The sequence below is a fragment of the Xanthomonas sp. NCPPB 3218 genome, from assembly GCF_056725185.1.
In genome coordinates this window covers 1,314,328-1,371,998 of the sequence record NZ_CM161516.1, presented here as the reverse complement: position 1 = coordinate 1,371,998, position 57,671 = coordinate 1,314,328, and the positions used below count along the sequence as shown (strand labels likewise).

43 protein-coding genes (1 of these 43 running past the window's edge) are annotated in these 57,671 nt (G+C 66.5%); 18 read left to right on the top strand and 25 right to left on the bottom strand.

The genetic code is table 11. The features are described from left to right. Positions 1-109 precede the first annotated feature (109 nt). The gene (locus AC1PLS_RS05990; RefSeq protein ID WP_184432921.1) at positions 110-1,702 is read right to left on the bottom strand and encodes an alpha/beta hydrolase family protein; all 1,593 of its coding nucleotides are present in this window, start codon (positions 1,700-1,702) and stop codon (positions 110-112) included. An 82-nt stretch (positions 1,703-1,784) separates the two neighbouring features. On the opposite strand from AC1PLS_RS05990, the gene AC1PLS_RS05985 reads away from it, so the two are divergent. Continuing rightward, complete coding sequence (locus tag AC1PLS_RS05985; protein WP_228912125.1) at positions 1,785-1,988, top strand: hypothetical protein; 204 nt, start codon at positions 1,785-1,787, stop codon at positions 1,986-1,988. 146 nt (positions 1,989-2,134) lie between these two features. Here AC1PLS_RS05985 and AC1PLS_RS05980 read toward each other — a convergent pair whose 3' ends face one another. The 4 genes from AC1PLS_RS05980 to lexA form a co-directional block, all read right to left on the bottom strand. After that, positions 2,135-5,386, bottom strand: coding sequence for an error-prone DNA polymerase (locus AC1PLS_RS05980; protein WP_481104282.1), 3,252 nt, complete (start codon positions 5,384-5,386; stop codon positions 2,135-2,137). Positions 5,387-5,542: 156 nt separating this feature from the next. After that, the gene (locus AC1PLS_RS05975) at positions 5,543-6,961 is read right to left on the bottom strand and encodes a Y-family DNA polymerase (RefSeq protein ID WP_016903823.1); all 1,419 of its coding nucleotides are present in this window, start codon (positions 6,959-6,961) and stop codon (positions 5,543-5,545) included. Between the two features lie 9 nt (positions 6,962-6,970). After that, complete coding sequence (gene imuA / locus AC1PLS_RS05970; protein ID WP_184431850.1) at positions 6,971-7,624, bottom strand: translesion DNA synthesis-associated protein ImuA; 654 nt, start codon at positions 7,622-7,624, stop codon at positions 6,971-6,973. Between the two features lies 1 nt (position 7,625). Beyond that, positions 7,626-8,231: a transcriptional repressor LexA gene (gene lexA, locus AC1PLS_RS05965; protein ID WP_046341994.1), complete on the bottom strand. Its 606-nt coding sequence runs from the start codon at positions 8,229-8,231 to the stop codon at positions 7,626-7,628. A gap of 161 nt (positions 8,232-8,392) precedes the next feature. Between lexA and AC1PLS_RS05960 the strand changes: the two genes are divergently transcribed. Beyond that, a complete protein-coding gene (locus AC1PLS_RS05960) occupies positions 8,393-8,614 on the top strand; it encodes an AbrB/MazE/SpoVT family DNA-binding domain-containing protein (protein WP_016903820.1) in 222 nt (73 codons plus the stop codon). A gap of 9 nt (positions 8,615-8,623) precedes the next feature. Beyond that, positions 8,624-9,049 (top strand): type II toxin-antitoxin system death-on-curing family toxin, encoded by a 426-nt coding sequence (locus AC1PLS_RS05955; protein ID WP_104568814.1) that lies wholly within the window; start codon positions 8,624-8,626, stop codon positions 9,047-9,049. A gap of 86 nt (positions 9,050-9,135) precedes the next feature. On the opposite strand, the gene AC1PLS_RS05950 is transcribed toward AC1PLS_RS05955, so the two are convergent. From AC1PLS_RS05950 to AC1PLS_RS05940, 3 genes are all read right to left on the bottom strand, one after another. Then, positions 9,136-10,440 carry a jacalin-like lectin gene (locus tag AC1PLS_RS05950; RefSeq protein ID WP_184431852.1) on the bottom strand — a complete coding sequence of 435 codons (1,305 nt, stop codon included), beginning with the start codon at positions 10,438-10,440 and terminating at the stop codon, positions 9,136-9,138. 109 nt (positions 10,441-10,549) lie between these two features. Then, on the bottom strand, positions 10,550-11,866 hold the full coding sequence (locus AC1PLS_RS05945) for a histidine-type phosphatase (RefSeq protein WP_184431854.1): 1,317 nt from the start codon (positions 11,864-11,866) through the stop codon (positions 10,550-10,552). A 275-nt stretch (positions 11,867-12,141) separates the two neighbouring features. Then, complete coding sequence (locus tag AC1PLS_RS05940; protein ID WP_481104281.1) at positions 12,142-15,039, bottom strand: TonB-dependent receptor; 2,898 nt, start codon at positions 15,037-15,039, stop codon at positions 12,142-12,144. 26 nt (positions 15,040-15,065) lie between these two features. Here AC1PLS_RS05940 and AC1PLS_RS05935 point away from each other — a divergent pair, with 26 nt between their 5' ends. Continuing rightward, a complete protein-coding gene (locus tag AC1PLS_RS05935; protein ID WP_167708576.1) occupies positions 15,066-15,245 on the top strand; it encodes a hypothetical protein in 180 nt (59 codons plus the stop codon). 166 nt (positions 15,246-15,411) lie between these two features. Here AC1PLS_RS05935 and AC1PLS_RS05930 read toward each other — a convergent pair whose 3' ends face one another. Then, positions 15,412-16,434, bottom strand: coding sequence for a FecR family protein (locus AC1PLS_RS05930; protein ID WP_260300096.1), 1,023 nt, complete (start codon positions 16,432-16,434; stop codon positions 15,412-15,414). Between the two features lie 65 nt (positions 16,435-16,499). After that, positions 16,500-17,024 (bottom strand): RNA polymerase sigma factor, encoded by a 525-nt coding sequence (locus AC1PLS_RS05925; RefSeq protein WP_184431858.1) that lies wholly within the window; start codon positions 17,022-17,024, stop codon positions 16,500-16,502. Positions 17,025-17,272: 248 nt separating this feature from the next. Here AC1PLS_RS05925 and AC1PLS_RS05920 point away from each other — a divergent pair, with 248 nt between their 5' ends. From AC1PLS_RS05920 to AC1PLS_RS05910, 3 genes are read left to right on the top strand one after another with little or no spacing between them, the layout of a single operon-like run. After that, a complete protein-coding gene (locus tag AC1PLS_RS05920; protein WP_481104280.1) occupies positions 17,273-17,848 on the top strand; it encodes a (2Fe-2S)-binding protein in 576 nt (191 codons plus the stop codon). After that, a complete protein-coding gene (locus tag AC1PLS_RS05915; RefSeq protein WP_184431862.1) occupies positions 17,821-18,909 on the top strand; it encodes an FAD binding domain-containing protein in 1,089 nt (362 codons plus the stop codon). Before AC1PLS_RS05920 ends, AC1PLS_RS05915 begins: the two co-directional genes overlap by 28 nt. Then, positions 18,906-21,203, top strand: coding sequence for a xanthine dehydrogenase family protein molybdopterin-binding subunit (locus AC1PLS_RS05910; protein WP_126967031.1), 2,298 nt, complete (start codon positions 18,906-18,908; stop codon positions 21,201-21,203). Before AC1PLS_RS05915 ends, AC1PLS_RS05910 begins: the two co-directional genes overlap by 4 nt. A gap of 257 nt (positions 21,204-21,460) precedes the next feature. On the opposite strand, the gene AC1PLS_RS05905 is transcribed toward AC1PLS_RS05910, so the two are convergent. Together AC1PLS_RS05905 and AC1PLS_RS05900 are read right to left on the bottom strand one after the other, a co-directional pair. Beyond that, positions 21,461-22,204, bottom strand: a complete 744-nt coding sequence (locus AC1PLS_RS05905; protein WP_024938638.1) for a FadR/GntR family transcriptional regulator — start codon at positions 22,202-22,204, stop codon at positions 21,461-21,463. A gap of 61 nt (positions 22,205-22,265) precedes the next feature. After that, complete coding sequence (locus tag AC1PLS_RS05900) at positions 22,266-25,151, bottom strand: TonB-dependent receptor (protein ID WP_184431864.1); 2,886 nt, start codon at positions 25,149-25,151, stop codon at positions 22,266-22,268. Between the two features lie 262 nt (positions 25,152-25,413). On the opposite strand from AC1PLS_RS05900, the gene AC1PLS_RS05895 reads away from it, so the two are divergent. The 5 genes from AC1PLS_RS05895 to AC1PLS_RS05875 are packed head-to-tail and all read left to right on the top strand — an operon-like array spanning position 25,414 to position 33,141. After that, positions 25,414-27,606 carry a polysaccharide lyase 6 family protein gene (locus tag AC1PLS_RS05895; protein WP_260300049.1) on the top strand — a complete coding sequence of 731 codons (2,193 nt, stop codon included), beginning with the start codon at positions 25,414-25,416 and terminating at the stop codon, positions 27,604-27,606. Continuing rightward, positions 27,603-29,846: an oligoalginate lyase gene (locus tag AC1PLS_RS05890; protein ID WP_481104279.1), complete on the top strand. Its 2,244-nt coding sequence runs from the start codon at positions 27,603-27,605 to the stop codon at positions 29,844-29,846. The genes AC1PLS_RS05895 and AC1PLS_RS05890 overlap by 4 nt, the downstream gene beginning before the upstream one ends. Beyond that, positions 29,843-31,138, top strand: a complete 1,296-nt coding sequence (locus AC1PLS_RS05885) for an MFS transporter (protein WP_046341984.1) — start codon at positions 29,843-29,845, stop codon at positions 31,136-31,138. Before AC1PLS_RS05890 ends, AC1PLS_RS05885 begins: the two co-directional genes overlap by 4 nt. A 51-nt stretch (positions 31,139-31,189) precedes the next feature. Next, a complete protein-coding gene (locus AC1PLS_RS05880; RefSeq protein ID WP_024938633.1) occupies positions 31,190-31,942 on the top strand; it encodes an SDR family NAD(P)-dependent oxidoreductase in 753 nt (250 codons plus the stop codon). Positions 31,943-31,977: 35 nt separating this feature from the next. Further along, positions 31,978-33,141: an SGNH/GDSL hydrolase family protein gene (locus AC1PLS_RS05875; RefSeq protein WP_481104480.1), complete on the top strand. Its 1,164-nt coding sequence runs from the start codon at positions 31,978-31,980 to the stop codon at positions 33,139-33,141. A 94-nt stretch (positions 33,142-33,235) separates the two neighbouring features. On the opposite strand, the gene AC1PLS_RS05870 is transcribed toward AC1PLS_RS05875, so the two are convergent. Beyond that, the gene (locus AC1PLS_RS05870; RefSeq protein ID WP_016904665.1) at positions 33,236-33,736 is read right to left on the bottom strand and encodes a DUF421 domain-containing protein; all 501 of its coding nucleotides are present in this window, start codon (positions 33,734-33,736) and stop codon (positions 33,236-33,238) included. 311 nt (positions 33,737-34,047) lie between these two features. Here AC1PLS_RS05870 and AC1PLS_RS05865 point away from each other — a divergent pair, with 311 nt between their 5' ends. After that, positions 34,048-36,192: a glycoside hydrolase family 3 N-terminal domain-containing protein gene (locus AC1PLS_RS05865; protein ID WP_481104479.1), complete on the top strand. Its 2,145-nt coding sequence runs from the start codon at positions 34,048-34,050 to the stop codon at positions 36,190-36,192. Positions 36,193-36,693: 501 nt separating this feature from the next. On the opposite strand, the gene AC1PLS_RS05860 is transcribed toward AC1PLS_RS05865, so the two are convergent. Both AC1PLS_RS05860 and AC1PLS_RS05855 read right to left on the bottom strand, forming a co-directional pair. Then, a complete protein-coding gene (locus AC1PLS_RS05860) occupies positions 36,694-39,240 on the bottom strand; it encodes an excinuclease ABC subunit UvrA (RefSeq protein ID WP_184431874.1) in 2,547 nt (848 codons plus the stop codon). A 439-nt stretch (positions 39,241-39,679) separates the two neighbouring features. Continuing rightward, complete coding sequence (locus AC1PLS_RS05855) at positions 39,680-40,318, bottom strand: HD domain-containing protein (RefSeq protein ID WP_184431876.1); 639 nt, start codon at positions 40,316-40,318, stop codon at positions 39,680-39,682. Positions 40,319-40,466: 148 nt separating this feature from the next. Here AC1PLS_RS05855 and AC1PLS_RS05850 point away from each other — a divergent pair, with 148 nt between their 5' ends. Further along, on the top strand, positions 40,467-41,213 hold the full coding sequence (locus AC1PLS_RS05850) for an EAL domain-containing protein (protein ID WP_024938629.1): 747 nt from the start codon (positions 40,467-40,469) through the stop codon (positions 41,211-41,213). A 175-nt stretch (positions 41,214-41,388) separates the two neighbouring features. On the opposite strand, the gene AC1PLS_RS05845 is transcribed toward AC1PLS_RS05850, so the two are convergent. The 3 genes from AC1PLS_RS05845 to AC1PLS_RS05835 all read right to left on the bottom strand — a co-directional run bounded on the left by AC1PLS_RS05845 (position 41,389) and on the right by AC1PLS_RS05835 (position 44,416). Next, on the bottom strand, positions 41,389-41,694 hold the full coding sequence (locus tag AC1PLS_RS05845) for a UBP-type zinc finger domain-containing protein (RefSeq protein WP_016904212.1): 306 nt from the start codon (positions 41,692-41,694) through the stop codon (positions 41,389-41,391). Beyond that, positions 41,691-43,400 (bottom strand): FAD-dependent oxidoreductase, encoded by a 1,710-nt coding sequence (locus AC1PLS_RS05840; RefSeq protein WP_104624201.1) that lies wholly within the window; start codon positions 43,398-43,400, stop codon positions 41,691-41,693. The genes AC1PLS_RS05845 and AC1PLS_RS05840 overlap by 4 nt, the downstream gene beginning before the upstream one ends. Before the next feature lie 377 nt (positions 43,401-43,777). After that, positions 43,778-44,416: an alpha-ketoglutarate-dependent dioxygenase AlkB family protein gene (locus tag AC1PLS_RS05835; RefSeq protein WP_184431878.1), complete on the bottom strand. Its 639-nt coding sequence runs from the start codon at positions 44,414-44,416 to the stop codon at positions 43,778-43,780. A gap of 310 nt (positions 44,417-44,726) precedes the next feature. On the opposite strand from AC1PLS_RS05835, the gene AC1PLS_RS05830 reads away from it, so the two are divergent. Then, a complete protein-coding gene (locus tag AC1PLS_RS05830) occupies positions 44,727-47,081 on the top strand; it encodes a GH92 family glycosyl hydrolase (protein ID WP_481104278.1) in 2,355 nt (784 codons plus the stop codon). A gap of 1 nt (position 47,082) precedes the next feature. Here AC1PLS_RS05830 and AC1PLS_RS05825 read toward each other — a convergent pair whose 3' ends face one another. After that, positions 47,083-47,790, bottom strand: coding sequence for a DUF429 domain-containing protein (locus AC1PLS_RS05825; protein WP_184431882.1), 708 nt, complete (start codon positions 47,788-47,790; stop codon positions 47,083-47,085). A 183-nt stretch (positions 47,791-47,973) separates the two neighbouring features. Between AC1PLS_RS05825 and AC1PLS_RS05820 the strand changes: the two genes are divergently transcribed. Continuing rightward, positions 47,974-48,876, top strand: a complete 903-nt coding sequence (locus AC1PLS_RS05820; RefSeq protein WP_065031932.1) for an SDR family oxidoreductase — start codon at positions 47,974-47,976, stop codon at positions 48,874-48,876. A 271-nt stretch (positions 48,877-49,147) separates the two neighbouring features. On the opposite strand, the gene AC1PLS_RS05815 is transcribed toward AC1PLS_RS05820, so the two are convergent. The 3 genes from AC1PLS_RS05815 to AC1PLS_RS05805 form a co-directional block, all read right to left on the bottom strand. Next, positions 49,148-50,707 (bottom strand): glycoside hydrolase family 30 protein, encoded by a 1,560-nt coding sequence (locus AC1PLS_RS05815; protein WP_311736847.1) that lies wholly within the window; start codon positions 50,705-50,707, stop codon positions 49,148-49,150. Between the two features lie 323 nt (positions 50,708-51,030). Then, positions 51,031-51,900: an NAD(P)H-hydrate dehydratase gene (locus AC1PLS_RS05810; protein WP_184431884.1), complete on the bottom strand. Its 870-nt coding sequence runs from the start codon at positions 51,898-51,900 to the stop codon at positions 51,031-51,033. Continuing rightward, on the bottom strand, positions 51,900-52,688 hold the full coding sequence (locus tag AC1PLS_RS05805; RefSeq protein WP_026064525.1) for a histidine phosphatase family protein: 789 nt from the start codon (positions 52,686-52,688) through the stop codon (positions 51,900-51,902). Before AC1PLS_RS05805 ends, AC1PLS_RS05810 begins: the two co-directional genes overlap by 1 nt. Positions 52,689-52,861: 173 nt before the next feature. Between AC1PLS_RS05805 and AC1PLS_RS05800 the strand changes: the two genes are divergently transcribed. Continuing rightward, a complete protein-coding gene (locus AC1PLS_RS05800; protein ID WP_005920554.1) occupies positions 52,862-53,491 on the top strand; it encodes a TetR/AcrR family transcriptional regulator in 630 nt (209 codons plus the stop codon). Between the two features lie 99 nt (positions 53,492-53,590). Beyond that, complete coding sequence (locus AC1PLS_RS05795; RefSeq protein WP_184431886.1) at positions 53,591-54,043, top strand: hypothetical protein; 453 nt, start codon at positions 53,591-53,593, stop codon at positions 54,041-54,043. Between the two features lie 285 nt (positions 54,044-54,328). Here the strand turns inward: AC1PLS_RS05795 and AC1PLS_RS05790 are convergent, their stop codons facing one another. The 3 genes from AC1PLS_RS05790 to AC1PLS_RS05780 all read right to left on the bottom strand — a co-directional run. Then, positions 54,329-54,589 carry an XAC0095 family protein gene (locus AC1PLS_RS05790; RefSeq protein ID WP_184431888.1) on the bottom strand — a complete coding sequence of 87 codons (261 nt, stop codon included), beginning with the start codon at positions 54,587-54,589 and terminating at the stop codon, positions 54,329-54,331. Positions 54,590-54,914: 325 nt separating this feature from the next. Further along, positions 54,915-56,522, bottom strand: a complete 1,608-nt coding sequence (locus AC1PLS_RS05785) for a type I restriction-modification system subunit M (RefSeq protein ID WP_184431890.1) — start codon at positions 56,520-56,522, stop codon at positions 54,915-54,917. A gap of 296 nt (positions 56,523-56,818) precedes the next feature. Beyond that, positions 56,819-57,671: the 3' portion of an AAA family ATPase gene (locus tag AC1PLS_RS05780; protein WP_184431892.1), read on the bottom strand. The gene runs 266 nt beyond the window's last position; only the last 853 of its 1,119 coding nucleotides appear in the window; the start codon falls outside the window, past its right edge — the gene reads right to left on this strand; it ends in the stop codon at positions 56,819-56,821.

Here is a 57,671-nt window from a genome sequence, read left to right as displayed (position 1 = left end):
CCGCGCTTTTGCGTCATCGCCTTGCGGCGGGCTGCCCCGCCGGTCGCGTAGCGACGGCCATCATGGATGGCGCGGTCGACAAGATCCCGATATGCGTGCGTCGACGCGGTTAGTTCGCTTTGGCACCTCCCAGGGACTTGGCCAGAAACGCCAGCAACTGCGTATAGAACGCACGCCGATGCGGCTCGGTATAGAACCCGTGGCCTTCGGTGTCGTAGTACAAGGTTTCCACCGGCGTTCCGGCCTGGCGCAATGCCGCCTCCATGCGCTTGCTGTGCTGGATCGGCGCGCGCTCGTCCTCACCACCGGCCGCCAGGAACACCGGAACCTTGATCTGCTTGGCCAGATGGACCGGCGAGCGTGCGGCCAGGGTTGCCGGATCGCCCAGCCATTGCTTCAGATAGTTTTCGCCTGAGCCGCGCTTCTGGATGTCGCCGCTGGTGAACATCATCGGCAGGTCGTAGACGCCGACATAGCCGGCCGCGCAGGCATACAACCCCGGTTCCTTGGCTGCCCCCATCAGGGCTGCATACGCACCATAACTTGCACCAAAGATGCAGATCTTGCGCGCATCTGCATAGCCCTGCGTCACCGCCCAGCGCGTGGCGTCGGTGACGTCATCCTGCATGGTGCCGCCCCACTGGCGCGCACCGGCATGCTGGAAAGCGCGACCGTAATTGCCGGAACCACGGAAATTGATCTGCAGCACCGCATAGCCGGCCTGCGCCAGCAACTGCGCGTCGTCGTCGAACTGCCAGCTGTCGAAGATCTCGAACGGGCCGCCATGCGGCATCACCACCATCGGCAGGTTGTTCGCCGCGCCGGTGCGCGGCAGCGTGAGGTAGCCATGCAACGGCACGCCATCGCGTGCCTGCAGCGCGATGGGCTGCACGGTCGCGGTGCGCTCGGGATCGAACCAGTCGCGTCGGCTGATCACGTGCTGGGCTTTTTTCTCCTGCGTATCGAACACATAGAAATCGCCAGGGTTGCTGCCCGAATCGACCTGCAACATGACGTAGCGGCCATCGCTGGTACTGGAGGTGATACGCACAGCATTACCGGCGAAGGCGGCCTCCAGGCTGTGATACATCCGCGCCTCGGGGCCCTGCTCGTCGAAAAAGCGGCTGCGCGGACGGTCAGCCATGAAAATGGCACCCACCGGGATCGTGGTGCCGTTGCGATAGATGACGTCCAGTGGATCGGCCACTGCGTCACGCAGCACCTGTTCACGGCGATTGGCCCGGATGTCCCAAGCCACGATCGCATCGGGGCCATCGGCAGCCTGCACACGCAGGTAAGCAATGCGCTCGTCCTGCGAAAAGCCCAGTGGGGTTTCGATGCGGCCGCTGGCCTGTTCGTCGTTGAGCAGCGTCCACTCAGTTCCACCGCCAACGCGGTAATACAGCTTGCTGACATTGTCCGAGCCTGCGCCCTGCGCAAAACGCACCTCGCCATGGTGGTCGGTGGTGAAGCTGGCGCGCTGAATCGGGGCACGCGCCAGCGGAAGGCGCCGACCTGTGTTGACGTCGAGCTTTTCTGCGCGCGTGTACGGGTCCTGCCCTGACAACGGCCAGATGCCGACGACCACGTTGCGATCGTCGTCGGGCAAGGTATCGGTGAGGAATGCGGCAACTGCTTCGGTTTTCTTGACCTTGATATTGGTGCCAAGCCCGGTGCCTCGGGCACGATAGCCCACCAGCAACTCGACACCAGTGCCATCGGCATTGATGGCATACAGCTCGCCGGTCGGCAACGGCTTGTCGAGCAGACCGTATTTCTGTGCGATGGAGATCAACACACGCGTCTCGCTGACCCAGGCAAAGTCGCTCACATACGTGTTCTTCTCCAACACGAAAGTTGCGCCCATGCTGTTGTCCGAACGCCGCACGATCGCCAGCGCGGTCTTGTCTTCCATCGGCACGGTAGCGGCGAAAAACGCGCCGCTGGGCGATAGCTTGATACCGGCAAACTTGTCTTTTTTGATATAGGCGCCAACATCCACCTGCGCTGCGGCATTGCCGGCAGCCATCAGCAACCCCAAGGCCGCAATGAAAATCCTTTTCCGCACGTACTGCTCCATGTCGTGTGCAAACTGAGCGCGAAATTTACCAGCAATCGCAGACCAGACAAAGTTTCAATGAAAATCGCGCGAGGGCAGCTGCATTTCGCCGAGCAGGTCGCTGAGGTCGTGCAGATCGCCGGCGATGAGATGCTCCACGCCGTCCACGCGTTCCCAGCGGCCGCGCACGGCCAGCAGGCGCGATTCCAGCAGTGCGCGGCGGCGGCGCAGCGCCAGATGCGACCAGACGATGACGTTGATCATGCCGTGCTCGTCTTCCAGGGTGACGAAGATGGTGCCCTTGGCGGTGGCCGGGCGCTGGCGCTGGGTGACCAGGCCGGCGACATGCACGCCGCTGCCGTGACGGCGGCCCTGCAGGTCGCGCAGGCCGAGGATGCGCCGTTGCTGCATCTGCGGGCGCAGCAGTGCCATCGGATGCTGGCGCAGACTCAGGCCGACCGAGCGATAGTCGGCCAGGATCTCTTCGCCTGCGCGCGGGGCTTCAAACGTCACCGTGCGTTCTTCAGGGCTGCCCGGTAATAACGGCCGACGCGCTTCCACGCCAGCCATCGCCCAACGCGCAGCATTGCGATTGCCCACCATGCCCTGCAAGGCGCCGGCTTCGGCCAATGCCAGGCGCGCCTTTTCGTCGAGTGCGGCGCGCAGGCACAGATCGCCGATATCGGCGAAGGCCCTCTGCGCGCGTGCCGCGGCAATGCGGTTGGCCACCACTTCCGATAATCCAGCGACCTGGCGCATGCCCAGCCGGATCGCCGGTTGTTCGCCGGGGTCTTGGTCGCTGCGCCAGCGCCGGCCACCGACCAGCGTGTTGTCCCAGACGCTGTGCAGCACATCCACCGGCAATACCTCCACGCGCGCACGCTCGGGACTGCCGCGGCGTGCGTCCTGCACGATCTGACTGGCCGAGTAGAAGCCCATCGGCTGCGCGTTGAGCAGCCCGCAGGCGAAGGCCGCCGGCTCATGGCGCTTGAGCCAGCAGCTGGCGTAGACAAGCTTGGCGAACGAGGCGGCGTGGCTTTGCGGGAAACCGTAGGAACCGAAGCCCTTGATCTGCTCGAAGATCTGGTCGATGAAGGTGGAGGCGTAGCCTTTGCCCTGCATGCGCTCGCGCACCCGTGCGCGGTGCTGTTCCATGTCACCGCCGCGCCGCCAGGCGGCCATCGAGCGGCGTAGATTGTCCGCTTCGCTCTCGCTGTAATCGGCAGCGTGCATCAGCAGCTCCATCACCTGTTCCTGGAATAGCGGAACTCCAAGCGTCGGCTTGAGAATGTCCTCCACCTCTGGCGAGGGGTAGTTCACGTCCTCGCGCCCCTGCCGCCGGCGCAGATACGGGTGCACCATGTCGCCCTGGATCGGGCCGGGGCGCACGATCGCCACTTCGATCACCAGGTCGTAGAACACCGCAGGCTTGAGCCGCGGCAACATCGCCATCTGCGCGCGCGACTCGATCTGGAATACGCCGACCGTGTCGGCGCGCTGGATCATCTTGTAGGTCGGCTCGTCATTGCCTGGCAGCGTGGCAATGCTGTAATCGCGCCCGCGGTGGCCGCGTACCAGCTCCAGCGTCTTGCGGATGCAGGTCAGCATGCCCAGCGCCAGGCAATCGACCTTGAGCAGCTTCATGGTTTCCAGATCGTCCTTGTCCCACTGGATGATGGTGCGGTCGGCCATCGCGGCGTTTTCCACCGGCACCAGCAGCGACAGGGGTTGGTCGGAGATGACGAAACCGCCGACATGCTGCGACAGATGGCGTGGGTGATCGCGCAGTTGCTCAGTCACCGCAAGAATCTTGTTGATCAGTGGATTGGCCAGATCGAACCCGGCCTCTTCGATGCGCTGTTCCATCGGCGTTTCGCCATTGCCCCAGCCATAGCAATTGGCCAGCAACGCGATCTGGTCCGGCGGCAGGCCGAACGCCTTGGCCACATCGCGCACGGCGCTCTTGCCGCGATAGCAGATCACCGTCGCCGCCAATGCCGCGCGTTCGCGGCCGTACTTGTTGTAGACGTACTGCAGCACCTCCTCGCGGCGTTCGTGTTCGAAATCGACGTCGATGTCCGGGGGCTCGTCGCGTTTTTCGGACAGGAAGCGTGCCATCAACAGACGCGTTTCATCCGGGTTGACCGCGGTGATGCCCAACGCATAACACACCGCCGAGTTGGCCGATGAGCCACGGCCCTGGCAGAGGATGTGCTGCTCGCGGGCGAAGCGCACCACGTCCTGCACGGTGAGAAAGAAGGCCTCGTAGCTCTTATGCGCGATCAGCGCCAGTTCCTTCTCGATGTCGGCGCGTACCTTTGCCGGCGTTCCATTCGGCCACCGCTCGCGCATCCCCTCTTCGGTGAGCTGTCGCAGATAACTCGCCGGCGTATGCCCTTGCGGCACCAGTTCGCGCGGATAGGTGTATTCAAGCCTGGAGATATCGAAGCTGCAGCGCTGCGCCAGGTCCACCGTGGCCTGCAACAGCGCATCCGGATAGATGTTGCCCAAGGCACGCCGCGTGCGCAGATGGCGCTCGCCGTTGCGGAACAGGTGCGCGCCGCACTCGGCCAACGGCAAGCCGTGGCGGATGGCGGTCAGGGTGTCCTGCACGATGCGCTCGCGCCGCTGCGCCATATGCACATCGCCGCTGGCCAGAGCGGTCATGCCCAGTTGCTGCGCCAGCAGCTGCAGGGCGAGCAACCGCGCCGCATCGTCCTGTTCGCGGTGCAGTTCCACCGCCAGGAATGCACGCTCGCCGAACAGCTGCTGCAGCCAGGCGCCCTGCTCGGCCTGCGGCTGCGCCCCGGGTAACCACAGCGCGAACACGCCCGGTTCCACCGCGCGAAACTGCGCCTCCACCTCGACACGCCCGAGCCGGTACGCACCCTTGCCCGCCGCACGCCGCGCGGTGGTGATCAGCGCGCACAACTGCGGATAGCCATGCGCGTTTTCCACCAGCAGCACGAAGCGGGTGCCATCGACCAGGGTGAATTCGCTGCCGACGATCAGGCGCACGCCGGTGGCGCGCGAGGCTTCCAGGCCGCGCACGATGCCGGCCAGCGAGCACTCGTCGGTGATCGCCAGGGCGCTGTAGCCGCAGTGGTGCGCGCGCATGAACAATTGTTCGGCGCTGGAGGCACCGCGCAGGAACGAAAAATCCGACAGGCAGTGCAGCTCGGCATAGGCAGGCAGCCCATCGGCGACCATGGCATGGGCGATGTCGTCGTTTGCCGCGCGCAACCGCGCGGCGACCGTCCAGGCGCGCGGCATGCGTCCACCGGGCGTATCGCGGTCCACGCCGTCGACGGCGTCATCCCAGCTCATGCGCGCACCTCTTCGACATCGCGCTGCCGTCACACATGCGCTGCAGATCGACGCGCTGCGTTTGCCTCTTCGGTCCCGTGCATCGGACGCGTGCGGCACCGCTGCGATGACCAGCCCCGCAGGCAACGCTCTGATGCTGCAAGGGCACGCAACCGATCATGCGAACCACCCATGCAGCATCCAGCCATCGACACGGCCAGGAGCGGCGAACGCCCAGCCACGCCGGCCGCGTGCGGTTTCCACCACGTAGTAATCGCGGCGCGCTTCGTCGTCGTCCCACCAGCCGCTTTCCAGCCGCTCCGGGCCGGAGATGATGCGCAGCTGCGTTTCGTGCAGGGGCACCGGCTGCGGCAACAGCCAGGTCGGGCGCGGCGGACGCGGCGGCGCCGCAACGTCGCGCACCGCATCACCAATGGCGCGCCGCCAGGCACGTTCCGGGCGCGGGTCGTCGGCCGGCAGCACGCGATACACCGCCTCATCGCCCAGCCGCGCGCGCAGGCGCTCGCGTAGCTGCGGCCACTCCACCGATTGCTGCGCACGTTGATCGAACAGATCGCGCATGGCCGGCACGAACGGTGGCAGCTGCCGCGCCAGCAGGCGCATCGCCACCACCGGGCGTGGGATCTCCACCCGCTCCAGCCGGTTACGCGCAAGCTCGAACAACAGCGTCGGCGCGCGCTCCGGCGTCAGCAAGCCGATCTCGACATCGGTGGCGCCTTCCTCGTGTTCCAGCCGCAGCAGGAACCGTTGCACGCCGCCGTCGCGGATAGACAGGTAGGTGCACAGGTCGCCGATCAGGCGCCGCAGCGGGAACAGCAGCGCCGGATGCATTTCCACCTCGTAGCCGAGCTCCACACGCTGGTCGAAGTGGTCCGGTGGCGCGTAGCACTCCAGGGGGTCGTCGACCTGGCCGTAGAGGCGGTCCAGATGCTCGAGCAGGCCCGCGCCGAACCGCCGGCGCAGCCCATCGCGCGGCAACGCGCGCACCGCCGCCAGCGTACGCACGCCCATGTGTTGAAGGCGCTCGCCGGCATCGCCCGGCAACGCGGCGCGGCGTACCGGTACCTTGTCCAGCGTGGCGTGCAAGGCCGGCAACTGCGTCACCACCATGCCATCGCGCAGACCGGCCAGCACGCGCGCGGCGCGCGGCGTAGGTGCCAGTGCGAGCCGGTGCCGGAAGCCCAAGGCCTGCAGTTCATCGCGCAGGCGGCGTTCGAAACGCGGCCATGGACCGAATAACCGAAAACTGGCACCGGCCTCCAGCACGATGGCACGCGACCATTGCTGGCTCACCAACGAACTGTGCCGGTACGCCCACGCCGCAAGAAACCGCTGCGTACGCGCCTCAGCCTGGGCCTCGTAATCGATGGTGCGTACATGGGACATCAGCGCATGCGCCGCCGACAGCCGCATGCCGGCTTTCAGGCCGGCGGCGGACGCCGCTGCATTGACCGAGTGCAGGCTGCGCAACTGCGCCGGCCCTTCCACCAGCACTAGCGGTGCGTCCGGCTCTTCCAGACGCCGGAGGACGGCGTCCAGCGCCAGCTGCGGCAGCAAGATGCAGGCCCACAACATGCGCGCGCCTCAATGCGCCAGCCGCAACGGCTGCGACGGGACCTGCCCGCCGCGGCACTTGCGTACCTGCCAGGCATCGCGCTCGGGCAGGAATTCCAGCCGTAACGCCGCCGGCGATGCATTGACCGCATGCTTGCGATCACGCAACGCGAACGCGCAGCAGTTGCCGCTGTCGGCGGCGACCTGCAGCCGCCGCAATGCGCGTGCATCGCCGGTCTGCGGCCAGCCCAGCACTGCCGCGCATGCGCCACTGCGCAGGCATTGCTCGAACGCCCACAAGGCGTCGCGCGGCTCGGCCTGCACCACTTCCAGATGTTCCAGCACTACGCCGCCCGCCTGCCAGGCCGGCGCATAGGGAATGAACGGCGGCGCCACCAGCACCACCCGGCTGCTGGCGCCGGTCATGCGCGCCAGCGTGGGCAACAGCAGGGCGATCTCGCCCACGCCGTGCGCGGGCAGCAGCAACTCGGTCAGTGCCCGCCGCGGCCAGCCGCCATCGGGCAGCAGCGCATCCAGCGCCGCATGCCCGGTGGATTCGCCGCCATGGGCGATGGCGGTGCCACGACCCGCGCGCCACACCGTGCGCGCGGCCAGCAGGGCGTCCAGCGGCAGCGCGACTGCCGCGCTGCCGTCCTGCCTGATGCGGGCGGGCTCCTGGCTCATCTCAACCCTGCCGGATCAGACCGCAGTACAGTCCTTCGATCGCGAAGTCGGCATCGGCCGCCACCACGATCGGCGCATGCGCGCGGTTGCGCGGCAACAGGCGGATGCGTTCGGCACCCCGCTCCAGCCGCTTAATGGTGATTTCACCATCCACCCGCGCCACCACGATCTGCCCATCGCGCGCCTCGCTGCTGCGATGCACGCCGACCAGATCACCGTCCAGGATGCCGTCGTCGATCATCGAATCGCCTTGCACCTGCAGCAGATAGTCCGGACGCAAGGAGAACAGCGTGCGGTCCAGCCACAACTGCCGGTCCAGGCCGATATCCGCCCCGATCGGCACACCGGCCGCCACCCGGCCCAGCACCGGCAAGGCCAGCAAGGCATCGCGCGCGGCCCCGCCCGGCATGCGGATGCCACGCTTCTGATTGGGCAACAGCTCGATCAACCCGGCCTCGGCCAGCGCCTGCACGTGCTTTTGCGCGGCATTGCGCGAGGCGAACCCGAACGCCTGCGCAATCTCGGCCAGGCTGGGGGATACCCCTGCACGGGCCTGTTCCTGCAGGAAAGCCAGCACCGCCTGACGCTTGGGGGAGAGAGATTCCATGGGAGTACAACGGCCGGCCGGGACAAGGTGTACATTTGTACACCTGTCGGTCGCAGCAGGCGAGATCGGCCCATGCAGGTTGCTGAGCCGCTTCAGCCAGGACGGGCTTGTGATCGGCTGGAGACGGAGTTATAACTTACGTACTAACGAAGGCGTCGACCATGAAGCTCAAGATCACCTCCATCGGCAATTCCGCTGGCGTCATCCTGCCCAAGGAACTGCTCGCCCGCCTGCGCCTGGGCAAGGGAGACGAACTCTATGCACTGGAAACGCCGGACGGCATCAAGCTGACCGCGTTCGACCCGACCCTGGCCGCGCAGATGGATGTGGCCGAGCAGGTGATGCGCAACCGCCGCGCGTTGCTGCACAAGCTGGCGCAATAAGGCTCGACCATGATCGTCTGGATCGAGCGGCCACTTGTCCTGGCCATCCACGATCGCCAACTGGCCGAACACGGCGGCGGCAGCGGCGTGCGCGACGACGCCCTGCTCGACTCGGCACTTGCCAGGCCAAAGCAACTGCTGTCCTACGGCGAGCCGCCACCGGACCTGGCTGCGCTTGCCGCCAGTCTTGCCTACGGATTGGGCCGCAACCATCCGTTTGTCGACGGCAACAAGCGCACTGCCGCCGTCGCTTGCGAAACCTTCATCGTGCTCAACGGTGCAACCTTGGCCGCCGATGATCTGGAACTCTACGGCTTCTACATCGGCCTGGCCGATGGCTCACTCGATGAAGCGGCCTGCGCCGCGTGGTTGCGCTCACGCCTGCGCTTGCGGCATCCAGATCGCGTGCACGAATCGGCACCGTCATATGGGTGACTGGTAGCCCGGCAAGCCTACAGTGCAGCAGCCATCCATGGCGCGCTTCGCTGCCCTGCCGCTGTCACTGAAAACAGCGTCAGCGCCTAGTCCTTCGCATACACCACCCCCAGCTTGTCGATCTCCTCACCCGCGCGACCGGTGAAACCGGCGATATGCCAGCCGCTGGGAGCGCTCAGCGTGTAGCTCTCGCTGGTCGGGCTGCCCACCTGCACGCTGCGGCCTTTGTTGGTGCGCAGGCTCAGCGAGAACAGGCGGGTGCGGTCGTTGTACTTGCCCACGGTGAAGGTGGCCGAGGACAGCGTTTCGTTGGCACCCAGCGACAGTGTGGTCGCCTGCCCACCGCTGCCGCCATGCGCGAGCAGCTTGCCGCTGTCCAGGATCACGCCGACGCCATCCAGGCGTGCACCGCCGCGCAGGGTCACGCCACTGAGCGGACGCACGCCAGGGTTGTCCGCCAGATCGTTGAACGGAACGCCATGCGGACCACCGAACTGGTCGCTGGTGCGCAATCGGTCGCCCACGGCCCATCCGAATTGCGCATGCAGCGGGTAGTGGTCGGACAGCGGCTTGCCGGCGCTGTCATAGAAGCCGCCGCCATCGAGCTGGTAACGGTTGGCCACCAGGGTCAATTGCGGCGCGTCGCGGTACAGGATCTTGTCGACCACTTCGCAGCTGTTGGTCGGCGGCGTGCCGCACAACAGCGGTGCGGCGCCGGCCGCCGGTGCTGCGCCCTTGATCAGCTCCACCCACGGATCGGTCAAACCGTTGGAGGCGATCAACTCGCGGATGTTGTCGTCGCTGCGGGTGTAGCGCGTATTGGAATCCATCATCACCAGCACCGCATTGCCGGCCGACCAAGTCTGGATGAACTGCGAGAGCTGGCCGATATTGGCGCGACGTGCGGACAGGTCGCCCGCTTCGACCCCGGCATTGGGGTGCGCGTTGTAGACGTCCAGCAACACGCCGTCTGCCAGGCGCACGCGCATGTAACTGAAACCCTTCGGGGTCAGGCAGTCGGTGCCGTTGCACTGGTTCCACTTGACCCGGGTGAAGTCGTTGAAGGGATAGTTGCTGAGCGTGTTGAGCCCGTCGCCGAACGCGGCACCGCCACTGGTGGCAGTACGGTAGGGATGCGCGTCGCCAGCGTAAAGCGTGGCGTGGTAGTTGAAGTCTTCCTGCACGTTGACCAGCCCGTAAGGCGCCAGTTTCGGTGCGAGCAGTGCGGTATTGGTGGCCGGCGTTCCGCTGGACAGGCCTTCGGGCAGGCCGGCGACGTTGTAGGTCAACACGTCGAGTACGCCGACGTCCGTTTGCGCCTGGGCGATGCCTGCGCAGGCAAGACCGAGAGTGATTGCGAGACTGACGAGAGTACGTCGCTGGTGGAGCATAAATCGCCTCTTGCAGTGATGAGAAACAGCGGCTGGCACGGTGGCCAGGGAAACGGCGCCGATGCGCCGATGCAACCACACGCGCCGGCCGCGGCCGGCGCGCGCGGCGTCATTCGCTCAGGTAATGCGGGTCGATCGCGGCGTCGATCAATGTCGCCAAGGTTGATAGCGGGCAGTCGTACTCCGGGGTGGCGCTGCTGCAGCCGGGAATGAACACCGGCGACGACGGCGGCGGCGCCTGCGGTGTCAGCGCGCGGCGTTCGCGCAGTTGCGCCAGCGTCTGCGCGGTGTAGCGCAGGCGGATCACGCGCTGCCCATCGGCACGCCGCCAGCGCTCGAAGACCAAGGCGCCGCCAGGCACGGTCTGGTCGGGTTGGTAACCGGGCAATTGCCAATGCAGATCGAACATGCCCGCCAGCAGGGTCAGCGTGCCGTCGTGACCGGACAGCACCACCAGCCGTGCATCGCCACCGATCGGCGTGGCCTGCGATGGATTGCGATTGCCACTGGCGACACTGCCTTGCTGCAGTGTCGCCAGCAGCCGCGCCGCCAGCGGCGTACTGGCCATGCGCGCCACCGTCGGCGCACGCAGGCGCAGCGCGAACTCGGCCTGATGCGGTGCGAACGCACGCAGCAGACTGGCTTCGTCCACGCCTTGCCATCCCAACGCGGCAAAGTCCTGGCCGTCGGCCCAGCCCATCAACAGGCTTTCGCTGATGCCGGAAGCTGCCGGTGCCGGGCCTTGGACACCGGCGATACCGTCGTGGGCAGCGCCCATGCCTGCGGGCACCGCATCCAGGCGTTGCTTGCCGGTACCGGCCTGGGTCGGGCATGGCCGCTGCGCGCACTGCAGCAACAGTTGCTGCAAGCTGTCGATCGCATCGCGTTGCGCCGCGTTCCAGGCGACCACATCGCCGCCGACGCGGCCGGCGATGGCCGCGCGCATCAACGCCGCCGCAGCGGGTTGTCGCAATGCCGGCGCGCCGTCAAACAGTGGATCGGACGCGTCATCGGCGACGTGGTGCACCGTGTTCGCACACCCCGGGGTGAGCGTGCTTGCCAACGCACGCGCCGAGGCGATGGTGCGCTGGGTGCGATTGGCCCAGTAGTAGACATTGGCGCAGCCATCGCCATCGAACAGACCCAGCGGCGTGTAACGGGCGCGGTAATAGGTGCCGAATAATGCCTCCAGACGCGCACCGTTTGCGGTCAGGTGGCCGGCCGGCACATCGAAGCGTGGCCAGGGACGTGCGGAATAGCGACCCAGTTGCTCCGGGCTGGACATCGCCGCACGCACGCCGTGGCGCTTGAGGATGACGACTTTCTCAAGCGTCTCCGACGTGATGGCGGCAGGCGCTACCGGCGTAGCCAGGCCGGCCACGATCAAGACAAAAAAACCGATACAGCTACGAAGCAGTAATGACATGAGTGGTCTCAACACGTGATGCAGCTGTTGCACACCGCGATACGAGGCGATGTGCGGCTGGCAACAGCGCCATAGCCGAAGCCATGGCCCTTGCAGATGGCGCCTTGCAGCAAGGCGCCCGGTGGCGGCATTGGCTGCCGCCAACAAACTGGATCGGCGATCACGACGGCTGCGCTCGTCGCAAGGCCTCCGTGGCGGCATGTCACCCGCAAGCGCAGCGCCCCCGATGCACACCGCACGTCGCTGGCAACTGCCCGTCAGGTCTCCAGCCCTTGTCAAAAGCGCGCGCGCAACCCCAGCGACCAGGTGCGGCCGTAGTCGGTATAGCCGCCGAACAAGTGATCGCCAACGAACTGGCGCTGCACTTCGCCGGTGAGATTGATCGCGTTGACGAACACCGACAGCGTGTCGTTGACCTTGTAGGCGACATTGGCATCCAGGCTGCCGAACCGGTCGCTGTTGAGCGTGGCCACATTGGCGGTACCCACCGCGTTGAGGATGTCGTCGCTCCAGCTGTAGCTGACGCGCGCCATCAACGGCCCCTTCTCGTAAAACAGCACGGCGTTGTAGGTGTTCCTGGCCACGCCTTCCAGGCTGTCGGTGAAGCTGCCGGTGCCGTCGTGATAGGTCGCCTTGCTGTCGGTCCAGGTGTAGTTGAGCTGCATGCCCAGGCCGTCCAGCGGCGACGGCAGGCCGCTGAAGACCTGCTGATACGCCACTTCCGCGCCTTGCACCATCGCCTTGCTGCCGTTGGTCTTGGACGACAGCAGATAGGTCTGGCCTTGGTAGACCAGGTTGGACATCTGGGTCTGGATGAAGCTGGAGATGTCCTTGTAGAACAGACCGCCGGTCAGTGCCGAGGTGCCGTCGATGTACCACTCGAAAGTCAGGTCGTACTGCCACGCTTCGAAGGGCTGCAGCGCTGGGTTGCCGCCGCTGGCGGTGAGGCGTTCGCCACTGGAATTGAAGGTCAGCTTGGACGACAGATCGGTAAGGTCCGGGCGCGTGATCACCTTGGCCGCGGAAGTCCGCAGCACCATGTCCTCGCGCACATCCCAGGCCGCGTTGAACGAAGGCAGCACATTGGTATAGCTGCGCTCGAAATGCACCGGCTGTGCGCTGCCGTTGACATCGGCATGGCCATCGGTGGCCTGCTCGGTGCGCACCACGCGCGCGCCGACATTACCGCGCAGTTCGCGGCCCGCCAGCTGGGTGGCGAAGTTGCTCATCGCGTACGCCGAGGCAATCTTTTCCTGCACCTCGTAGGAATTCTGCAGGTCGGCACTGTTGGGCGTGTTGCTCAGATCGGCGCTGGTCGGCCAATTGCCCCAGAACGCGGATTCGATCGGCGCCAGCCATTGCCGCGGCAGGTTGCCGTTGGCGTCCGACAGCATGTCGCCCACCGGCAACGCGGTGAAATAGCTGCCCGGGAAACGTACCCCGGCAATGCTGTTGAGCAGCAGGTCGGCGCGATCGTAGGTGCGCGAGCGCTGGCGGTACTTGGCGCCCACCTTGAAGTCGCGAAAGAAGCTGCCGTCGAGTGTGCGCCTGGCATCGAACTGCAGCGCGTCTTCCTTGTCGCGCGCATCGATCTCGCGCCATTCCAGCCGGCGCCCTGCCACGGTGGCCGGGTTGGTCGGATCGAAGCCGTTGGTGAAGCTCCAGTCCGGTACGTTGTCGCCGTCGGCTTGCGGCATGTCCACGCGCATCGCCAGGTTGGTGCCGCTGCGCAGACGGGTGCGCCGGATCGGATCGGAGTCGTAGCTGTGCGCCTGCGAGTGGAACGCCACTGCGCCCAGTGTCCACTGGTCGCCGCTCCAGGTGCTGGACAGGCGTGCACTGCGATTGTCGTCGGTGATGCCGGAGGTCTCGCGCGAGATCTGCACCTGGCCGTTGCGATAATCGAAGCCGGTGATACCGCCGTTTTGCACCCGCAGATTGCTCAGCTTGGCCAGGCTGTCGAAGCCCACGCCCATGCTGTATTCGTCGTAATGCACGGTTTGCCTGGCGTAGAGCAGATCCAGATTGGTCTCCCACGCCGCGCTGGGCTTCCATTGCAGCGAGGCCGCCACGCCGGTGCGCTCGCGCTCCTCCAGCTCCAGTGTCGGGCGCAGGCCGGTGGGAACGTAATTGGCACCGGGCACGCCCGGCACGCCGTTGCGGTAATAGTCCCAGCTCACCTCGTTGACGCGGTCCTGGCGCAAGGTGCGTTGCGCATATGCACCGGAGATCAGCATGCCGAAGGTACCCTCGGCATTGACCCAGTTGAACAGCCCGGAGACGCGCGGATCGTTGGCCTGGGTGCGCTGGGCCTGGCTGGATTCCAGCGATACGTTGGTCAGCGTCTTGCCCAGCTCCAGCGGGCGGAACGTGCGCACGTTGACGATGCCGCCGATGGCGCCTTCGTCCAGGTCGGCGGTGGGGCTCTTGATCACGTCCAGCCCGGAGACCAGTTCGGCCGGCAGCGTGTCGTAGCGGAACTGCCGCCCGGTCTGGCCGGAGGTGCGCACGTTCTCGTTGACCGCCATGGTCTGGCCGTTGAGCGTGGTGACCTGGAAATTCGGGCCCAGGCCGCGCACGCGCACGTACACGCCTTCGCCGCGGTCGCGCACGATCGACACGCCCGGCACGCGCTGTAGCGCCTCGGCCACGTTCTGCGCCGGCAGCTTGCCGATGTCTTCGGCGGCGATCACATCCACCACGCTGTCGGCATAGCGTTTCTGGCGCAACGCGGCGCTGAGGCTGCCGGCGTAACTGCCGAGCACCTGGATGCTGTCCAGTTCCTGCACCGGCGCGTCTGCACGCGGCACCGGTGCCGTGGCGACTGCGGCCGTTGCCGGAGCCGCTGGCGGCAGGCCGGGCGCCGGCTCGGCGGTTTCGATCGTCACCGTGGTCGCATCGAGATAGCGGTAGCGCAGGCCGGTACCGTCGAGCAATTGCTGCAGGGCCTGCTCGGGTGCGACGCCGGCCGCGGTGGCGCGGGTCTGCGGGTTGCCGGCCACGCCGGCGGCATAGACAAACTGCAGCCCAGTCTGGCGCGACAGCGCATTGAGCGCGCGCGCCAGGGGCTGGGCCGGAATCGCCTCGACCGCGACGGTGGCAGCAGCCGTCTGGGCGCCAGCGGTGCCGGCGTGCAGGGCAAGAGCGATCGAAAGAAACAACGTACGGCGCATCGTGAAATCCAGTAGGGGAGGAAGCAATGCGCAACACCACCCGCCACGCGGGAATGCTGCGTTGTACCTGGACTACGAGCATCGACAGCAACGATCGGGCACCGTTTTTTGATGAATTTTCTGTGACATCTGCGCAGGCACCGAACGGTGCGGGCACGACGCACGGCATCTGCATCGCGCTGCGCCTTGCGTGCACGAGGACGTGAGGTCTTGCATGTGCGTGGACGCAGCCGCAGACGGCCATCGGTACGCACGCAGCGCAATGGCATCGGCAACCCCATCCACTGCGCGCAGGATCAATGCATGTGGGCTACGCGCGCGATGCGGCATGCGCACGCGCTGCACGCATTACGGCGTCGTGCAGCGCCGTGGCTATCGCGTCGCCGTTCCCTGCGCAGTCCGGCTGCTCACGCGCAGCATCCCCGGCGCGCTGACCACGCGCAGGTTCGGCTGGCCATCCAGGAAGGCACGCAGCGCGGCGAGATCGTCACCGCGCAGATTGCCGGTGAGTCGCAGCGCACCGGCGGCAGCATCGTCGATCGACAAACGCGTGCGGTTGAGACGATTGAAGTCTTCGGCCACCGTGGCCAGCGGCGCGTCGCGGAACACGATGCGCCGCTGCCGCCAGGCATGCATGACGGCCACCTCTTCGCTGGCCAGTTCGATCTTGCCGGTGGCCGCATTGATCCGTGCGCTCTGCCCTGCCCCCAGGTTGGCAAGCATCGGCTGACCATCGCGCGCGTCGCGCCAGACATGGACACGGCCCTCGGCGACCTCGATGCGTGCCTGGTGTTGATACAGGGCGATATCGAAGGTGGTGCCGATATCCTCGACACGCAGATGGCCTGCATGCACCTGCAACGGGCGCCGATCCGGCGCGACCACGAAGCTGGCCTGGCCACGCAGCAGCTGAAGGTGGCGGCTCCACGGCGTCATGGTGGCACGCAGGCTGCTTTGCCCATTCAAATGCACCACGCTGCGGTCGGCCAACTGCACGCTACGCTGCTCGCCGTGCGCAGTGGCGTAGGTCTGCGTGCGTGGCCAGGCCCAGCCGGTCAGGATCGCCACGCCGCACAGCGCCGCGGCCAGGCCCATGCGCCAGCTGCGCATGCGTGCCTTGGGTTGGCCTTCGCTGCGGCGCGGCCGGGCAGCGGGTTGCGGTGCTGGCGGCACTTGTGACCGCAGCGGCAGCGCAATCACATTGGGCGGCGCGGCATCGGCAGTCTTGCGCCGGTCGGCAGCAAGCAGGGCATCCACGTCCAGGTCCATGCCGCGCATGGCATCGCCCAGATCGCCGGCCACACGCAGCACCGCCATGTATTCGCGTACATGCAGCGGCGATGCGGTCAGCCATTGCAGAAAGCCGGCCTGTTGCGTCGCATCCAGCGCCTGCATGCGTTGCAGCGCGTGCCAGTGCGCGGCTTCACCGACAACGCTGCGGCTCGGTAACACCGGCTTGCTCACCAGCTGTCCCCGCTGTCGGCGACCGCTCGCCTGCAGGCCGACAAGCCACGCACCACATGCTTCTTGACCATATGCGCAGACACCCCCATGCGCTCGGCGATCTGCTTGTAACTGAGCCCGTCGCGGTACTGCATCACCAATACCGCGCAGGTGCGCTCCGGCAACGTGGCCAGCAGGGCCTGCAGGCGTTGCTGGCGCTGCTGCCGGTGCGCGGCGTCTTCCACGTCGTCGCCTGCGGCCAGAAGCTGCGAAAACTGTTCCATCTCGTCGATGTGCAGTGGCGCCTGCTTGCGTCGCGCGGCCTGCTCGCGCGCCAGGTTCAGCGCCACCGTGTACAGATACGCCTCGGGATTGGCGATCGCCTCGCCTTGATCCTGATGCGCACGCAACAGCCGCAGATAGGTTTCCTGCACCAGGTCTTCGGCATCCTCGTTGGCGCCGCGACGCACGAAAAAGCCGCGCAGCACCGACCCGTGCTGGGTGAATACCTGCGTCCAGGCGCGGGTGGCGTTGGCTTTCATGCGGGCGCGTTCCCCTGTGCGCTGGGCCGGCTAGCCTGGCCACTGCAGGTGACACCACGATGACGCACCGACGATGGCACCGGCCTGCGATCAAGCGATGTCATGCGCAGCAACGCCGCCATGTTCCGCGCATGACCACGCTCAGGGTTCACGCACGCGTGAAAGAGACCTCACTCTCCTACACCACACCTTGACCACGCAGGCATCAAGGTGAGGGTCCTCCTCTCAGCCATCGCCACGGGGTTCGCATGAATGCCACACCCGCCACTGCCACGCATCCGGCGCCGGCCACCGCCACTGCTGCGCCGACCTACCCGGTCAACCTGCGCATCAATGGCCAGCCTTACCACTTGCAGCTCGAAGCCTGGGTCAGCCTGCTCGATCTATTGCGCGACCGGCTCGACCTTACCGGCACCAAGAAAGGCTGCGACCACGGCCAATGCGGCGCCTGCACGGTGCTGGCCGATGGACGCCGCATCAACAGCTGCCTGACGCTTGCGGTCATGCAGGACGGCGCCGAGATCACCACCGTCGAAGGCCTGGCCGAGGGCGAACAGCTGCATCCGCTGCAGCGTGCCTTCATCGAGAACGATGCCTTCCAGTGCGGCTACTGCACGCCCGGGCAGTTGTGCTCGGCAGTGGGCCTGATCAACGAGGGCAAAGCGCACGACCGCGACCAGGTGCGCGAGTTGATGAGCGGCAATCTGTGCCGCTGCGGCGCCTACCCGCAGATCACCGATGCGGTGATGCAGGTCATGGGCACGCCCAGCGACAGCAGCGAGAGTGCCGCCACACCGTGGACGCCAGGGACGGTGCCGGCATGATCCCGCTCACCTATACGCGCGCGGACAGCGTCGATGCGGCGCTGACTGCACTGTCGGTGCGCGGCAGCGACCCGCATCCGGTGCCTGCCGAAGCCCCGGTGCGCCTGATCGCCGGCGGCACCAATCTCACCGACCTGATGAAGCTGCAATTGATGCGGCCAGGCAGCCTGGTCGATATCAATCGCCTGCCGCTGGACAGCATCAGTGGGCTCCCCGAAGGCGGCCTGCGCCTGGGCGCGCTCGCACGCAATGCCGACACCGCCTATCACCCGGACGTGGAGACGCGTTACCCCTTGCTGAGCGCGGCGATCCTGGCCGGCGCCTCGCCACAGATCCGCAACATGGCCAGCAACGGCGGCAACCTGCTGCAGCGCACCCGCTGCCTGTATTTCTACGACCATGCCACTCCATGCAACAAGCGCGCGCCCGGCACCGGCTGCTCGGCGATCGGCGGGCTCACCACCTATAACGCCATCCTCGGCGCCAGCGCGCAGTGCATTGCCACGCACCCGTCGGACATGTGCGTCGCGCTGGCTGCGCTAGACGCAGTGGTGCACGTGCAAGGCCCCAACGGCGAGCGCGACATCCCGTTCGCGCAGTTCCACCGCCTGCCCGGCGAGCACCCGGAGCTGGACAGCACCCTGGCCCCGGACGAGTTGATCGTGCATATCGACCTGCCCGATGCACAGCGCTTCGTTGCGCACAGCGCCTACCTGAAGATCCGCGAGCGCCTGTCGTATGCATTCGCGCTGGTGTCGGTGGCGGCGGCACTGGACCTGGCCGAGGACGGCAGCATCCGTGAGGTGCGCGTGGCCCTGGGCGGCGTGGCGCACAAGCCCTGGCGCAACCCCGACGCCGAAGCGCAGCTGGTGGGCAAACCGGCCACGGCCGAGAGCTTCGGCAGCCTGGCCGATGCCTTGCTGCAGGGTGCGCAACCGCAAGGCAACAATGCCTTCAAGCTGCCGCTGGCACGCCGCGCGATCGTGCGTGCCCTGGACGTCGCCCGCGAGGGCACCATCGACAACCGCGGGCGAACCAGCGCGCTGGAGGAAGCGCCATGAACGCACGCAGCACCGATCTACCCGACAACGACCTGATCCCGCCGGTTGCCGACAGCGGCACCGGCTATCGCCCCACCGGCACCGGCGTCACCCGCATCGACGGACGCGCCAAGGTCACCGGCCAGGCACGTTATGCCGCCGAATGGCCGGTGGCGGATCTGGCCTATGGTGTGGTGGTCAACAGCAGCATCGCCAAGGGCGAGATCGTCGCCTTCCATCTTGATGCCGCGCGTGCGGTGCCGGGCGTGCTGGAGATCGTCACCCATGAGAACCGCCCGCATATGCGCGGCATGGATGTGTTCTACAAGGACATGACCGCACCGGCCGGTTCGCCGTTCCGGCCCCTGTACGACAACAAGATCCTGTACAGCGGCCAGCCGATCGCCTTGGTGGTGGCCGACACTTTTGAAGCGGCGCGCCACGCGGCCCACCTGGTGGAGGTGGAACTGCTGCAGGATCCGCACGACACCAACCTGATGACTAACCTGGACCGTGCGCACAAGCCCAAGGCCATGAAGGCCGGTTTCTCGCCGCCGCCCAAGGACAAGGGCGAGCCGGACACCGCCTTTGCCAATGCCGCTGTCCAGGTGCAGGCCGACTACTACAGCGGCGTGGAGCACCACAATCCGATGGAGCTGTTTGCCTCCACGGTGATCCGCGATGCCGATGGCCACTTCACCATCTACGACAAGACCCAGGGCTCGCAGAACAGCCGTTGGTACGTCTCGCATGTATTCGGCCTGAGCAAGCGCAAGGTCACCGTGCGCAATCCGTACGTGGGCGGCGCCTTCGGCTCCGGGCTGCGACCGCAGTATCAGTTGCCGCTGGCGGTGATGGCGTCGATCCTGCTGGACCGCTCGGTGCGCGTGGTGCTGACGCGGCAACAGATGTTCACCTTCGGCCATCGCCCGGAGACATTGCAGCGGCTCAAGCTCGGCGCCGACCGCGACGGCAGCTTGCGTGCGATCTGGCACGAGGCCATTGCCGAGACCTCGCGCATCGAGGATTACGTCGAAGTGGTGGTCAACTGGAGCGGGCAGCTGTATGCCTGCGACAACGTGCATCTGGGCTACAACCTGGTGAGCCTGGACCAGTTCAGCCCGATGGACATGCGCGCACCCGGTGCCGCACACGGCGTGCATGCGCTGGAAGTGGCGATGGACGAGCTGTCCTATGAGCTGGGCATGGATCCGCTGGCGCTGCGCCTGAAGAACTATGCCGAGGTCAACCCGGCCGACGACAAGCCCTACTCCACCAAGGCGCTGCGCGCGTGCTACCAGCAAGGTGCCGAACGCTTCGGCTGGGCGCAGCGCCCGTTGCAGCCGCGCGCACGCAAGGAAGGCAACGAGTGGGTCGGCTGGGGCATGGCCACCGGGCAATGGGATGCAATGCAGATGTTTGCGCGCGCGCATGCGGTGCTGCACGCCGATGGCCGGCTGGTGGTGAGCAGCGCAGCCAGCGATATCGGCACCGGCACCTATACGGTGATGGCGATGATTGCGGCCGAAGCACTGGGCCTGCCGCTGGAACAGGTCACCTTCCAACTCGGCGATTCGACCCTGCCGGTCGCACCGATCGAGGGCGGCTCGTCGCATGTGACCACGGTGGGCTCGGCGGTGGATGGCGTGTGCGCAAAGCTGCGCGCACGGTTGCTGCGCCTGGCGCAGGCGTTGCCGAACTCGCGCTTTACCAAGGCCAAGCTGGACGAGGTGGTGTTTGCCGATGGCACGCTGGCCTTGCGCGCCGATGCCGGCACCACCATTGCCTTGACCGAATTGTTGCGTGCAGCAGAACTGGAACAGATCGAAGACAAGTTCCTGCTGCTGCCCAATGTGCTCAAGCAACGCAAGTACACCCGCGCCACCCACGGCGCAGTGTTCGTGGAAGTGCGGGTGGACGAAGAGCTGGGCACGGTCCGCGTCACCCGCGTGGTCAGCGCGGTTGCAGCCGGGCGCATCCTCAACCCGATCACCGCGCGCAGCCAGATCGTCGGCGGCGTGGTCTGGGGCATCGGCCAGGCGCTGCACGAACACACCCAGTCCGATCACCGCTTCGGTCGTTTCATGAATCACGATTTTGCGATGTATCACGTCTCGGCCAATGCCGACATCCACGACATCGATGTGATCTTTGCCGACGAAGACGACCGCATCGTCAGCAGCCTGGGCGCAAAAGGCGTGGGCGAAATTGGCCTGGTCGGCGTTTCGGCGGCGATCTGCAATGCGATCTTCCATGCCACCGGCAAGCGCATCCGCAGCACCCCGATGACGCCGGACAAGGTGATGGCGGACTGAGACCTGCACTGCAGGTACCCACGCCCTATCTGGCAGAGCGATCTGCCTGAGGGCGGAAGCTGCGGCGTGTTATCACTGCAGCGTCCGCGGCAACCGCAGGCGCGACACTCCGATCAGCCGCGTGTCGGTGGCGCCGAACCGGCGCAGACGGCGCGTCCAGCTGATTAGTGGATGTGTCTTTCGGAGGATCCAGCGTCAGCGGTACGAAAGTGCCGCTGGCGGGCGACGCAGCGCGTCCAACAATCCCTCACATGCACTCAGGTGCGCGTGGCCGCCAGAAAATGCGCGCGGTCCTGCTGGGTGCGGCGGCGGATCTCCGCCAGTGCATCGTTCTCGGTCGCTTCCAGCATGGATTCGAACAGGCGCTGGAAATGGTTGCGCATGGCCGTGCGTGCCGCGACGGGGTCGCGTTGCTGCAGGGCCTGCAGGATGGCGGTGTGTTCGTCCACGCGGGTGGCGCCGTCGTCGTGGCAGACCCGCGCATACACCTCGCGTACGCGCGGCAATTCGTTGCGCATGCGCCAGATCAGCTGCACGCAGTGCGCCACCACCGGGTTGCCGCTAATCCGCGCGATCGCCAGGTGGAAGGCGCGGTCGTAGTCGGCAGCGGCCGCATCGCTGAGCCCCGGTGCGGACAGCGCCTGGATCATGCCGTTCAACTCATCCAGCTCCGCATCGGTGATGTGGCTGGCGGCCAATGCGGCCGCCTCCGCCTCGATCACCGCGCGCGCGGCAGTCAGCTCGAACGCGCTGACATCCGGCAACGCGCCCTCGTCCGACGCCAGGCGTGGCTTGACGTACACGCCCGAGCCGATCTTGATCACGATGCGGCCCTGCGCTTCCAGCGCGATTTCGGCCTCGCGCACGGTGACGCGACTGACGCCGAAGCGCTCGGCCAACTCGCGCTCGCCCGGCAGGCGCGAGCCGACCGGGAATTCGCCCGTGTCGATCAGCGCGCGGATCTTGGCGGCAACGGAGTGGTACAGGCGGTTTTCGGACATCGGCGACTCAAACCCTCAGGGTGATCGGCCCGGCACACGGGTGCCGGACAGGTGGGCGACGCTAGAACCGGTAGCGCACCCCCAAATAATAACGTCGCCCGTAAGTGTTGTACTCACGGAAGCTGCCGGGCACCGGCATGTCGGAGATCCGCGGCTCGTTGGTCAGGTTGGAAGCCTCCAGCGACACCGACAGCTGCGCATTGACGCGGTAGCTGGCACGCAGGTCCAGGGTGCCGCTGTCGCGTACGTAGCGGTTCTGCGCCGGGGCGCCGACGAACTTCTGGAAATACTCGGAGCGGTACTTGTAGATGGCCTGCAGGTCGACCGCGCCGATGGCGTAATACAGCTGGCCGGAGAACACGTGCCGCGACAGGCCGAAGATATTGGCAGGCGCGACGATGCCGCTGCTCACCAGGCCGGTCGCCGGGTCGATCTGGTCGCCCAGGCGCAGATCCTGGGTCTTGTAGTTGGAATCGGCGTAGTTGTAGCTCAGCTTGACGCCCAGGCCGTCGAACGGCGCCGGCAGGTAGGAGAAGCGGTGGGTGCCGGTCAGCTCCAGCCCGGTGAGATCGCTCTTTTGCCGGGTGGTGACGTCCTGCACCACCGGCACCACCACCGCGGTGCCGTCGATGACGAAGCGCTCGTCCACCACCGTGGGCACCGCGCCACCGGTGAACTGCTTGTAGTACACCGCGGCGCTGAGCAGGGAGTCGGCATTGGGATACCACTCCAGCGACACGTCCGCATTGGACGACAGCAGCGGCTGCGTGCGCGGGTTACCGGTGGCGGTGATGCTGCCGATCGCCTCGCCGACGGTAGTGAATTCGGTCCCCGGCTCCAGGATGAAGGTACGCCCGGCAGACAACGCCACCAGATCCGGGCGCGCCATGGCCCGGTACAGCCCGAAGCGCAGCTGGGTCTGCTCGGTAAGGCCGATGTTGGCGTTGAAGCTGGGCAGGAACACGCGGTTGGACGCGCGCACCGTCTGCGCGGCGAAGCGCCCGGTTTCCACCAGCTGGATGGTGCCGTCCGGGTTGTCGACCACATCCAGCTCGCCGCGCAAACCCACCGAGCTGACGTCGGTGCGCACCCAGCGCACGCCCAGGTTGCCGTCCAGCGGCAGCCCGAACAGCGTGCTGGCGAATTCGCCCATCACATACAACGCGCGGGTCTTTTCTTTCACGTCGGAGTCGGCGGTGCCGCGCGGGTCGGCATTGCGGCCGGTGTCGTCCACGCCGGTGATGGCGCCAAACAGACAGCGGCTGTCGAAGGTGGCCCACTGCCGGATGGTGTTGCCGCTGGCGCTGGAGAGGAAATCCTCCTGCGGGAACGGTTGCCGGCAGGCCAGGTTGGCGGCGCGGATCGTGGCCGGATCGGTGACGTTGCGTTCGACGCGGTCGTCCAGGTCGCGGTAGGTCGCCTCGGACAGGCGCACGCCGCCCTTGATGGAGGTGAGCAGCCCGCTCTCCGGGGTGAAGGCGCCATCGAAGCGCCAGGCCCGGATGGTGTGCTCGCGGCGCAACTCGTCGCGCCGCGCGCGCGCAGCGGCACTGAAATTGTCCGGGTTGTTCAGGTCGAACGCGGGATCGACCACGATCCCCGGCACATCGCCGGCATAGGTGTAGGTGTAGTCCACGCGTTGCCCGTTGATCCCGGGCACGCGGTTGCCGTTGATGTCGGTGGCATTGGAGCGCAGCCGCATCAGGCGGTCGATCTCGCTGCGCTCGGTGCGCGAATACGACAGGTCGGTGGACAGCATCCAGGCCGCGTTCGGGCGCCATTCCACGCGTAGCCCGCCACCGCGGTACTGCTCGTCGCGCACCTTGTAGTCGGTGGAGGATTCCACCGTGCTGCTGCCGGTGTGGCCGAGCAAGGCGCCGTTGTCGCCCACCTGGCGGTTGTTGAGGTTGCGCAGGGTCTCGGAAAAATTGAGCTCGGCGCGGTCTTCGGTCACGGTACGCTGCGAATCCTGGTAATCCAGGCCCACCTCCAGGCCGTCGAAGGGCCGCCATTGCAGCGCGGCGAAGGCCGCGTCGCGTTGATCGTGCTCGCTGATCTGGCGGTACACGCGGCTGCCGGGCGCCAGGTAATACGGCGTCCCCGCCTGCACCTGCGCCGGGGTCACGGCGGTGCAGTTGCGGCTGGCGCCCACCACCTCGTTGGCGTTGCAGGCCGTCCAGGTGGAGCTGCTGCTCATCACCTCTTCCGGGTTGGTGCCCTCCAGCCGCTGCAGGCCGAGCGAGACCCCCAGCTTGCCGGCACCGCGCAGATCGAACTGGTCCAGGTAGCTGACGGTGCCGCGCCAACCCACGCCATCGGCATCGCGCAACTTGCTGTCGCCATCGGCATAGGTCGCCCGCCCGTCCAGTTGCACGCGGCGCTTGCCGAATTCCAGCGGCCGCACGGTCTGCATGTTGACCGTGCCGGCGATGCCGCCTTCGACGAAGTCGGCGCGCTGGGTCTTGTAGATCGCCACGGTGTTGATGAGTTCGGAGGGGAACTGGTTGAAGTTCACCGAACGGTCGCCGCTGCCGTTGCTGGCCTCGCGCCCATTGAAGGTGGCCGAGCCCAGGAACGGCCCCAGGCCACGGATGGAGATCTCCGACGCGCCGCCCTTTTCGCGATGCGTGGCCGCACCGGTGATGGTCTCGATCGCCTCGCCGATCGACAGCGCCGGCAGGTCGCCGATGTCCTCGGCCGACAGCACGTCGGCCACCACCGTCTGCTCGCGCTTGCTGTCGATGGACGACTGGATCGAGCTGCGGATGCCGGTGACCTTGACCTGGTCCAGCGTGGTGGGCGCTTGCTCCGGTGCCTGCTGGGCGGCATCGCTTTGCTGGGCCAGGGCTGCCTGCGCGCTAGTCAGTGCAACCGCAGTCAGCAGCGCCTGGGCCAGGGTATTTCGAATAATTGGTCTACGCGATTGGACTAGTTTTAGATACCGCACAATTCCTCCTCCCAAAGGACGCTCGAGACCGAGCGAAGTGGAGACTCCACGCGGATCAACACCAAGTCAATCATTTCTTAGATTTATCCAGCGAGCCACCTAACTAGGCCAGTTTCGCGGATTTTTTTGTGCATTTGCAGCATGACATCGAGGTAATCACAGGCTTCAATACAGACCAACTGGACTATCGTTTTGGTTGACGAACCAGTTTGCACTGTTACCCTCGGCCATCACCGACGCGCCAGCGTCCAGGAGCATCCCGATGCGATCCCCCGTCTCCCTTGCCTGCCTGTTGCTGCTGTGTGCGCCCGCCTGGGTCGGCTCGGCCCAGGCCACCTCGTACCTGGTGCACGACCAGAGCGAGTACGCCGTGGCGGCGGCCGCGCTGCGTGCCGGCGATCGCATCGTGCTGGCCGATGGGCAGTGGCGGGATTTCGCCATCGTGCTGCGCGGGCAAGGCACTGCCGAGCAGCCGATCACCCTCACCGCGCAAACGCCGGGCAAGGTGATCATCAGCGGCACCTCCGACCTGCACATGGCCGGCACCTACCTGGTGGTGTCGGACCTGGTGTTCCGCGACGGCCATAGCCCCGGCGATGCGGTGCTGTCGTACCGCATCTCCAGCAAGGAGCGCGCGCGCCACAGCCGCATCACCGGGGTGGTGGTGGATGGCTTCAGCAAGCCCACCCGCAGCGACTCGGACAACTGGGTGGCGCTGTACGACAGCGACAACCGTTTCGACCACAACCAGCTGGTCGGCAAGACCAATGCCGGCCCCACCCTGGTGGTGGTGCGCGACGCCACCCAGGGCCTGGACAATCGCCATCGCATCGACCACAACTGGTTCGGGCCACGCCCCAACCTGGGCGCCAATGGCGGCGAGACGCTACGCATCGGCACCAGCAGCGATGCCGACAGCGCCTCCAACTCGGTGGTGGACAACAACTGGTTCGAAGGCTGCGACGGCGAGGTGGAGGTGGTCTCCAACAAGTCCGGCGGCAACACCTACCGTGGCAATGTGTTCAAGCAATCGCGCGGCGCGCTGGTGCTGCGGCATGGCGATGGCAACCTGGTCGAGCGCAACGTGTTCTTCGGCGACGGCAAGGCCAACACCGGCGGCATCCGCGTGATCAACCGCAAGCAGACCGTGCGCCACAACTACCTGGAAAACCTGGCCGGTGATGGCTATTCGTCGGCGCTGAGCATCATGTACGGGGTGCCCAACTCGCCTGCCAACCGCTACGTGCAGGTGGACCAGGCGCGCATCGAGCGCAACACCTTCGTGACCGTCAACCAGCTGTACTTCGGCGCCGGCATGGATGCCGAGCGCACCGCCGCGCCGATCAACAGCCGCTTTGCCGGCAACCTGATCGTGGCCGCCAGCGACCCGGTGCGCGTGCTGGGCGATCTGTCCGGTATTGCCTTCACCAGCAACCTGCAAAGCCCGCTGGCCTCCACCCGCCTGCCCGGCGGCGTCAACAGCCGCCAGGTGACGATGACCCGCGCCAGCACCGGCTTGCTGGTCGCCGACAACGCCACTGGCGTCGGCGCCGACCCGGCGCTGAGCTACATCGCGCGCGCGCAGGTGGGCGTGAGCTGGTACCCCAAGCAGGCAGCGCAGGCAGTCGCCGACAGCGGCCGCCGCACCCGCGTACGGCCGGGGCAGTCCAGCCTGACCGACGCCGTGGCGCAGGCCGGCCCCGGCGATCGCCTGCAACTGGACGCAGGCCGCTACCAGGTCGATGACATCCTCGACGTGGACCGGCCGCTGATGCTGGAAGGCCCGCAACGCGGCCGCGCGCGCATCCGCTTTTCGCAGCCGGCGCTGTTCCAGATCGCGCCCGGCGGCTCGCTCAGCCTGGCCCGGCTCGAGATCGATGGCCGCGCCGCACCCGCGCAGCCGGGCAATGCGGTGATCCGCACCGCACCCGGCACAGCGGTGGCGCAGTACCAGCTCACCTTGCGCGACACGCACCTGCATCATCTGGACGCGCAACCCGGCTTCGATGTGATCGCACTCGGCAAGGGCAGCCTGGCCGACAACATCCTGCTGGACCGGCTGCTGGTCGAGGACGTCTCCGGCAAGGTGTTGTCCGCACACGCCGAGACCGACGACCGCGGCACCTACAACGTCGAACAGGTGACGGTGCAGCAGTCGCAGTTCCACCGTGTCGCCGGGCCGGTGCTGGACCTGTATCGCGGCGGCCGCGACGAAAGCACCTTCGGCCCGATGCTGCAGGTGAGCGACTCGCACTTCACGCAGGTCGGCCGCAACACAGGTGCGTCGCTGCGCCTGCATGGCGTGCAGCGCATTGCGCTGCGCAATAACCGCTTCGCCGACAGCGCCGCGATCCTGGCGCAGCACACCACCGGCACACCTCACCTCATCGCCAGCGGCAATCAGTTCGTCGGCACCCCGGCCTTGCACGCCGACGCAGCGGAGCCCCTGCTATGACCCGTTCCACCCGCCTGTTGCTGCTGGTCCTGGTCGGCGCCGGCAGCGCCCTGCCCTGCAGCGCCGCCCCGTCACCCGCGGCCGAACAAGCAGCGCAGCCGCAACCGCGCGCCACCGACGCCGCGCCGGTGCTGGTCACCGCCCAGCAATGGCGCGAGATGGCCAGCGCTGGCGCCGGGCTGCCGGTGTTCGCCCGCGAACAGGCACGCGCAGAAGCCAGCGTGCGCGCGGCGATGCGCGCCGGGGTGGAGGTGCCGGTGCCCAGCGATCCCGGCGGCGGCGCCAGCCACGAGCAGCACAAACGCAACTACCAGGCCATCCAGGCCGCCGGCGCGCTGTACCGGCTCACCGGCGATCGCGCCTATGCCGACTATGCGCGCGACGTGCTGCTGGCCTACGCACGCCTGTATCCCACGCTGGGCGCACACCCGGCCGGGCGCGGCCAGGTGCCGGGGCGGCTGTTCTGGCAGTCCTTGAACGACTCGGTGTGGCTGGTCTACGCAAGCCAGGGCTACGACGCCATCCGCGACACGCTCAGCGCGCAGGACCGCGCCACCATCGATCGCGACGTGTTCGCACGCATGGCGCAGTTTCTGTGCGACGAAAGCGCCGACAACTTCGACAAGATCCACAACCACGCCACCTGGGCGGTGGCCGCGGTCGGCATGACCGGCTATGTGCTGCGCGATCAGGCGCTGGTGGACAAGGCACTGCGCGGCAGCAGGCGCGATGGCAAGGCCGGCTTCCTGGCGCAGGTGGACCAGCTGTTCTCGCCGGACGGCTACTACGCCGAAGGCCCGTACTACCAACGCTATGCCCTGGCGCCGTTCGTGCTGTTCGCCAACGCGATCGAGCGCAACCAGCCGCAGCAGCACATCTTCCAGCGCCGCGACGGCGTGCTGCTCAAGGCCGTAAACAGCCTGGTGCAGAGCAGCTACGGCGGTTATTTCTTCCCGATCAACGACGCCATCCTCGACAAGGGCCTGGACACCGAAGAACTGGTGGCCGGCATCGGCATCGCCTACGCGCAGACCCACGACGCGCAGCTGCTGTCCATCGCGCAACGCCAGCGCCGCGTGCTGCTCACCCCCGAAGGCCTGGCCGCGGCCACCGCACTCGCGCAGGACCGCGCCCAACCGTTCGCCTTCGGCAGCGTGTTGCTGCGCGACGGCGCACAGGGCGACCAGGGCGCGCTGGCGATCCTGCGCAGCGGCGGCGAAGACGGCCAGACGCTGGTGATGAAGAACACTTCGCAAGGCATGGGCCACGGCCACTTCGACAAGTTGAACTGGCTGTTCTACGACAACGGCCAGCGCGTGGTCACCGACTACGGCGCGGCGCGTTTCCTGAATGTGGAAGCCAAGGCCGGCGGCATCTATCTGCCGGAGAACACCAGCTGGGCCAAGCAGACCGTTGCGCACAACACGCTGGTGGTGAACGAGACCAGCCACTTCAACGGCGACTGGAAGGTGGGCGAGCAACACGCGCCGACGCAGCTGCTGTTCGCCAGCACTGCCGACACCCAGATCGTGTCGGCGCGCATGCAGCAGGCCTACGACGGGGTCAGCTTCACCCGCACCCAGGCGCTGCTGTCGCACCCGCAGCTGCCCCTGCCGGTGGTGGTCGACCTGCTGCGCGTCAACGCCAGCGCTCCGGCACGTTACGACCTGCCGCTGCACTTCAACGGGCAGATCATGCAGGTCGGCTTCACCGCAGAGCGCGCACTGACGCAACGCCCGGTGCTGGGCAAGGCCAACGGCTATCAGCACCTGTGGGTGGACGCCTCCAGCGACGCCAGCACCGACACGCGCAGCCTGAGCTGGCTGCTCGCCGGCCGCTTCTACAGCTACCGCTTCGGCAGCAGCGCGCCGGCGCGTGCCCTGCTGGTGGAGAGCGGAGCCAACGACCCGAACTTCAACCTGCGCCGCGAACCGGCGCTGATCCAGCGCGTGGATGGGCAGGCCAATGTCAGCTTCTTCGGCGTGCTGGAACCGCATGGCGAATACAACGGCACCGCCGAATACGTGCACGGCGCCAATAGCCGCATCCGCGCCATCGAGCGCGTGCGCGGCGACGATGCCGAGGTGATCGTGCTCACCCTGGTCGGCGGCCAGCGCATCGCGCTGGCGGTGGCCGACGACGCCGATGCACAACGCAGCCACCAGGTGCAGGCCGCCGGTCAGCGCTACAGCTGGCGCGGCGGCTACGCGCGCTTCGATCGCACTGCAGGTGCGCAATGAGCACCGCCCGCACGCGCCCCGCGGGCAAGCGCTCGGCGGTGCGCTGGCTGATCGTGGCGCTGATCGCGGTGGCCACGGTGATCAACTACATCGACCGCAACGCGCTGGCGGTGATGTGGCCGGCGATCTCGCGCGACATCGGCGCCACCAAGGAAGACTACGCGCTGCTGGTCACCATCTTCATGCTGTTCTATGCCGCCGGGCAGTTCGTGTTCGGGCGGCTGTTCGACATCATCGGCACCCGGCTCGGCTTTGCCCTGTCCATCGCGGTGTGGTCGCTCTCCATCGCGCTGCATGCGGTCACGCACTCCATCATGGCGTTCTCGGTGGTGCGCGCGCTGCTGGGCATCAGCGAAGCCGGCGCCTGGCCGGGCGCGGTCAAGGCCAATGCGGAATGGTTTCCCGCGCGCGAGCGTGCGTTGGCACAGGGCATCTTCAATGCCGGCGCCTCCATCGGCGCGATCGTCTCGGCACCGCTGATCGCGCTGCTGTTTCTGTCGTTCGGCTGGAAGGGCACGTTCGTGCTGATCGGCGTGCTGGGCATGCTGTGGTTGCTGCCGTGGCTGGTGATCTACCGCGCCGGGCCGGACCGGCATCCCTGGGTCGACGCGGCCGAGCGTGCGTTGATCCTGGATGCGCCCGACGCCGGCAGCGCGCCGCCGCCGGCCTACCTGCCCACGCTGCGCCAGCTGATGTCGCACCGGCAAAGCTGGGGGATCGTGCTGGCGCGGTTCTTCCTGGACCCGATCTGGTGGCTGTTCGTGTCGTGGCTGCCGATCTACCTGGCCGAGACCTTCCACTTCGACATCAAGCAGATCGGCGCATTCGCCTGGGTGCCGTTCGTCGGTGCGATGCTGGGCAGCCTGTGCGGCGGCTGGCTGTCCGGGCGCCTGATCGCGGCCGGCTGGAGCGTGGACCGCGCGCGCAAATGGACCATCACCCTGGGCGGGGCCATCATGGCGCCGGCGCTGCTGGGCGCCGTGCAGGCCGCCGACCCGCGCATGGCGGTGCTGACGATTGCCGCCGTGCTGTTCGGCTTCCAGATCGCCATCGGCAATATCCAGACCCTGCCCGGCGATCTGTTCGCCGGCAAATCGGTCGGCTCGCTGGCCGGCATCGGCGGCATGGCCGCGGTGGCCGGCACCTTGATCACCACCTGGCTGGTCCCGGTGATGACCGCAACCTCGTACGCACCGATGTTCATTCTGGTCGCCGCGCTGGTGCCGGCTTCGCTGGCCGCGCTGTGGCTGGTCACCGGCCGCATCCACCGACTCGACGCAGCGGGCACCTGAGCGTGCCCGCTGCCTACCCCCGCTTTCCCCACACCAACAGGACACACCCGCATGCACTTCCACGACAAGGTCGCCATCGTCACCGGCGGTGGCCGCGATATCGGCCGCGCCATCTCGCTCAAGCTGGCCGCGGCCGGCGCCAAGGTCTGCATCAACTACGCCAACGACGACGCCAGCGCGCGCGACACCCTGGCACAGCTGCAGGCCGCCGGCGGCCAGGGCATCCTGCACCGCGCCGACGTCACCGATGCCACCGCCGTGGCCGGCCTGCTGACCGCCACGCGCACCGCCTTCGGCCAGCACATCGACGTGCTGATCAACGTGGCCGGCGGCATGCTGGCGCGCAAGCCGCTGGCCGACATCGACGAGGCCTTCTTCCATCAGGTGATGGACCTCAACCTCAAGTCGGTCTACCTGACCACCCAGGCGGTGGCGCCGCATATGCGCGAAGGCGGTGCGATCGTCAATTTCGCCTCGCTTGCCGGGCGCGATGGCGGCGGGCCGGGCGCGGCCATCTACGCCACCGCCAAGGCGGCGGTGATGACCTTCTCGCGCGCGATGGCCAAGGAACTGGGCCCGCGCGGCATCCGCGTCAACGCATTGTGCTGCGGCATGATCTCCACCCGCTTCCATGACGACTTCACCAAGCCGGAAGTGCGTGCCTTCGTCGCCAATGCCACCCCGCTGCGGCGCGAAGGCCGCCCGGAGGAAGCCGCCGATGCGGCGTTGTACCTTGCCTCGGATGCGGCCAGCTTCATCAATGGCGCCAACCTGGACGTCAACGGCGGCGTGTTCTTTTCCTGATCGACAAAGGAGTCCTGCGCATGCGCTGGCGATGGATGATGACTGCGACACTGAGTGTGGTGCTGGCAGGCCCGGCCACGGCGCACCCCGCACCACGCTGGGTGCCGGCCTGGATCGCTTCGGCAACGCCGGACCGGCTCGACGGCGGTGCCCACACGCCGCTGCAATTTGCCGATGAAACGGTGCGCCAGGACATGCGCCTGGGCAGCGCGGCAGTGGCCCTGCGCGTGCGCATCAGCAACGAGCTGGGCACCGCACCGCTGACCATCGCTGCGGGCACCGCGCGCCTGCTCGGCGGCGGCGGGGACGCGCAACCGCTGCGCTTCGACGGGCGCGCCAGCGTGACCGTGCCTCCCGGTGGCGTGCTGCTCAGCGACCCGGTGCCATTGCGTGCACCGGCATTGGGCGAGGTGGCGGTCAGCCTGTATTTCCCCACGCCGGCGCGCCCGGCGGTACGCCGCACGGCGGTGCGGGTGGTCAAGGGCCAGGCCGAGGTGCCGGACAGCAAGGCGTTGGCGTATCGCCAGAACGTCATCTCCGCCCTTTACGTGCAACCACCGCATCCACGCCAGACGGTGGTGGTGGCGCTGGGCGATTCGATCACCGAAGGCGCCACCGCCACACGCGGCGCCAATGGCGATTGGCCGGCCCTGCTGGCCAGGCGGCTGGAGCAGCGTTGCCCCGGCAGCGTGGTGGTGCTCAACGCCGGCATCAGCGGCAACAAGCTGCTCGACGACGGCCGCAGCCCCAGCGTGCTGGCGCGGCTGGATCGCGACGTGCTGGCACTGCCCGGCGTGGACCAGGTGATCCTGTTCGAAGGCATCAACGACATCCGCCACAGCGGTCCGCCGGATGCGATTGCCGGCCGCAATGCCGCCGACATGGTGCTGGGATATCGCCAGATCGTGACCCGGCTGCAGCAGCACGGCATCGCGGTGATCGGCGCCACGCTGACCCCGTTCGGCAACTCCGACCGCTACGAACCGGTGGCGGCAGCCACGCGCCAGACGCTCAACGGCTTCATCCGCGACGGTCAGGCATTCGATGCGGTGATCGACTTCGACGCCGCGTTGCGCGACCCGGCCAGGCCGGAGTGGCTACCCGCCGCGCTGACCCGCGACTTCCTGCATCCCAACGATGCCGGTTACCAGCGCATGGCCGCGTCGGTGGACCTGTCGTTGTTCTGCAAGGCCCGCTGAGCCGCCGGTCGCCATGCCGTGGCGCACATGCGCCAGGCGGGCTGCCACGCTGGTGCGGCGGCACCGCCGGCATGCACGCCGGCCTGCCGGCGCGCTAGCGCTTTTTCAGGATGCTGATCTCCCCGGAGGTCTCCAGGATCGCCATGTCGATATCGGCATCGTCGCGGCAATCGGCCTTGCGTTTTGCCACTTCGAAATCGGCGTAGCTGACGTTGTGGCGGACCAGTTCCTTCCAGTAGATCTCACCGCCACGCGCCAGCAGCGCCGGGGTGCCCTGCACCCAGGTATCGATCCGCCGGCTGCGCGCGGTGGCCATGCCCACCAGCCAGTTCAACACCAGCAAGGTGGCCGCCAGGATCATGCCGCCCAGCAGCGAGACGTCCTTGCCGATCAACGAGTTCTGCACCGCGGTTCCCAGCAGCACGATGAGCAGCACGTCGAACGGCGTGGATTGGCCCAGCGCGCGCTTGCCGGTCATGCGCGTCAACAGCAGGACCACGGTATAGACCGCTACCGCACGCAGCACGAACTCCCACCACGGCATGTCCAGGTGCATCATTTCGTAAAAGCGCACGCGTGTTTCCACGTCCAGCATCGTGTGTCCTGACCGCCGTTGATCGATGGCGCACGCTAGTGCGGAAACGGTGAAGGCGCCGTGCTGTCGCCATCGTTGCCGAGACCGCCCGCCCGGCACCCATCGTGCAGCGCATCACGGCTTTTCGCTGGCGATCCGTTAGCGTCTGGCATGGACAGACGGGGATGGCGGGCATGCGAAAAGGGATCACGCGTCGTGGGTTGCTGCTGGGCACCGCCTCGGCAGCAGTGTTGGCACAGGTACCGGTGGGAGTTGCGCTGCCGCGCCGTGCGGCCGCGGCGCCGGCCTTTATCGATGCGCTGATCGCGCGCATGAGCGTGGAGGAAAAAGCCGGCCAGCTGACGCTGTCCGGTTCGGCGCAGCAGACCGATGCGGCCGCGGCGGCCAATCCGATCAATACCGTGCCCACGGCCGAGGGCCAGCTTGCTGCCGCGCGTGCCGGGCGGGTCGGCGGCATCTTCAATGGCTCCAATGTGCTGTGGCATCAGCAACTGCAACAGGCCGCGCTGCAGAGCCGCCTGAAGATTCCGCTGCTGTTTGCCGCCGATGTGATCCACGGGTTCACCACGGTGTTTCCGGTGCCGCTGGCCGAGGCCGCCAGCTTCGAGCCGGCGCTGGCGCAACGCACCGCGCGTGCGGCCGCACTGGAGGCCAGTGCGGTCGGCATCGACTGGACCTTCGCGCCGATGGTGGACATCGCGCGCGATGCGCGCTGGGGGCGCGGCGTGGAAGGCAGTGGCGAAGACGTGCTGCTCGGCCGGCGCCTTGCGCAGGCCCGCGTGCGCGGCTTCCAGGGCGAAGGCCTGGATCATGCCGACGCACTTGCGGCCTGCCCCAAGCATTTCGCGGCCTATGGGGCCGCCGAGGCGGGGCTGGACTACAACACCGTCGACATCTCCGAGCGCAGCCTGCGCGAGATCTATTTCCCGCCGTTCCAGGCTGCCTTCGATGCCGGCGCAGTGACCACGATGGTGGCGTTCAACGAGATCGCCGGCATCCCTGCCACCGCCAATCGCTGGTTGCTGGGCGAGGTATTGCGCGACGAGTGGGACTACCGCGGCCTGGTGGTGTCCGACTACACCGGCGATCTGGAACTGATCGGGCACGGGTTTGCCAGCGATGCGCGCGAGGCCACCAGGCTGGCGTTCCTGGCCGGTGTGGACATCAGCATGCAGAGCGGGCTGTACCTGCAGCATCTGCCGGCGCTGGTGGCCGCCGGCGACGTGACGATGGCGCAGCTGGATGCCTCGGTGCGGCGCGTGCTGCAGTTCAAGGCCGAGCTTGGATTGTTCGACAATCCGTTCCTGCGCATCGTGCCGGCACGCGCGCAGGCGCGGCAGCGGCGTCCGGACAGCCTGGCACTGGCGCGCGAGGCGGCGCGCAAATCCATCGTGCTGCTCAAGAACGATGGCGAGCTGCTGCCGCTGAAGACGCAGGGGCAACGCATCGCGCTGATCGGGCCGATGGCACGCAACTGGACCGACAGCGCCGGCCCATGGACGCTGTTCGGCGGCGACGACAGCGGCAACGACCTGGCCACCGCCGTGCGCGCGCGGCTGGGCAACCCGGACAGCCTGCAGGTGGTGGAAGGCTGCGACTTCGAACATGGCCTGCCCGGCGGCGTGCAGGCGGCCGTCACCGCAGCGGCGTCTGCGGATGTGGCAGTGCTGGCGATCGGCGAGCCGATGCGCTACTCCGGCGAAGCGCAATCGCGCAGCGAGATCGTCATTCCCGCCGTGCAGCAAGCGCTGCTGGCCGCAGTGGCAGCCACCGGCACGCCGGTGGTGGTGGTGCTCAGCAACGGCCGAGCGCTGGTGATCGATGGCCCGGTGCTCAAGGCGCCGGCGATCCTGGTCGGCTGGTTCCTGGGCTCGGCATCGGGCGCCGCGCTGGCGGACATCCTGTTTGGCGCGCACGGTCCGTCCGGGCGCTTGCCGGTGAGTTTTCCGCACACCGCCGGGCAGGTGCCCTACAGCTATGCGCACAAGCCCAGCGGCCGTGCCGACCCGCGCCCGGATGCCTTGCAACCGTTCAAGACCCGCTACCGCACCGCGCCCAATGCCGCGTTGTTTCCGTTCGGGCACGGCCTGACCTATGGCCGCATCGAATACGGGGAGCTGCGCTTGAGCGATGCACGCATGGCGGCGACCGGCAGCCTGCGCATCAGCGCGCGCATCCACAACCGCGGCACGCGCGATGCCGAGGAAGTGGCGCAGCTCTACATCCGCGACCGCAGCGCCAGCATCACCCGCCCGGTGCGCGAGCTGAAGGACTTCCGCAAGCTAGCGGTGCCGGCGGGCGGCAGCGCGGTGGTGGAATTCGTGCTGCGCCGTGAGGACCTGCTGTTTATCGGCCAGGCATTGAAGCCGACGGTAGAGCCTGGCGTATTCGATCTCTGGGTGGCGCCCTCTGCAGAGGCCGAGGGCGTGTCTGCGAGTTTTGAATTGATGGGCTGAGCGCCAGTCGCAATCGGAATGGCTCAGCTCAGGGGATGGATATGGGGCGTGTCTCGCTCACGCAGAAGGCATCGCGCCCAGGTTGGCTCGGGAACACATCCCCATTGCGCTCACGCTCTCGGTCGCATTGAGAGGGAACTGGGTCTTGAGGGGGGATTGGACGGTGCGTGTGCCCCGGTTTACAGCGGACGATCTGCGGGTTTGCTGTGGGGTCCTTGCCCGCCTACCCTCGCGGGACACGCCGCAAGTACGTCCCTGTAGGCTCTTACGCGGCATCCATGCCGCGTAAGGTCCCGCGACGGTAGGCGGGCAAGAACCCGTCGGGTTGGTCGGTGTGCGTGGTCAGGAGCGGTGATGCCGTGCCCTGCGATGCGATGCAGTGCGGTCTGATCAGTTCTTCGACGCGAGCAACTCGCTGCCATGCCGACATCGATTCACGCGTCATCGAAGGCGCGTCTGGGCAACACGTTGACGCAATCGCTACAACCTTCGAAAGGTTTGTCAGCCGATCTTATTTCCGCGCAACACCTCTGCAAGGAACGGCGCAGTGCGGCTGCCACGCTGCCGCGCCACCGCCTCCGGCGCACCTGCCGCCACGACAGCGCCACCCGCACCGCCTGCGCCCGGGCCCATGTCCAGCACCCAGTCGCTGCTGGCGGCCACGCGCATGTCGTGCTCGACCACGATCACCGTATTGCCGGCCTCCACCAAGCCTTGCAGCTGACGCATCAAGGTATCCACATCGGCCGGATGCAGGCCGGTAGTCGGCTCGTCCAGCACGTACACGGTGTCGCGCCGCTGCGCGCGTTGCAGCTCGGTGGCCAGCTTGATGCGCTGCGCCTCGCCGCCGGACAGCTCGGTGGCCGGCTGGCCGAGCCGCAGATAGCCCAGCCCCACTTCGCGCAACACCTGCAACGGGCGCAGCACGCTGGCGTCGTCGGCAAAGAAGCTGGCGGCCTGGTCCACGGTCATCGCCAACACCTGCGCGATGTTGTGACCCCGCAGCGCGATCTCCAGGGTCTTGGCGTTGTAGCGCGCGCCGTGGCAGCTGGGGCATGGCGCGTACACGCTGGGCATGAACAGCAATTCCACATGCACCGAGCCCTCGCCCTCGCAGGTGGCGCAGCGGCCCTTGGCGACGTTGAACGAAAACTGCCCCGGGTCGTAACGGCGGCGGCGCGCGGCCGGTGTGGCGGCGAACAGCTTGCGCACCGGATCGAACAGGCCGGTGTAGGTGGCCAAGTTCGAACGTGGCGTGCGGCCGATCGGTTTCTGGTCCACCCGCACCAGGCGGCGCACCTGGTCGAGCCCGCCGACGATCGCACCACCCAGCGGCACCTGCGTGCCGCGCTCCAGCGGGTCCAGCGCTTCGTCTTCCTCTGCCTGGGCTTGGCCAAGATGGGCGGCCAGCAGTTCCACCAATGCCTGGCTCACCAGCGACGACTTGCCCGAGCCGGATACACCGGTCACGGTGGTGAACACACCCAGCGGCAGGTCCACATCCAGTTCACGCACATTGTTGCGGGTGATGCCGCGCAGCTGCAGCCAACCGGTGGCCGCCCGCGCATGGCTGTGCACCTGCGGCGGGGTGCCGAACAGGTAACGCCGCGTGGACGAGGCCTCCACCTGCTCCAATCCCGCGGGCGGGCCGCTGTACAGCACCTGCCCGCCGTGCACGCCGGCAGCCGGGCCAACGTCGACGATCCAGTCGGCGTGGCGGATCACATCCACCTCGTGTTCGACCACGAATACCGAATTGCCGGCGGCCTTGAGCTGATCCAGCGCGCCCAGCAAGGCCTGCGCATCGGCCGGATGCAGGCCCGCCGATGGCTCGTCCATCACATACACCACGCCGAACAACTGCGAGCGGATCTGCGTGGCCAGCCGCAGCCGTTGCAGCTCGCCCGGCGACAGCGTCGGCGTGCTGCGCTCCAGGCTGAGATAGCCCAGGCCCAGCGCCTGCACCACCTCGATCCGCGCACGCAGGTCGGCGGCGATGCGTTGCGCGGCAATCGCCTGCTCGGGATGCGTGTCGGCCTGCTTGCGCTTGTCGTTGCGCTTGCCACCGGCACCTTCCGCAGCCGGGCGCAGCAGGTCGGCCACCTCGTCCAGCGGCCGCCGCGACAGCTCGCCGATATCCAGGCCGGCGAAGGTCACCGACAGCGCCTCGCGGCGCAGCCGCTTGCCGTCGCACTGCGGGCACTGCGTGCTGATCAGGTACTGCGCCACGCGCTTTTTCATCTGCGCGCTCTGCGTGGTGGCAAAGGTGTGCAGCACATAGCGCCGCGCACTGGTGAAGGTGCCCATGTAGCTGGGCTCCTCCTTGCGGCGCAGCGCGCGCCTGGCCTCGTCCAGGCTGTAGCCGGCGTACACCGGCACCACCGGTTGCTCGTCGGTGTAGAGGATCCAGTCGCGGGTCTTCTTCGGCAGCTTGTGCCACGGCAGGTCGACGTCGTGGCCCAGCGTGGTGAGGATGTCGCGCTGGTTCTGGCCATGCCAGGCACCGGGCCAGGCGGCAACCGCGCGATCGCGGATGCTCAGCGTGGGATCCAGCACCATGGTCGCCTCGGTCGCATCGTAGATACGCCCCAGACCATGGCAAGTAGGGCAGGCACCGGCCGGGGTATTGGGCGAAAAGCCGTCGGCGTAGATGATGTCCTGCCCCGGCGGGTAGCTGCCCGCACGCGAATACAGCATGCGCAGGGAGTTGGAGATGGTGGTGACGCTGCCCACCGACGAGCGCGCACTCGGCGCGCCGCGCGCCTGCTGCAAGGCCACCGCCGGCGGCAGGCCTTCGATGGAATCCACTTCCGGCACGCCGACCTGGTCGATCAGGCGCCGCGCATACGGCGAGATCGAATCCAGGTAACGCCGCTGCGCTTCGGCAAACACGGTACCGAACGCCAGCGACGACTTGCCCGAGCCGGACACCCCGGTGAACACCACCAGCGCATCACGCGGGATGTCCACGTCCACGTTCTTGAGGTTGTGCTCGCGCGCACCGCGCACGCGCACCAGGCCGGAGGAAGACGACGCTGCGCTGGACATGAGTGACACACCGACATTCGACAATGCGCCAGCCTACCGCGTGCCGCATACAGCCGGTGTCAGTGTTGACGGCGAGTCCTGCGGCGCTCCACTCAAGCAACTTGCTGCTCGCCCTGGAATGCATCGGTCGAAGGCGCGGCGCCCTCACCGCTCGCGAGCTATGCCGTAAACCCGTTCGTGGGGGCTAGATGGCTGCATCCATGCCACCACACGGTCCCGCAAGCGGCGAGGACACCGCACAAGACAGTTGCCGGCTGCTTTGTTGAAAACCATGCGCGCCGGCCAACTCAACTGGTCCTTGCCCGCCCACCGTCGCGGGACCTTACGCGGCAGGGATGCCGCGTAAGAGCCTACACGGACGTACTTGCGGCGTGTCCTGCGACGGTGGGCGGGCAAGGGCCCCGCAGCCAACTCACAAACCAGCCGCTCTACAACACAATCACCCCAACGCGTGCGCCGGCACCGGCTGCGCGCCGGTCTCCGCCAGCGCCTGCATGCGCGCCACCACACCACTGAACAGCCGTGCAGTCGCCGCGCCACGTGTGCGGAAGATCTCCTCAAGCTCGCGGTAGTACCACAACGTGCCGGCGCGCCCGGCGGTGAATACGTTGAAGATGTCCTGGCCCACGTCGGGGTTTTCCAGGTCCTGCACGATGGTGCGCGCGTTATAGAGCTTGTCGCAGCCGGACACCAGCAAGGCGCGCTCGGGCGTGTTGCGCAGGTGCTCCAGGTAGGCCAGCTTGCGCTCGCGCCAGTCGCGTTTGCGCGCGCTGGCGGTGTTGTCCACCTCGGCCTTGTCTTCGGCGGTGGCATCGGTGCACGCCATCACGATGTCGGCCACCGCATCGCCGAACTGCGCGCGGATCGAGGCCTCGTGACCGCCGCCGCAGTCTTCCACCACATCGTGCAGCAGCCCGGCGATGGCCTGCTCTTCGTCGCCGCCGCATTCCAGCACCAGCGTGGACACGCCCAGCAAATGGCTCAGATACGGAATCTGCGTGCCCTTGCGAACCTGCCCAGCATGGGCGATGCGCGCGTAATCCACGGCCAGGGCGTAACGTTCGGTGAGAGCGGTCATGGGGCGTCCGATGCGGGGAATGGCGCATTATCGCCGAGCCCGGTGACGCCCCAGGTGAGGATGGCGCGAGGATGCGTGTGCAGACTCAATGACGCGCTGTTGCGGCCGATACCGCTAGGCTACCTCCACGCCGCACGATTGCTCAGCCATGCCCACGCTCCCCGTTTGCAACGCCTGCCGCGACGGCCAGGACTTTCCCACCGCCATCACCATGGCGTTCCAGCCGATCGTGGACGTGTCCACCCGCAGCATCTATGCCGGCGAGGCACTGGTGCGCGGCGTCAACGGCGAATCGGCCGGCAGCATCCTGGCCGCCGTGGATGAGCGCAACCGCTACGCCTTCGACCAGGCCTGCCGCATCAAGGCGATCGAATGTGCCGCGCAGATCGCGCTGCCGGCCCTGTTGTCGATCAACTTCATGCCCAACGCGGTCTACAACCCCGAACACTGCCTGCGCGCCACGCTCTCGGCCACCGCGCAGTACGGCTGGCCGCTGGACGCCATCATCTTCGAGGTCAGCGAACAGGAACACCTGGCCGAGCCGGCACATCTGCTCGACATCATGCGCACCTACCAGGCGCGCGGCCTGAAGACCGCCATCGACGACTTCGGCGCCGGCTATTCCGGCCTTGGCCTGCTGGCCGATTTCCAGCCGGACCTGCTCAAGCTGGACATCGCCCTGGTGCGCGGCATCGACGCCGACCGCAGCCGCCAGGCCATCGTCCGCCACACCACCCGCATGTGCGAAGAACTCGGCATCGCCGTCATCGCCGAAGGCATCGAACACCCGGACGAATACCGCACCCTGCGCGACATGGGCATCCACCTGCAGCAAGGCTATCTGTTCGCCCGCCCAACAATCGGCGAGCTACCACAGGTGCACTGGCCGGAGTAAGTGGGCGCCACGAAGCAAGCGAACCGCGCCCCCTCAGCAGACTTGCCATCGCCCCACACAAAATCCCCACCCGACCAAATCAAACAGCACGCAAGCCGCTTTCACGATTCTCCAATCCCGATTCCCAGCGGCGCCCAGCACCCCCATCCACACCCCGCCAACCAACCGCGCCGCCTCACACATACCGCGGTATCGGCCCCAGCTGCGGCGTCTGGTCCGGCAACTCCACTTCCACCTCGTCCACATAGCACCAGCCCCAGCCTTCGGGCGGGTCGTAGCCTTCGATGATGGGATGGCTTGTGGCGTGATAGTGCGCCGTGGCGTGCTTGTGCGGCGAATCATCGCAGCACCCCACGTGGCCGCAGCTGCGGCACAGGCGCAGATGCACCCAGGTGCTGTCGATGGCCAGGCAGTCTTCACAGCCACGTGCGCTGGGCGTAACCTCGCTGATCTGCGCGGTATGTGTGCACTGGTCGCTCATGAGGTGGTGGACTCCTGTGAGGCACTGACAAGTTCGGATGCCGGCACCGGGTTGGCCTGGTGTGCCAGGTATTGATGGATCTGCGCGACGACCGCCGCGCCCTCGCCCACCGCCGCGGCCACGCGCTTGACCGAGCCGGCCCGCACATCGCCGATGGCGAACACGCCGGGGCGGTTGGTTTCCAGCGGCAGGCAGGCCGGCACGCCATCGCCGCGTGCGTTGCCGGTGACGACGAAGCCACGCGCATCGGTCTCCACGCACTGCTGCAGCCAGCCGGTATTGGGGTCGGCGCCGACGAACAGGAACAGGTGCCGCAATTCCACCCGCGTGGTCTGCCCATCGGCGCGCGTGCGCAACACCGCCGCCTGCAGGCCGCGCTCCGGGTCGCCTTCCAGCGCGGACACTTCGGTGCCGGTATGCAGCTGCACGTTCGGCAGCACGGCGATACGGTCGATCAGGTATTGCGACATCGACGATTCCAGCCCTTCGCCGCGAATGATCAGGTGCAGTTCCTTCACCCGCGGTGCCAGAAACGCCACGGCCTGGCCGGCTGAATTGCCGCCGCCCACCAGCGCCACCACGCCGCCCTCGCACAGCCGCGCTTCCACCGGCGAGGCCCAGTACGACACGCCATGGCCCTCGAAACGCTCCAGTCCGTCGATCTCCGGGCGCCGGTAACGCGCCCCGGAGGCGACCACCACGGTGCTGGCCAACAGCTGCTTGCCGTCGGCCAGATCCAGCTTCAGCGCACCGTCGTCGCGCCCGCATTCCAGCGTACCGGCCTCGATCGGAATCGCCAGTTCGGCGCCGAATTTCAGCGCCTGGTTATAGGCGCGCCCGGCCAGCGCCTGGCCGGAAATGCCGGTGGGAAAGCCCAGATAGTTTTCGATGCGTGCCGAGGCGCCGGCCTGGCCGCCGATGGCGCGCTGGTCCAGCACCAGCACCGACAGGCCTTCGGAGGCCGCATACACCGCCGTCGCCAGACCGGCCGGGCCGGCGCCGACGATGGCCACGTCGTAGCGCTTGTCCGGGTCGATGTCCGGCGTCATGCCCAGGCAATGCGCCGCTTCGGCATCGCTGGGCTGGCGCAGCACCCGCCCGCTCGGGCACACCATCACCGGCAGTTCCTGCTCCTGGATGCCGAAGCGCTGCACCAACGCGCGGCCTTCCTCGTCGGAGGCATCGATCACCGTGTTCGGGTAACCGTTGCGGGTGAGAAAGCCCTGCAACCGGGTCAGATGCGGATCGTCCGGCTCGCCGATCAATACCGAGCCGGAGGCATCGCCTTCGATCAGGCCGACGCGGCGCAGGATCAACGCACGCATCACCACCTCGCCCACTTCGGCCGAGCTGATCATCAGCGCGCGCAGATGCGCGGTGTCGAACGGCAGCGCCAGGCAGCCCTGCGGCCCGGCCCGCCCACCGGCCAGCGACGCGCGCCCGGCCAGTTGGCTGACCTCGCCGGTGAACTGGCCGGGCGTCTGCAAGGTGATCGGCTTTTCGTTGCCCAACCCGTCGCGCCGCACCACTTCGATGGCGCCTTCCAGCACCACCCACACCGGCGCGTGCGCATCGCCCACGTCGAAGACGATCTCGCCTGCATCGAAACGCTGCGCCGGCCCGCTGGCAAACCGCCGCGTGATCGCCAATTGGCCCGAGTCCAGCTCGGGAAACATCTGATGGTGGCGGGTATCGGCCAGGGACATGGAGTGGCGACGCTGAGGGGGAGTACATGCAAGCATGGCCAGCCGTGAGGGTGATGGCAATCACCCGAAAGGGCCATGCCGGGCGCGACAGAGCGCATGCACGAGCAGCACCGGCGCGCGCACCAGTGCGGTGTTTGCACAGGCAAGACACCTCACGCGGCTGCCAGCGGTACCGCACGCTCACCAGCGGTGATCGGCGCAATCAACCGCAACCGTACGCGCAGAACGTTGCCGACGTAGCTGGCGCGCTGGCCGTCAAGCGAACACGGCACTGGGCCCGCAGCTGGTACGCGGCACTCGTGTGATCCCGTCGCTCCTGTTGCCAGTGAGACTCCGGCTTGCTCCGCACCGTGCCGACGAAGCCACACCACGCCTTGTCAGTCACGCTCCGGTTGTACCGCCTCCCAGTGCGGTCCGTGCTGGCCGGCGGCCATGCGCTCGGCCGGGCGCACGCGAAACACCACGCTGATGCGCTCGCCCACCGCACGTGCGGTCTTGGCGATGCCGTGCTCGTGGCTCAGTTGCGAGGCATGGCTCATCGCCAGCAGGCTGCCGGGCGCCAGTTCCACACCGATCGCACGCGTATTGCCGTCCTTTGCGCGCAGCTGCATCCGCCGCGTCGCGCCCAGCGACACCAATGCGATCGGATGCGGCGCCAGCAACGTCTGCAGCTTGTCGTGATGCATCGCCACGCTGTCGCGGCCATCGCGATACAGATTCAGGCCTACCGCGTTGTACGGCGCGGGCAACACGGCCTGCACCGCATCGAGCAGCGCCTGCAGCGGCAGCCCGGGCGGCAGCGGTGCGTCCAGCCGATACGATGCCAGCAGCCGCGGCACCTCCACCACACGGTCATACATCTCGCGGCGCTGGCTGCGCCAGTCGGTCGCCTGGCGCAATGCGGCAAAGCACTGCTGCGCCACGGCAGGCGCCAGCAGCTGCGGCCAGTAGCGCACGCCGCCCTGCGTATCGTGCAGCAGCTGCACGGGCGCGGTGGGAGTATCGAACAGATCCATCCGGGTGATATGCGGACGGTTTGCGCGATTTCAGCAGCCTGCCGTTGCGATTGCCCGCAGCCGAGGCCCCGCATTCGCACGCTCTCTCGCAGCTGCTGGCATTGCGCTCGTTCCGTGCAGAAAGGCGACCGATCTGCGCATCCGCTGTCTCCTGCGCGCAGCGCCGGCAACCTCTCAAAGACAGCCGCAGGCATCACCGCCGCCCGCCGCGCACCGGTTAGCGAGCTCAACGATGCAGGCATGGATGTCATGCGATCAGGCCCGACAGCTGTGCTACGGTCCGGCGCTGCATCCGCCTGGAACCGTTCGCATGCAGCATCGCTCAATCGCCTTCTCTCCCCTGCGTTGGCTGGCGCTGCTTGCCGCCTGCGTCAGCTTTGCCGGCAGCGCGGCGCCACGTGGGGACGACGCGGGTTTCAGCGCGGTCGACCCGTTGATCGGCACCGGTGGCGAAGGCCACACCTATCCCGGTGCCACGCTGCCGTTCGGCATGGTGCAGCTGAGCCCGGACACGCAGATCAAGCCGCGCAAGGAGGCCTATGGCTGGGCCGCCGGTTACCGGCATGGCGACACCACGATTGTCGGCTTCTCGCACACGCACTTTTCCGGCTCCGGGCATTCGGACCTGGGCGATGTGCTGCTGATGCCGCAGACCGGCCAGGTCAGACTCGAACGCGGCGATGCCGCTACACCGGGCAGCGGCTATACCGCGCAGTTCGACCATGCCAGCGAGCAGGCGCAGCCCGGCTATTACGCGGTGACCTTGAAAGACCGCAACATCCGCGCCGAACTCACCGCCAGTGCGCGCGTGGGCGTGCATCGCTACACCTTCCCCAAGGGCACGCCGGCGCATGTGCTGGTGGACCTGCGCACCAGCCTGTACGACTACCCCGGCAAGGTGCAGTGGTCGCGGCTGCGCGTACGCGGCGATGGCACCGTGACCGGCTTTCGCGAAACCCGCGGCTGGGCACCCGGCCGCCAGCTGTACTTCGCCATGCGCTTCTCGCGCCCGCTCACCGCCACGCAATTGCACGACACCGAGCAGGACATCCCGTACAAGGGCTTTCCGCCGCCGGGCGAGAAGAACCCCGCGCAGCGCGCACAGATCGAAGGCCGGCAGCTGGTCGGCGTGTTCGACGTCGCCAACGATGGCACGCCGCTGGTGGTCAAGGTTGCGCTGTCGCCGGTCAGCGAGGCCGGCGCCATCGCCAATCTCGACGCGGAAGTGCCCGATTTCGATTTCGACCGCGTGCGCGCCGATGCGCGCGCGCAGTGGACACAGGCGCTGTCGGCGATCGATGCGCAAGGCACGCCGCAACAACGCACCCAGCTCTACACCGCGCTGTATCACACCCTGCTCGGCCCCACCCTGTTCATGGACAGCGATGGGCAATACCGCGGGCCGGACAACGCCGTGCATCAGGCGCATGGCTGGACCAATTACTCCACCTTCTCGCTGTGGGACACCTACCGCGCCCTGCATCCGCTGCTGACCCTGGTGCAGCCGCCGCAACGCAGCAGCGACATGGTCAATTCATTGCTCGCCTCACGCCGTGAGAGCGCCTACGGCATCCTGCCCGTCTGGGCGTTCCACGGCCTGGAAACCTGGTGCATGATCGGCTACCACGCCGTGCCGGTCATCGCCGACGCCTACATGAAAGGCATCGGCGGCTTCGATGCCAACGAAGCGCTCGATGCCATGGTCGCCAGCGCCAACTACGGCCCCTACGACGGCATCGCGCAGTACCGCGAGCTGGGCTATGTGCCCATCGACGAAGAAGGCGAAGCCGCCTCCAAGACGCTGGAATACGCCTTCGACGACTGGACCATCGCGCGCATGGCCGACAAGCTCGGCAAGCCCGCCATCGCCGCAGAATTCAGCAAGCGCGCCGGCAACTGGAAGCACGCCTTCGACCCGGCCACTGGCTACATGCGCGCGCGTACCCGTGCCGGCAACTTCCGCGAACCATTCGATCCATCCACTAGCGGCTACGGCAGCGACTACACCGAAGGCAATGCCTGGCAGTACTCCTGGTATGTGCCGCAGGACGTCGCCGGGCTTGCCGCCGCACATGGCGGCGACGACAAGCTGCTGGCGCGCCTGGATGCGGTGTTCGATGCCAAGGTCGACCCCAAGGTGTTCGCGCATATGGAAGACATCACCGGCCTGATCGGCTGGTACGCGCACGGCAACGAACCCAGCCACCATGTCGCCTATCTGTACGCCTACGCCGGCCAGCCCTGGCGCACCCAGGCGCGGCTGACCCAGATCATGGACACCCAGTACCACGCCGGCCCCGAGGGCCTGGCCGGCAACGACGACCTCGGCCAGATGTCGGCCTGGTACGTGTTCACCACACTTGGTTTCTATCCGGTGGCACCGGGCAGCAACCAGTACATCATCGGGCGCCCGTTCCTGCCGCGCGCCACGCTCAAGCTGCCCAATGGCAAGCGCTTCAGCGTGATCGCCGATGACCTGAGCAAGGCGCGCAGCTACGTCGGCAGCGTCACCCTCAACGGCCAGCCGCTGACCCGCGCCTACCTCACGCACGAGGAAATCCAGGCCGGCGGCGAGTTGCGCTTCCGTATGCAGGCCACGCCGAACACGCAATGGGCCACCGATCCGGCGCAGCGGCCGTATTCGATGTCGACGCAGACGCGCTGAGTCAGTAGTGGATGCCCATGCGTAGCCCGCAGGCATCGCGCTCCACCACCGCCGGCAGGCTGCCGGCGGTACCTGCGGCAATGCGCTGCGCGCTCCAGCAGGCCACCAGGGCATCGAGCACATCGTCCGGCTTGGCCAGCGCACGCGGCACGCGCTCCAGCAACGCGGCCACCTGCCTGGCGCCATAGAATTGGCCCAGCAAGGCGGCGCGCTGTTGGTGGCCCGCATTGCTCTTCTTGCCTGCCGCCAGGCCGTGCCCGCCGGCGAGCACGGCGAACGACACTTCGGGGTGCACTTCGAACACGCGCTCCGCCCACGGCGGATCGGCGCGCAAGGCATCGTCCCAGGCGCGAATCTTCGACAGCAGCGCAAACGACTGCACGCCAAAGCCACGCTGGCCGTCGTGATCCAGCACCCGATGCAACGCAGACGCTTCCACCTGCGTGGGTGCATGCAGCATGCCGCGCAATGGCGCGGCAAAGATGCTGGATGCGCGGCGCCCACCCACAAAGCGCCGCGCCTGCACATCCGCAGCGCGTGGCGCGTGCTCGCTCAGACCGATCGGAATGTCCACGCCCAGCACGGCGACGTCCCCCAATGCGCTCGCCACCGCGGCCACCGTGGGGTAGCCGGCAAACTGCAATCCATCGCCGGCCTGCCACACCGCCAGCCAGCCGCTGCCGGCGCCATCGATCCCTACACACTGCATTGCGGTCCTCCCGGTCGTGGCCTGCGTGTACGGCGCAGCAGCACCGCACGCGCGCCCTCTGCGTGGCGCGTTCACATCATGCACAACATTCGTTCACCCGCACGCATCGCCGTGGTTTCCAGACTGCTCCGCATCGGCCGCAGCACGCTGCGGCCTGCCATCCCCCACTGCAGGAGCCAGCGCATGTCCAGCACCAAGAACCAGTACGAAATGCAGAACCCGCTCACCCAGTTTCCGCAGCCCAAGTTCCCCGAGCAGACCCAGGAAGCGCCGGGCACCATCCATGCATTGCAACCAAAGGCCGACCACGGCGAGCAGAGCTACCAGGGCTTCGGCCGCCTGAAGGGCCGCAAGGCGCTGATCACCGGCGCCGACTCGGGCATCGGCCGCGCCACTGCAATCGCCTACGCACGCGAAGGCGCCGACATCGTGCTGAACTACCTGCCGGAAGAAGAGCAGGACGCTGCGGAAGTGGTGAAGTTGATCCAGGCCGAAGGCCGCAAAGCCATCAGCATTCCCGGCGACCTGAAGGAAGAGACCTTCTGCAATGAACTGGTGGCACGTGCGGTCAAGGAGCTCGGCGGGCTGGATCTGCTGGTCAATATCGCCGGCAAGCAGACCGCGATGAAAGACATCGCCGACATCACCACCGAGCAGTTCGACGCCACCTACAAGACCAATGTGTACGCGATGTTCTGGCTGTGCAAGGCGGCCATCCCGCATCTGCCGCCGGGCGCATCCATCATCAACACCGGCTCGATCCAGTCCTACCAGCCCTCGCCGACGCTGCTGGACTACGCGTCCACCAAGGCGGCCATCGTCAACTTCACCAAGGGCCTGGCCCAGCAGGTCGCCGAGAAGGGCATCCGCGTCAACGCCGTCGCCCCCGGCCCGGTATGGACCCCGCTGCAACCCAGCGGTGGCCAGCCGCCGGAAAAGATTCCCGAGTTCGGCTCGGAAACCCCGCTCAAGCGTGCCGGCCAGCCGGTGGAGATGGCGCCGCTGTATGTGATCCTGGCCTCGCAGGAATCCAGCTATGTCACCGGCGAAGTGTTTGGTGCCACTGGTGGCTTGCTGCTGTCCTGAGCAACACAAAGCGAGCTTCCGCCATAGCGCCACTAGAACCCTGCCGATTGCTGCACGCGCAGCGATTGGCAGGAGTTTCTTCGATGGCGCTATTGGTCTTGGCTGCAGTCTCGAATGCTGATGCATCAGCAACACCGAACCGCAAGGTAGTTCGACCAGCTACGCAAAGACGGCTTCGATCATGCGAAGCTCCCCGTCTCCCACCGGGACAAGGTGCCCGAAGGGCGGATGACGGTACGCAACCCACAAACGCTCCGCCCACGGCCTGCGCTTATTGCGTCATCACCACCGTCTGGATCGCATGCGCCGGAATCTCCAGCTCACTCGATGCATCGCCCACGTACAGGTTGTAACGGATCGCCACATCGCTGGCATTCATCACCACCGTCGCCAGGCTGCCATCGGTGTTGAGAAAGGACGTCGTTGCCAGATTGCTGCGGCTGCTGGCCACACTCACCCGCCGCGCACCGGGGCGGATGAACTTGGAAAAGTGGCCGATATACCAATAGCTCGGCGTGTAAGTCACCTCACCGGTGCGCGTGTCGGCATGCACCGGCGCAAAGCAGTAATTGCCCACGTGGTTCGGCCCGCCGTGCTGGTCGAGCAGGATGTTCCAGTCGGTCCAGCCCACCGCACCATGATTGAGATCGTTGATGATGGCAGTGCCATAGCGCTCGCCATTGGGCCAGTACTGCAACTTTGCCGGGTCGAACTTTTCCACCGCCGCTTCGGTCAGCAGTAGCGGCTTGTCCGGGTACGCCTGTGCCACCGCCGCCACGTTCTCCACCATCGGCGCGAACCCGGCCCAGGTCTCGTACCAGTGGAAGCCCATGCCCCAGGCATACCTGGCCGCGTCCGGATCGTCGAAGATCACATGCGCGCGGTGCAGCATCATGTCGCGGTTGTGGTCCCACACGATGATCTTGCGGTCGCCATAGCCGGCCTGCTCCATCGTCGGGCCGAGGTGGTTCTTCAAAAAGTCGCGCTCTTCCTCGGCGGAAAACACCATCGACTCCCAGGTTTGCACCGCCATCGGCTCGTTCTGCAGGCTGATGCCCCAGATCGGGATGCCCGCCTTCTCGTAGGCCGCAATAAAGCGCGTGTAGTAGGTGGCCCAGGCCTGCGCATACGCGGGTAGCAACTTGCCGCCCTTGAGCATGTTGTTGCTGTCTTTCATGAATGCCGGCGCGCTCCACGGGCTGGCAAATGTCGTCAACTTGCCACCAGCCGCCGCAATGGCCTGGCGCAGCATCGGGATGCGATAACGCTGATCGTGCCTGACCGAAAAGCTCTTCAGCGCCGCATCGCCTTCCTTGATGTAGGTGTAGCTGCCGCTGCTGAAATCCGAGCTGTGGATGGTGGTGCGCGCCAGCGTATAGCCGATGCCCTTTTGCGGGTCGTAATAAGCAGTGAGCAATGCGCGCTGCGCTGGCTTGGGCAGCCTGGCGAAGGTCTCGGCACTGGCATCGGTGATTGCCCCGCCGATGCCCAGCAGCTCCTGAAAGCGCCGCTGCGGATTGACGAAGATGGAGTTCTCTTTCTCGGTCAACGCATGTCCGGCGGTGGGCGCATCGGCAGTGCTGACACGCATCTGCTGCGTGGCGCCTTGGGCGGAGGTGTAAACGCGTAGTGCGCCGGCGGGTGCCGCTGGTGCAGCAGCAGCATCCGCAGCCGCAGCCTCTACCGCCTTCGATGCGGGCGTGGATGCAGATGCCGTCGATGCCGGCGCCGGAATCGGCGTTGTTGCTGTTGCTGCTGTTGCTGCAGATGCCAACACCGTCTCAGTCGCAGCACCCCAAACCCCCAGAACCCCCACCATCGACCACGCAATCGTTCGCTTCACCGTGCACCCTCCCAGGTTGGTGAACAAGCCTAACCGACCAACGCGGCGCAACATCGCGCAACAAACGAGCGCAACCGTGCATCCTTCCATCGCCGGACCTTCCCTTCTCCCCTCGGGAGAAGGTGGCCCGAAGGGCCGGATGCGGGTACGTCTGCTCAGAGTGCAACCAACCCACTGCAATCAAGGCAACAACCTAAACCCCAACTGGAAAGACAGCCCCACGACTCCAGCAAACGCACCTTCACCGCAACCCCTCTCCCGCTGGAGAAGGGCTTTGGATCTGCGCGCGGCCTCAACGCGACGAGCGTCGATCAGCGGCGCGCCAACCGATCCAAAATCCCAGGCACTTCCAACCCAAGTTCGCGCGCCAAAAAACCCACCGGCCCAATCCGCTTGGCCAACTGCCTGCCCGCGGCCGCATGCACAAACACGCCCCATAACGCAGCGGTCAACGCATCGCAGCCGCGCGCGGCAAAGCCGGCAATCAATCCCGCCAGCACATCGCCAGACCCGGACGTGCCCAACCCGGACGCGCCCCCGCGATGCATCCACACCACTCCATCCGGGCCGGCAATAAAACTGTCCGCGCCCTTGACGATCACCACGCTGCGCAGCTTCTGCGCAAACTTCAACGCGTACGCGCCCGGCGCCGCTTCCACCGCCGCCTTGTCGTCGCCGGCCAGGGTCGCCATCTCGCCCGCATGCGGCGTCAATACGAATGGCCGGCCGATCGGCGCCCGCAGGCCACGCGACAACGCACCGGCATCCAGCACCAAGGTGCACACCGCCTGCTCGGCGGCGCGCCTGACCATCGCCGTGGTGGTGGCCGACGACGCCATCCCCGGCCCGATCACTGCCGCATCGCAGGCCGCCATCGCCCCATCCAGCGCGCGATGCCCGCGCACGATCTCGCCCTGCCCGTTCTGTGCCAACCCCAGCACCAGCGCCTCCGGCACCGCCAAGGCCATGCCCGGCGCCACACTGGCGGCGGTGGCGATCTGCAGCTTGCCCGCACCGGTGCGCAGCGCGGCCTCGCCGGCCAGCAGCACCGCACCGGGCACGCGCATCGAGCCGCCCACGATCAACACGCGCCCGCGCTGCTCCTTGTCGCCACCCGGGGCCGGCAACGGCATCGCCCGCAATGCGGCCATGGTGAGCATGCGCACGCGCGGGGCGGCCATCAGCGCGCCCCGGCCGGGCGGTCGGACTCGGTGGTCACCGGCTCGTCGGCCAGCTCCGGCGGCACGAACTTGGTGCGCAGCAACTCCAGCGATTGCCCATCGGCCGCAGCCGCGTATTCGGTGACGCCGCAATTGGGCACATCGCCCTCGCGGTCGATGCCCAGGATGGTGGCCTCGTCCATCCGCTCGATCAGGTAGCGGAAGCAATTGACGATCACCTGATGCCCCACGATCAGCACCCGCGCGCCCACATGGTTGCGCTGCAGATCGCCCACCACCCCGCGCAGGCGGAAGATCACATCGCACCAGCTCTCGCCACCGGGCGGGCGAAAGTAGAACTTGCCCACCAGCTTGCGTTGCTCGGCCAGCTCCGGAAAGGTCGCAAGAATGCCGGCCGTGGTATAGCGGTCGAGCACGCCGAACTCCTTCTCGCGCAAACGCTCGTCCACACTGACCGACTCGGCCGGCTGCCCCAGCGCACGCGCCACCGCAGCGGCGGTCTGGCGCGCACGCACGTAGGTGGAACTCAGGATCAGCGTGGGGCGCTCGTGCTCGGGCAAACCGGCCATCCACGCCCCCAACGCCTCGGCCTGGCGCTCGCCCAGCGCCGACAACGGCACATCCGCATCGCGGTGCTCCAGGTCAATCAAGGCCGAGCCGTTGGACTCGGCCACATCGCGCGCCACGTTGCCCGCGCTTTGCCCATGCCGCACCACCCACAACCGCGCCGGCCACTGCGCCGAGACACCGGCTACCGCACTGTTCTCACTCACATGCTTCTCCTGCACAACGTCGACCTCACGTGTCGCACAGCCGCCGTGAAAACATGGTCGACCAGCGCATCTGTGACCGGTGTTTCAATACGCACGCGCATCCATGACTGATGGCACAGCAACAAGCGAACGCAACGGATGGGTAACGCCGCGCCGGTATACTGCAGCCCCCCGACACCCTGCTGCCCATGTCCAACGTCCTGTTGCTGCGCACGGCAAAAGAGCGCGAAGAACTGCTGCTGGAAGAGGTGCTGGACGCCACCGAGCAGTGCATCGACGTCATCGGCCTGAGCGCCACCAGTTTCGAACTGATCGCCGAGCGCGCCAAGGTCAGCTGCGGCAGCCTGCTGCAACGTTTCGAAGACAAGGACGCGCTGGTGCGCGCATTGCTGGAGCGCAACTACATGCGCGCCATCCGCCAGATGTGGCTGGTGGAACGCCCGGCCAACGTGCATGTGGTGGATTTCATCGCCGGCCTGCTCGAAGAATGGCTGCTGCAGGAAATCAACATCAAGCGCACCCGCATCGACCTGGAACTGCACCTGGCCACCCTGCGCGACCCGGTGCTGGCCGCCTTCATGCGCCGGCAGAGCGCATCGCTGATCGAACACCTCAGCGCCCTGCTCAAGCGCCTGCTCCGCGGCCACGCCGACCCGGCCAGCAGCGAACAGGAATTCCAGGCCCGCGTCTTCGCCGTCGCCGCCATGTGCGGCGGCCTGCACAGCGTGATGACCAGCGGCATGGAACTCAACCGCATGCATCTGCAGTTGATTTTGCGGGAGAGTTTGTCTGGGATTTTGAAGTCTGCGCCGGTTTAGCGCCGCTAAGCCACCGAATCTCACGGACAGCGCTGCGCGGATGGCTTGGCACCGGGAATCGATCGGATAAGATCACCCCACATACCAAGGAGGGATGCCATGCGTGATCGAGTCTTCAGTAAGGGAGCTGGATCGCTAGCGCTTTTTGCAGCGCTTGCCGTCTTCAGCTGGTCCGTCAGTGCGACGAGCACGGTAGTCACCTTCCACACGCCGGACAACCAATACGAAGTGGAGCTCTACGTTGGCGGCGGCTCCGAGGAGAGCGGCGGAATTGCGGGCGCAATGATCAAATGGCCCGGCTACGAACATATGGGACTGCCCTTCAACGGGGTGAAGTACCACATGGACAAGGCGATGACACGCGCCGGTGCTCAGTATATGAATACCAGTGACCCAGAGGTTCCTCCATCTTTCACTCTTGAGATTGAGGGAAACAAGGGCCGCCTGATCGTGGGCAAGCGCGTCATACCAGGGACGGCATCATGGATTGTTGGTCCTTACGCCCCTGAGAGCACGTGGGAACCAAGGCACATGCGCAAGGACGGACAATGAAGCGCCCTTTACGCAGCGCATGGCTGGCCCTCTTTCTACGATTAAGGCTGCTTCAACAATCCATGCGCATTCTACTGCCGCTACAGCGTCAACCTCGGCTACGACTTCATAAGCAGCTAGAAACTGAGCGTCAGGAACACCTGCCACTAGCGTGAGTTCAACGGCATCGACGGATACGTCGACACCATCAGCCTGGGCGGCAGATTCTGCTTCTAAGCGAGTAGACATCGGTAAAAGATCAACGGCAGGTTGCGCAATCAGCCTGCCGTTTTTGTCTGCCAGCCATCACACCTTGCGCTCCACCGCCGCAGGCCATTGCACCTCTTCCAGCACATGGGTCACCTGCGTCGCCAGTAGCTCCAGACAGACCGCCAACTCATCCATACAGATAGCCGGCTGCCGCGCCAGCTCTTCGGCCTGCGTGCGCGGCTGCGCCAAGCGCGCCAAAAATCGCATGTGGTCGCGCAGCTGCTGCAAGCGGTACTGCGCGCCTTCTGGCAGGTAGTAGCCCGGGTATGACTGCACATCGCGTACAACGTCCGACATGGCCTGCTCCTCATTCCATGGAATCAGCCCGCCCGCCGCAAAGCGACGGACGGGAAGTCGGGAGGCTCGAAACCGCATATAGCCGGCGGGCTTATTTCCCTTGCGGGTGTTGTATTCACCGCCCTCCCGACGCAGGAATCACGTCGGTTGCACCCGCAATACAAACAGGCACAAAAAACCCACCAGTATGTCGGAGGTGGGTACCGCTATATGAGGAGTTTCGAGGCTCCGTACCGCAAGCGTGCTACCGCAGACGCGGCGCGTCAAGAGGGCGCGTGCGTATGCGCACTTGCTACCCTAATTGCAGCCACGGTTAACATCAGCATCAAGGCAACGGCGGAAGCCCCAACTCCAACAGGAACGCGTTGTGCCGCGCCTTGCTCTCGCCAATCTCCTTTTCGATCTGCTTGAGTTGCGCATGCACCGCATGCAGATCAATCTCCTCTGCCGCCTGCGCGGTGCTGACATAGCGCGAGATATTGAGGTTGAAGTCATTCTTCTCGATCTCCGCCATCTCCACGCGACGTGCGTAGCGTGGTGCCTCTTTGCGGTCGCGGTAGGTCTCGACAATGTTGTCGATATGTTCAGGCAACAATCGGTTCTGGCGCTTGCCCTTCTCGAAATGCTCGGCCGCATTGATGAAGAGCACGTCATCGGGCTGCTTGCACTTCTTCAGCACCAAAATGCACACGGGGATGCCGGTGGAGTAGAACAGGTTCGGCGGCAGCCCGATCACCGTATCGATATGCCCGTCCTTGAGCAGTTTGGTGCGGATGCGTGCTTCTGCGCCGCCTCGAAACAACACACCGTGCGGCAGGATGATGGCCATCACGCCATCGTCCTTGAGGTAATGAAACCCATGCAGCAAAAAAGCGAAATCCGCCGCCGACTTGGGCGCCAGACCATGGCTGCGGAAGCGCATGTCTTCGCTCAGCGCCTCGTTCGGCTCCCAGCGGTAGCTGAAGGGCGGGTTGGCCACCACCGCATCGAAACGCGGCATGCGTGCGGGGTTGGATTCGCGCAGCCAGTCCCACTCGTTCTTCAGCGTGTCGCCATGGTGGATGTCGAATTCGGTGTCCTTCATCCCGTGCAGCAGCATGTTCATACGCGCCAGGTTGAAGGTGGTGACGTTCTTCTCCTGCCCCACCAGCTTGCCGATGGCGTGCGGGCCCAGGCGCTTGCGCACATTGAGCAACAGCGACCCTGACCCGCAGGCGAAATCCAGCACCTGGTCCAGATGCGTGCGAGGACCGGCGGACGGGTTCTGGCTGTCCAGCGTGACGATAGCAGAGAGGATGTCCGAGATGGGCTGCGGGGTGTAGAACTCGCCTGCCTTCTTGCCGGACCCGGCCGCGAACTTGCCGATCAAATATTCGTAGGCATCGCCCAAGGTGTCGCTGTCGGTGGAGAACTGGGCCAGGCCTTTGGCGATCTTGCCGAGGATTTTGACCAACTGGTCGTTACGCGCCTTGCGCGTCTTGCCCAGCTTGTCCGAATTGAGATTGATCTCGGAGAACAAGCCCGCGAAGCTGCTCTCGAACGAGTCTTCCTCGATGTGCTTGAACGCCTCCTCCACCGTGGTCAACAGGTCCTCGCTCTGCTCGCGCGCCATATTGACGATGTTGGTCCATAGATATTCCGGCAAGATCACGTAGTGCACCTTGCGCCGCATCTGCGTCTCGAAGGCCGGTATGTCGCCAGCGTTGTCGGCGTACCAGAACGACAGCGGCGCAAAGCGGTCCTCAGGCTCCAGCTCCGGGTATTCGTCGCCCAGCTCGCGCTGTGCAGCGGCCTCATAGTTGTCCGACAGATACTTCAGGAACAGGAACGCAAGCATGTAGTCGCGGAAGTCGTCCGCGTCCATGCTGCCGCGCAGGTCGTCGGCGATGGACCATAGCAAATCGCCGAGCTTGTTTTTTTCGTCGTGCGTCATTGGGTTTTAGGATTTCTCGCGGTGATTGACTTGTTGCAGTGTGGCGTCCAGCAGGTAAAGCGTGATCGGGCGTCGACGGCGTGCCCGCCCTCGGTTTGAACTGTCAAGAATTTATTGACAGTTACCAGCGCTTTCAACTCGTTTTCTTCAAGACGTCGTCAGGTGCGGGGAAACGTTCTACTTGTTGGTGTCGAATAGCTCGATAATCCTGGCCAGTCTGGACCAGACGGTCTGCCGGACGGCCCGCATCTGCATCTGACTGCGGCCGTCTTTCGGTGGTGTCGAGAATCGGCATGTCAGGCATCCGTGCCGGGCAGCGGCACCCTGTTGAACGGATAGAAGGCCAGGAAATCATTGAGCACTTTCTCGAAGTGCTCCTTGTTCTCCTGCAGCATTTCAACCGGATCGTAGAACGAGTAGTTGCCATGGCTCATGATGTTCACCACGCGCCCGTACAAGGTAGCGTCGGGGTCGCCCTCGGCATCCTGCTTGATGCAGACCGAGAACTTGTCATGGCCGTGGAAGATCTGCGCCTTCTCCAACAGACCGCGCAGCGCATTGAAGTGGTGCGTATAGATCTGGCCCGAGTCGCGGGCCCGGCACAGCTCCTCCAGCAAGGCCAGATGCTGGAAGAACGGCGTATCGCCACTGAAGGTCAAGGTGAACTCACCCGTGGCGCGCACTCGCGATAGCAACCATGGCTGGAACTTGCTGCGGTCGATCAGCTTGATCTCGTTCCACAGCACGTTAAAGAACAAGGCATGATGCGTCGAGATCACCGTCTTGATGGCGTGGTCTTTCCGCGCCAGGAACTGGCCAAGGTGGTTGGCGACCACAATGGCGTTGTGTTCGTCCAGCGAGGAAATGGGGTCGTCGATGACGATGTACTTCACCCACTGGTAGGCCTCGGCGCCGTCCATCGCCAGTTGCACGATGGCCAGGAAAAAGCACCAGATGAACATGGTTTCCTCGCCACGGGAGATCTTAATCGGCTGCTCCGCGTCGCCTTTAGGGTAAAAACGCACCAGTCCTGCCTCTGCATCGATCTGGAAATCGAAATCCGCGTAGCGCTGCAACAGTGGCCGGATGCGGGTATCCATCTCCAGCGATGAGAGGCCCAAAAAAAGGCGGGAGGCCGTGTTGAGAACC

Bases quoted from the DNA above. Each gene is read 5' to 3' on its own strand.
- AC1PLS_RS05790 (WP_184431888.1), bottom strand. From the start codon at position 54,589: ATGTCGGACGTTGTACGCGATGTGCAGTCATACCCGGGCTACTACCTG.
- AC1PLS_RS05845 (WP_016904212.1), bottom strand. From the start codon at position 41,694: ATGAGCGACCAGTGCACACATACCGCGCAGATCAGCGAGGTTACGCCC.
- AC1PLS_RS05825 (WP_184431882.1), bottom strand. From the start codon at position 47,790: ATGCAGTGTGTAGGGATCGATGGCGCCGGCAGCGGCTGGCTGGCGGTG.
- AC1PLS_RS05870 (WP_016904665.1), bottom strand. From the start codon at position 33,736: ATGCTGGACGTGGAAACACGCGTGCGCTTTTACGAAATGATGCACCTG.
- AC1PLS_RS05950 (WP_184431852.1), bottom strand. From the start codon at position 10,440: ATGCTCCACCAGCGACGTACTCTCGTCAGTCTCGCAATCACTCTCGGT.
- AC1PLS_RS05830 (WP_481104278.1), top strand. From the start codon at position 44,727: ATGCAGCATCGCTCAATCGCCTTCTCTCCCCTGCGTTGGCTGGCGCTG.
- AC1PLS_RS05895 (WP_260300049.1), top strand. From the start codon at position 25,414: ATGCGATCCCCCGTCTCCCTTGCCTGCCTGTTGCTGCTGTGTGCGCCC.
- AC1PLS_RS05855 (WP_184431876.1), bottom strand. From the start codon at position 40,318: ATGACCGCTCTCACCGAACGTTACGCCCTGGCCGTGGATTACGCGCGC.
- AC1PLS_RS05840 (WP_104624201.1), bottom strand. From the start codon at position 43,400: ATGTCCCTGGCCGATACCCGCCACCATCAGATGTTTCCCGAGCTGGAC.
- AC1PLS_RS05880 (WP_024938633.1), top strand. From the start codon at position 31,190: ATGCACTTCCACGACAAGGTCGCCATCGTCACCGGCGGTGGCCGCGAT.
- AC1PLS_RS05795 (WP_184431886.1), top strand. From the start codon at position 53,591: ATGCGTGATCGAGTCTTCAGTAAGGGAGCTGGATCGCTAGCGCTTTTT.
- AC1PLS_RS05860 (WP_184431874.1), bottom strand. From the start codon at position 39,240: ATGTCCAGCGCAGCGTCGTCTTCCTCCGGCCTGGTGCGCGTGCGCGGT.
- AC1PLS_RS05960 (WP_016903820.1), top strand. From the start codon at position 8,393: ATGAAGCTCAAGATCACCTCCATCGGCAATTCCGCTGGCGTCATCCTG.
- AC1PLS_RS05890 (WP_481104279.1), top strand. From the start codon at position 27,603: ATGACCCGTTCCACCCGCCTGTTGCTGCTGGTCCTGGTCGGCGCCGGC.
- AC1PLS_RS05810 (WP_184431884.1), bottom strand. From the start codon at position 51,900: ATGGCCGCCCCGCGCGTGCGCATGCTCACCATGGCCGCATTGCGGGCG.
- AC1PLS_RS05875 (WP_481104480.1), top strand. From the start codon at position 31,978: ATGATGACTGCGACACTGAGTGTGGTGCTGGCAGGCCCGGCCACGGCG.
- AC1PLS_RS05930 (WP_260300096.1), bottom strand. From the start codon at position 16,434: ATGCAGGCGCTGGATGCGACGCAACAGGCCGGCTTTCTGCAATGGCTG.
- AC1PLS_RS05940 (WP_481104281.1), bottom strand. From the start codon at position 15,039: ATGCGCCGTACGTTGTTTCTTTCGATCGCTCTTGCCCTGCACGCCGGC.
- AC1PLS_RS05910 (WP_126967031.1), top strand. From the start codon at position 18,906: ATGAACGCACGCAGCACCGATCTACCCGACAACGACCTGATCCCGCCG.
- AC1PLS_RS05935 (WP_167708576.1), top strand. From the start codon at position 15,066: ATGCGCAACACCACCCGCCACGCGGGAATGCTGCGTTGTACCTGGACT.
- AC1PLS_RS05945 (WP_184431854.1), bottom strand. From the start codon at position 11,866: ATGTCATTACTGCTTCGTAGCTGTATCGGTTTTTTTGTCTTGATCGTG.
- AC1PLS_RS05820 (WP_065031932.1), top strand. From the start codon at position 47,974: ATGTCCAGCACCAAGAACCAGTACGAAATGCAGAACCCGCTCACCCAG.
- AC1PLS_RS05850 (WP_024938629.1), top strand. From the start codon at position 40,467: ATGCCCACGCTCCCCGTTTGCAACGCCTGCCGCGACGGCCAGGACTTT.
- AC1PLS_RS05955 (WP_104568814.1), top strand. From the start codon at position 8,624: ATGATCGTCTGGATCGAGCGGCCACTTGTCCTGGCCATCCACGATCGC.
- AC1PLS_RS05905 (WP_024938638.1), bottom strand. From the start codon at position 22,204: ATGTCCGAAAACCGCCTGTACCACTCCGTTGCCGCCAAGATCCGCGCG.
- AC1PLS_RS05985 (WP_228912125.1), top strand. From the start codon at position 1,785: ATGGAGATCAACACACGCGTCTCGCTGACCCAGGCAAAGTCGCTCACA.
- AC1PLS_RS05980 (WP_481104282.1), bottom strand. From the start codon at position 5,386: ATGAGCTGGGATGACGCCGTCGACGGCGTGGACCGCGATACGCCCGGT.
- AC1PLS_RS05920 (WP_481104280.1), top strand. From the start codon at position 17,273: ATGAATGCCACACCCGCCACTGCCACGCATCCGGCGCCGGCCACCGCC.
- AC1PLS_RS05885 (WP_046341984.1), top strand. From the start codon at position 29,843: ATGAGCACCGCCCGCACGCGCCCCGCGGGCAAGCGCTCGGCGGTGCGC.
- AC1PLS_RS05835 (WP_184431878.1), bottom strand. From the start codon at position 44,416: ATGGATCTGTTCGATACTCCCACCGCGCCCGTGCAGCTGCTGCACGAT.
- AC1PLS_RS05925 (WP_184431858.1), bottom strand. From the start codon at position 17,024: ATGAAAGCCAACGCCACCCGCGCCTGGACGCAGGTATTCACCCAGCAC.
- AC1PLS_RS05975 (WP_016903823.1), bottom strand. From the start codon at position 6,961: ATGTTGTGGGCCTGCATCTTGCTGCCGCAGCTGGCGCTGGACGCCGTC.
- imuA (WP_184431850.1), bottom strand. From the start codon at position 7,624: ATGAGCCAGGAGCCCGCCCGCATCAGGCAGGACGGCAGCGCGGCAGTC.
- AC1PLS_RS05800 (WP_005920554.1), top strand. From the start codon at position 52,862: ATGTCCAACGTCCTGTTGCTGCGCACGGCAAAAGAGCGCGAAGAACTG.
- AC1PLS_RS05785 (WP_184431890.1), bottom strand. From the start codon at position 56,522: ATGACGCACGACGAAAAAAACAAGCTCGGCGATTTGCTATGGTCCATC.
- lexA (WP_046341994.1), bottom strand. From the start codon at position 8,231: ATGGAATCTCTCTCCCCCAAGCGTCAGGCGGTGCTGGCTTTCCTGCAG.
- AC1PLS_RS05865 (WP_481104479.1), top strand. From the start codon at position 34,048: ATGAGCGTGGAGGAAAAAGCCGGCCAGCTGACGCTGTCCGGTTCGGCG.